This is a genomic window from Thermoproteota archaeon, from assembly GCA_030130125.1.
Lineage (GTDB): Archaea > Korarchaeota > Korarchaeia > Korarchaeales > Korarchaeaceae > Korarchaeum.
The window spans coordinates 1-55210 of record JARZZM010000018.1; the positions used below are offsets into that span (position 1 = coordinate 1).

60 protein-coding genes, 1 tRNA gene and 1 rRNA gene (1 of these 62 cut by a window edge) are annotated in these 55210 nt (G+C 51.5%); 39 read left to right on the forward strand and 23 right to left on the reverse strand.

The genetic code is table 11. The annotated features are described in order from the left end of the window. Window positions 1-379: 379 nt before the first annotated feature. Together dnaG and QI197_03995 are read left to right on the forward strand one after the other, a co-directional pair. Entirely contained in the window at window positions 380-1606 is a 1227-nt protein-coding gene (gene dnaG, locus QI197_03990; protein ID MDK2372519.1) for a DNA primase DnaG, read from the forward strand. Between the two features lie 9 nt (window positions 1607-1615). Continuing rightward, entirely contained in the window at window positions 1616-2689 is a 1074-nt protein-coding gene (locus QI197_03995; GenBank protein MDK2372520.1) for an mRNA surveillance protein pelota, read from the forward strand. A gap of 4 nt (window positions 2690-2693) precedes the next feature. Here the strand turns inward: QI197_03995 and QI197_04000 are convergent, their stop codons facing one another. Continuing rightward, window positions 2694-3398, reverse strand: a complete 705-nt coding sequence (locus QI197_04000) for a nucleotidyltransferase domain-containing protein (protein MDK2372521.1) — start codon at window positions 3396-3398, stop codon at window positions 2694-2696. 77 nt (window positions 3399-3475) lie between these two features. Here QI197_04000 and QI197_04005 point away from each other — a divergent pair, with 77 nt between their 5' ends. The 3 genes from QI197_04005 (at window position 3476) to QI197_04015 (ending at window position 6047) form a co-directional block, all read left to right on the forward strand. Then, window positions 3476-4090, forward strand: a complete 615-nt coding sequence (locus tag QI197_04005; protein MDK2372522.1) for a hypothetical protein — start codon at window positions 3476-3478, stop codon at window positions 4088-4090. A 38-nt stretch (window positions 4091-4128) separates the two neighbouring features. After that, entirely contained in the window at window positions 4129-5568 is a 1440-nt protein-coding gene (gene proS, locus QI197_04010; GenBank protein ID MDK2372523.1) for a proline--tRNA ligase, read from the forward strand. A gap of 137 nt (window positions 5569-5705) precedes the next feature. Continuing rightward, entirely contained in the window at window positions 5706-6047 is a 342-nt protein-coding gene (locus QI197_04015; protein MDK2372524.1) for a 30S ribosomal protein S26e, read from the forward strand. 6 nt (window positions 6048-6053) lie between these two features. Here the strand turns inward: QI197_04015 and QI197_04020 are convergent, their stop codons facing one another. Then, window positions 6054-8270: a DNA-directed DNA polymerase gene (locus QI197_04020; GenBank protein ID MDK2372525.1), complete on the reverse strand. Its 2217-nt coding sequence runs from the start codon at window positions 8268-8270 to the stop codon at window positions 6054-6056. Window positions 8271-8403: 133 nt separating this feature from the next. On the opposite strand from QI197_04020, the gene thiI reads away from it, so the two are divergent. Continuing rightward, window positions 8404-9519: a tRNA uracil 4-sulfurtransferase ThiI gene (gene thiI, locus QI197_04025; GenBank protein ID MDK2372526.1), complete on the forward strand. Its 1116-nt coding sequence runs from the start codon at window positions 8404-8406 to the stop codon at window positions 9517-9519. A 4-nt stretch (window positions 9520-9523) separates the two neighbouring features. Here thiI and rrf read toward each other — a convergent pair. Then, a 5S ribosomal RNA gene (gene rrf, locus QI197_04030) occupies window positions 9524-9645 on the reverse strand. Between the two features lie 81 nt (window positions 9646-9726). On the opposite strand from rrf, the gene ileS reads away from it, so the two are divergent. The 7 genes from ileS (at window position 9727) to QI197_04065 (ending at window position 19199) form a co-directional block, all read left to right on the forward strand. Continuing rightward, the gene (gene ileS, locus QI197_04035; GenBank protein ID MDK2372527.1) at window positions 9727-12684 is read left to right on the forward strand and encodes an isoleucine--tRNA ligase; all 2958 of its coding nucleotides are present in this window, start codon (window positions 9727-9729) and stop codon (window positions 12682-12684) included. Next, window positions 12663-13940, forward strand: a complete 1278-nt coding sequence (aspS, locus tag QI197_04040) for an aspartate--tRNA(Asn) ligase (GenBank protein ID MDK2372528.1) — start codon at window positions 12663-12665, stop codon at window positions 13938-13940. The genes ileS and aspS overlap by 22 nt, the downstream gene beginning before the upstream one ends. Window positions 13941-14010: 70 nt before the next feature. Further along, complete coding sequence (locus QI197_04045) at window positions 14011-16482, forward strand: hypothetical protein (GenBank protein MDK2372529.1); 2472 nt, start codon at window positions 14011-14013, stop codon at window positions 16480-16482. After that, complete coding sequence (locus tag QI197_04050) at window positions 16472-17533, forward strand: hypothetical protein (GenBank protein MDK2372530.1); 1062 nt, start codon at window positions 16472-16474, stop codon at window positions 17531-17533. The genes QI197_04045 and QI197_04050 overlap by 11 nt, the downstream gene beginning before the upstream one ends. 54 nt (window positions 17534-17587) lie before the next feature. Beyond that, on the forward strand, window positions 17588-17920 hold the full coding sequence (locus tag QI197_04055) for a NifB/NifX family molybdenum-iron cluster-binding protein (GenBank protein ID MDK2372531.1): 333 nt from the start codon (window positions 17588-17590) through the stop codon (window positions 17918-17920). Window position 17921: 1 nt separating this feature from the next. Beyond that, on the forward strand, window positions 17922-18683 hold the full coding sequence (locus QI197_04060) for a tRNA(His) guanylyltransferase Thg1 family protein (protein ID MDK2372532.1): 762 nt from the start codon (window positions 17922-17924) through the stop codon (window positions 18681-18683). 3 nt (window positions 18684-18686) lie between these two features. Further along, complete coding sequence (locus QI197_04065) at window positions 18687-19199, forward strand: metallophosphoesterase (GenBank protein ID MDK2372533.1); 513 nt, start codon at window positions 18687-18689, stop codon at window positions 19197-19199. A gap of 2 nt (window positions 19200-19201) precedes the next feature. Here QI197_04065 and QI197_04070 read toward each other — a convergent pair whose 3' ends face one another. Genes QI197_04070 through tmk form a run of 4 tightly spaced genes read right to left on the reverse strand, consistent with a single transcriptional unit; the run spans window position 19202 to window position 22988 of the window. Then, window positions 19202-20371, reverse strand: coding sequence for a pyridoxal phosphate-dependent aminotransferase (locus QI197_04070; protein MDK2372534.1), 1170 nt, complete (start codon window positions 20369-20371; stop codon window positions 19202-19204). 59 nt (window positions 20372-20430) lie between these two features. Next, entirely contained in the window at window positions 20431-21429 is a 999-nt protein-coding gene (locus tag QI197_04075) for a lysylphosphatidylglycerol synthase transmembrane domain-containing protein (GenBank protein ID MDK2372535.1), read from the reverse strand. 51 nt (window positions 21430-21480) lie between these two features. Then, window positions 21481-22404 (reverse strand): carbohydrate kinase family protein, encoded by a 924-nt coding sequence (locus QI197_04080; protein ID MDK2372536.1) that lies wholly within the window; start codon window positions 22402-22404, stop codon window positions 21481-21483. Then, a complete protein-coding gene (gene tmk, locus QI197_04085) occupies window positions 22404-22988 on the reverse strand; it encodes a dTMP kinase (GenBank protein MDK2372537.1) in 585 nt (194 codons plus the stop codon). The genes QI197_04080 and tmk overlap by 1 nt, the downstream gene beginning before the upstream one ends. Before the next feature lie 52 nt (window positions 22989-23040). Between tmk and prs the strand changes: the two genes are divergently transcribed. The 3 genes from prs (at window position 23041) to radA (ending at window position 25498) form a co-directional block, all read left to right on the forward strand. Further along, window positions 23041-23937 carry a ribose-phosphate diphosphokinase gene (prs, locus tag QI197_04090; GenBank protein ID MDK2372538.1) on the forward strand — a complete coding sequence of 299 codons (897 nt, stop codon included), beginning with the start codon at window positions 23041-23043 and terminating at the stop codon, window positions 23935-23937. Window position 23938: 1 nt separating this feature from the next. Further along, on the forward strand, window positions 23939-24421 hold the full coding sequence (locus QI197_04095) for a hypothetical protein (GenBank protein ID MDK2372539.1): 483 nt from the start codon (window positions 23939-23941) through the stop codon (window positions 24419-24421). A gap of 63 nt (window positions 24422-24484) precedes the next feature. Further along, window positions 24485-25498 (forward strand): DNA repair and recombination protein RadA, encoded by a 1014-nt coding sequence (radA, locus tag QI197_04100; protein MDK2372540.1) that lies wholly within the window; start codon window positions 24485-24487, stop codon window positions 25496-25498. Here the strand turns inward: radA and QI197_04105 are convergent. Further along, entirely contained in the window at window positions 25495-26187 is a 693-nt protein-coding gene (locus QI197_04105) for a DapH/DapD/GlmU-related protein (protein MDK2372541.1), read from the reverse strand. The genes radA and QI197_04105 overlap by 4 nt on opposite strands. 18 nt (window positions 26188-26205) lie before the next feature. On the opposite strand from QI197_04105, the gene QI197_04110 reads away from it, so the two are divergent. Beyond that, entirely contained in the window at window positions 26206-26436 is a 231-nt protein-coding gene (locus QI197_04110; GenBank protein MDK2372542.1) for a hypothetical protein, read from the forward strand. Further along, window positions 26433-27416 carry a TIGR00269 family protein gene (locus QI197_04115; protein ID MDK2372543.1) on the forward strand — a complete coding sequence of 328 codons (984 nt, stop codon included), beginning with the start codon at window positions 26433-26435 and terminating at the stop codon, window positions 27414-27416. Before QI197_04110 ends, QI197_04115 begins: the two co-directional genes overlap by 4 nt. Here the strand turns inward: QI197_04115 and apgM are convergent. Further along, window positions 27413-28711: a 2,3-bisphosphoglycerate-independent phosphoglycerate mutase gene (gene apgM / locus QI197_04120; protein MDK2372544.1), complete on the reverse strand. Its 1299-nt coding sequence runs from the start codon at window positions 28709-28711 to the stop codon at window positions 27413-27415. The two genes, QI197_04115 and apgM, sit on opposite strands and share 4 nt — an antisense overlap. Window positions 28712-28773: 62 nt before the next feature. Here apgM and QI197_04125 point away from each other — a divergent pair, with 62 nt between their 5' ends. From QI197_04125 to QI197_04140, 4 genes are read left to right on the forward strand one after another with little or no spacing between them, the layout of a single operon-like run. Next, window positions 28774-29541: a PAC2 family protein gene (locus tag QI197_04125; GenBank protein MDK2372545.1), complete on the forward strand. Its 768-nt coding sequence runs from the start codon at window positions 28774-28776 to the stop codon at window positions 29539-29541. Further along, a complete protein-coding gene (locus QI197_04130; GenBank protein MDK2372546.1) occupies window positions 29516-29893 on the forward strand; it encodes a PadR family transcriptional regulator in 378 nt (125 codons plus the stop codon). Before QI197_04125 ends, QI197_04130 begins: the two co-directional genes overlap by 26 nt. Next, window positions 29890-30924, forward strand: coding sequence for a DUF354 domain-containing protein (locus QI197_04135; GenBank protein MDK2372547.1), 1035 nt, complete (start codon window positions 29890-29892; stop codon window positions 30922-30924). Before QI197_04130 ends, QI197_04135 begins: the two co-directional genes overlap by 4 nt. Continuing rightward, window positions 30917-31171, forward strand: a complete 255-nt coding sequence (locus QI197_04140) for a hypothetical protein (GenBank protein MDK2372548.1) — start codon at window positions 30917-30919, stop codon at window positions 31169-31171. The genes QI197_04135 and QI197_04140 overlap by 8 nt, the downstream gene beginning before the upstream one ends. On the opposite strand, the gene QI197_04145 is transcribed toward QI197_04140, so the two are convergent. After that, the gene (locus QI197_04145; protein MDK2372549.1) at window positions 31139-32482 is read right to left on the reverse strand and encodes an FAD-dependent oxidoreductase; all 1344 of its coding nucleotides are present in this window, start codon (window positions 32480-32482) and stop codon (window positions 31139-31141) included. The genes QI197_04140 and QI197_04145 overlap by 33 nt on opposite strands. 63 nt (window positions 32483-32545) lie before the next feature. On the opposite strand from QI197_04145, the gene QI197_04150 reads away from it, so the two are divergent. The 3 genes from QI197_04150 (at window position 32546) to QI197_04160 (ending at window position 34789) form a co-directional block, all read left to right on the forward strand. Then, window positions 32546-33307: a PAC2 family protein gene (locus tag QI197_04150; protein ID MDK2372550.1), complete on the forward strand. Its 762-nt coding sequence runs from the start codon at window positions 32546-32548 to the stop codon at window positions 33305-33307. Between the two features lie 74 nt (window positions 33308-33381). Next, complete coding sequence (locus QI197_04155) at window positions 33382-34374, forward strand: prohibitin family protein (GenBank protein ID MDK2372551.1); 993 nt, start codon at window positions 33382-33384, stop codon at window positions 34372-34374. Window position 34375: 1 nt separating this feature from the next. Beyond that, on the forward strand, window positions 34376-34789 hold the full coding sequence (locus QI197_04160) for a DUF296 domain-containing protein (GenBank protein MDK2372552.1): 414 nt from the start codon (window positions 34376-34378) through the stop codon (window positions 34787-34789). On the opposite strand, the gene surE is transcribed toward QI197_04160, so the two are convergent. Further along, the gene (gene surE / locus QI197_04165) at window positions 34754-35665 is read right to left on the reverse strand and encodes a 5'/3'-nucleotidase SurE (protein ID MDK2372553.1); all 912 of its coding nucleotides are present in this window, start codon (window positions 35663-35665) and stop codon (window positions 34754-34756) included. The two genes, QI197_04160 and surE, sit on opposite strands and share 36 nt — an antisense overlap. Before the next feature lie 3 nt (window positions 35666-35668). After that, a complete protein-coding gene (locus tag QI197_04170; GenBank protein MDK2372554.1) occupies window positions 35669-36376 on the reverse strand; it encodes a thioredoxin family protein in 708 nt (235 codons plus the stop codon). A gap of 128 nt (window positions 36377-36504) precedes the next feature. On the opposite strand from QI197_04170, the gene QI197_04175 reads away from it, so the two are divergent. From QI197_04175 to QI197_04195, 5 genes are all read left to right on the forward strand, one after another. Continuing rightward, on the forward strand, window positions 36505-37053 hold the full coding sequence (locus tag QI197_04175; protein ID MDK2372555.1) for a hypothetical protein: 549 nt from the start codon (window positions 36505-36507) through the stop codon (window positions 37051-37053). Window positions 37054-37264: 211 nt separating this feature from the next. Next, complete coding sequence (locus QI197_04180; protein MDK2372556.1) at window positions 37265-37852, forward strand: 2-oxoacid:acceptor oxidoreductase family protein; 588 nt, start codon at window positions 37265-37267, stop codon at window positions 37850-37852. Beyond that, window positions 37849-38124 carry a 4Fe-4S binding protein gene (locus QI197_04185; GenBank protein MDK2372557.1) on the forward strand — a complete coding sequence of 92 codons (276 nt, stop codon included), beginning with the start codon at window positions 37849-37851 and terminating at the stop codon, window positions 38122-38124. The genes QI197_04180 and QI197_04185 overlap by 4 nt, the downstream gene beginning before the upstream one ends. Window positions 38125-38136: 12 nt before the next feature. Continuing rightward, window positions 38137-39375 carry a transketolase C-terminal domain-containing protein gene (locus QI197_04190; protein ID MDK2372558.1) on the forward strand — a complete coding sequence of 413 codons (1239 nt, stop codon included), beginning with the start codon at window positions 38137-38139 and terminating at the stop codon, window positions 39373-39375. After that, window positions 39375-40364, forward strand: a complete 990-nt coding sequence (locus tag QI197_04195; protein MDK2372559.1) for a thiamine pyrophosphate-dependent enzyme — start codon at window positions 39375-39377, stop codon at window positions 40362-40364. Before QI197_04190 ends, QI197_04195 begins: the two co-directional genes overlap by 1 nt. Before the next feature lie 59 nt (window positions 40365-40423). Here QI197_04195 and QI197_04200 read toward each other — a convergent pair whose 3' ends face one another. The 3 genes from QI197_04200 to QI197_04210 form a co-directional block, all read right to left on the reverse strand. Then, a complete protein-coding gene (locus tag QI197_04200; protein MDK2372560.1) occupies window positions 40424-40627 on the reverse strand; it encodes a hypothetical protein in 204 nt (67 codons plus the stop codon). 218 nt (window positions 40628-40845) lie between these two features. After that, complete coding sequence (locus QI197_04205; GenBank protein MDK2372561.1) at window positions 40846-41232, reverse strand: disulfide bond formation protein B; 387 nt, start codon at window positions 41230-41232, stop codon at window positions 40846-40848. Window positions 41233-41281: 49 nt separating this feature from the next. Beyond that, window positions 41282-41527 carry an RNA repair domain-containing protein gene (locus QI197_04210; protein MDK2372562.1) on the reverse strand — a complete coding sequence of 82 codons (246 nt, stop codon included), beginning with the start codon at window positions 41525-41527 and terminating at the stop codon, window positions 41282-41284. 60 nt (window positions 41528-41587) lie between these two features. Here QI197_04210 and QI197_04215 point away from each other — a divergent pair, with 60 nt between their 5' ends. From QI197_04215 to QI197_04225, 3 genes are read left to right on the forward strand one after another with little or no spacing between them, the layout of a single operon-like run. After that, entirely contained in the window at window positions 41588-42307 is a 720-nt protein-coding gene (locus tag QI197_04215) for a metallophosphoesterase (GenBank protein MDK2372563.1), read from the forward strand. A gap of 41 nt (window positions 42308-42348) precedes the next feature. Further along, window positions 42349-42636 carry a divalent-cation tolerance protein CutA gene (cutA, locus tag QI197_04220; GenBank protein MDK2372564.1) on the forward strand — a complete coding sequence of 96 codons (288 nt, stop codon included), beginning with the start codon at window positions 42349-42351 and terminating at the stop codon, window positions 42634-42636. Continuing rightward, window positions 42620-43339: a HesA/MoeB/ThiF family protein gene (locus tag QI197_04225; protein MDK2372565.1), complete on the forward strand. Its 720-nt coding sequence runs from the start codon at window positions 42620-42622 to the stop codon at window positions 43337-43339. The genes cutA and QI197_04225 overlap by 17 nt, the downstream gene beginning before the upstream one ends. Here the strand turns inward: QI197_04225 and QI197_04230 are convergent. Genes QI197_04230 through QI197_04245 form a run of 4 tightly spaced genes read right to left on the reverse strand, consistent with a single transcriptional unit; the run spans window position 43323 to window position 45883 of the window. Then, window positions 43323-44852 carry a glycine--tRNA ligase gene (locus tag QI197_04230; GenBank protein MDK2372566.1) on the reverse strand — a complete coding sequence of 510 codons (1530 nt, stop codon included), beginning with the start codon at window positions 44850-44852 and terminating at the stop codon, window positions 43323-43325. The genes QI197_04225 and QI197_04230 overlap by 17 nt on opposite strands. Continuing rightward, a complete protein-coding gene (locus tag QI197_04235; GenBank protein ID MDK2372567.1) occupies window positions 44833-45408 on the reverse strand; it encodes a phosphoribosyltransferase in 576 nt (191 codons plus the stop codon). Before QI197_04235 ends, QI197_04230 begins: the two co-directional genes overlap by 20 nt. Before the next feature lie 9 nt (window positions 45409-45417). Continuing rightward, on the reverse strand, window positions 45418-45708 hold the full coding sequence (locus QI197_04240; protein MDK2372568.1) for a MazG nucleotide pyrophosphohydrolase domain-containing protein: 291 nt from the start codon (window positions 45706-45708) through the stop codon (window positions 45418-45420). 13 nt (window positions 45709-45721) lie between these two features. Continuing rightward, window positions 45722-45883, reverse strand: a complete 162-nt coding sequence (locus QI197_04245) for a hypothetical protein (protein MDK2372569.1) — start codon at window positions 45881-45883, stop codon at window positions 45722-45724. A 61-nt stretch (window positions 45884-45944) separates the two neighbouring features. Between QI197_04245 and QI197_04250 the strand changes: the two genes are divergently transcribed. Further along, the gene (locus QI197_04250) at window positions 45945-46871 is read left to right on the forward strand and encodes an MBL fold metallo-hydrolase (protein ID MDK2372570.1); all 927 of its coding nucleotides are present in this window, start codon (window positions 45945-45947) and stop codon (window positions 46869-46871) included. Here the strand turns inward: QI197_04250 and QI197_04255 are convergent, their stop codons facing one another. Beyond that, window positions 46872-47369, reverse strand: a complete 498-nt coding sequence (locus tag QI197_04255; protein ID MDK2372571.1) for an Lrp/AsnC family transcriptional regulator — start codon at window positions 47367-47369, stop codon at window positions 46872-46874. A 120-nt stretch (window positions 47370-47489) separates the two neighbouring features. Here QI197_04255 and QI197_04260 point away from each other — a divergent pair, with 120 nt between their 5' ends. From QI197_04260 to QI197_04270, 3 genes are all read left to right on the forward strand, one after another. After that, on the forward strand, window positions 47490-49154 hold the full coding sequence (locus QI197_04260; protein ID MDK2372572.1) for a DUF2070 family protein: 1665 nt from the start codon (window positions 47490-47492) through the stop codon (window positions 49152-49154). Between the two features lie 52 nt (window positions 49155-49206). After that, window positions 49207-49283 (forward strand) — tRNA-Lys (locus tag QI197_04265). Window positions 49284-49298: 15 nt separating this feature from the next. Then, a complete protein-coding gene (locus QI197_04270; GenBank protein ID MDK2372573.1) occupies window positions 49299-49655 on the forward strand; it encodes a hypothetical protein in 357 nt (118 codons plus the stop codon). Window positions 49656-49671: 16 nt separating this feature from the next. On the opposite strand, the gene QI197_04275 is transcribed toward QI197_04270, so the two are convergent. Genes QI197_04275 through QI197_04285 form a run of 3 tightly spaced genes read right to left on the reverse strand, consistent with a single transcriptional unit; the run spans window position 49672 to window position 53147 of the window. Next, on the reverse strand, window positions 49672-50877 hold the full coding sequence (locus QI197_04275; protein MDK2372574.1) for an ABC transporter permease: 1206 nt from the start codon (window positions 50875-50877) through the stop codon (window positions 49672-49674). Continuing rightward, entirely contained in the window at window positions 50864-52462 is a 1599-nt protein-coding gene (locus tag QI197_04280) for a hypothetical protein (protein MDK2372575.1), read from the reverse strand. Before QI197_04280 ends, QI197_04275 begins: the two co-directional genes overlap by 14 nt. Next, window positions 52449-53147: an ABC transporter ATP-binding protein gene (locus QI197_04285; GenBank protein ID MDK2372576.1), complete on the reverse strand. Its 699-nt coding sequence runs from the start codon at window positions 53145-53147 to the stop codon at window positions 52449-52451. Before QI197_04285 ends, QI197_04280 begins: the two co-directional genes overlap by 14 nt. A gap of 198 nt (window positions 53148-53345) precedes the next feature. Here QI197_04285 and QI197_04290 point away from each other — a divergent pair, with 198 nt between their 5' ends. Both QI197_04290 and QI197_04295 read left to right on the forward strand, forming a co-directional pair. Next, window positions 53346-54788, forward strand: a complete 1443-nt coding sequence (locus tag QI197_04290) for an acetyl-CoA hydrolase/transferase C-terminal domain-containing protein (GenBank protein ID MDK2372577.1) — start codon at window positions 53346-53348, stop codon at window positions 54786-54788. A 1-nt stretch (window position 54789) separates the two neighbouring features. Continuing rightward, a protein-coding gene (locus QI197_04295; protein ID MDK2372578.1) for a gamma carbonic anhydrase family protein crosses the window boundary here: on the forward strand, window positions 54790-55210 show its 5' portion. It continues 131 nt past the right edge of the window; only the first 421 of its 552 coding nucleotides appear in the window; it begins with the start codon at window positions 54790-54792; its stop codon lies off the right edge, out of view.

The window sequence follows — 55210 nt, forward strand, 5'->3', positions numbered from 1 at the left end:
TGCTTAACGAGCTTATACGCAGTCCTCTTAATTACCTTCTCCCTCACTGTTCCCATATCTATCCTCGGATGGGGATGGACCCCACTCTATTTTAATCTTTTTATGGTCTTTTTACAGGACGGCATGATTATTTGGATGCAGGTAAGGGCGTGAGCTTCTCGAATAGGGCTCGTAAATTAGGTGCCCTTCACTGGAATTTTAGGAATCTCTGTGGTAGGGATTTCCAGTGGACCGAAGAGATTATATTTGCGGCAAGTGTCGTATACTAGCCGCCCGCCGCTGCATGACCCCGTGGGTAGGGAGGAAAGCATGGGCTGACCTGTGACCCGCGGGGATTAGTTGGCGGGCGGACATCCAGGTCCTTGGGAGGATGGTTATCTTGGCAGATAATTCGAGAAGGGACGCTTTCCATCATAAGTATGTTGCCAAATTGGAGGTTATAGTTAACGGCGTGGTAGAGACCAGTGATGTGATAGGGGCTATTTTCGGGCAGTTAGAGGGTCTACTAGGCCCTGAGTTAGAGCTCAAGGAACTACAAAGGACGGGGAAGATAGGAAGGATAAACATAAGGATGAGGAGAGAGGGAGATAGATCTAGAGGGATTGTTGAGCTATATTCCGGGCTGGATAAGGTCAGAACTGCATTACTCGCCGCTGCAATGGAGACTGTCGATAAGGTCGGTCCTTATCCAGCGAAATTCAAGTTGATTAGAATACTTGACGATAGAGAGGAGAGACGAAATGAGATAGCCAAGAGAGCCGCTGAAATATTAAAGAAGTGGTCCGTTGAGAGGGAGGACAGCTTCAGGAAGCTCATAGAGTTCGTGCAGAGGGAAAGCGCGAAGTCCAACTTCATACTCTATGGGGATGAGGAGCTGCCAGCTGCCAGGGGCGTTGAGGACGCTGAGGAGATAATAGTCGTCGAAGGTAGGGCTGATGTCATGAATCTCCTGAAATACGGTTACGATAACGTGATAGCGATGGGCGGAGCTGTAGAGAGGGTTCCCAAGTCTCTAGTTAAGCTTATCTCGGAAAAGGAAGCTATAGCTTTCGTCGATGGGGATAGGGGCGGTGAAATGGTTCTCAGGACTTTGCTCGAGCAGACAGACATAGACTATGTGGCCAGAGCTCCGGAAGGTAAGGTGGTCGAGGAACTGACAGCTAAAGAGATTAGGAGGGCCCTTTCCTCAGCTGTCCCGGCCGATGAGATGAGGAAGGAGCTCGGAATATCTCCGCCTCAGGAGAGGGGGATCATAGCCATAAGATCCGCTGAATCCCATGTATCCCATCAGAGACATGAGAGAGGGGAGGATGAGAGACTACTCAGGATACCAGAGATGTTCAGAGATCAGTATGCGAGGATCAAGGGCACCGATAAGGTCCTATTACTGGACGACAACCTCTCACTGATAAGGGAGGTGTCGACGTCTGATCTCCTCAACGCTCTATCGGAGGTCGGCGGTGTCAGGTACATCGTCTACGACAGGATAGTTACTCAGAGGATAGTGGATAAGGCCTATGAGGTGGGTGTCAGGGCCATAGTTGGGGGAATAGCTAGGGATATCGTGAGGAAACCCTCTGGAATGGCGATATATACAGCACAGTAGGTGGCATAGTTGAAGATCCTAGAGCAGGATCTCAAGAAGGGATTCATCAAACTGAGAGTTGAAAGCCTAGATGATCTCTACTGGCTCTCCTCGATCCTAGAGCCAGGAGACCTTGTTACCATGAGGACTACTAGGAGAGTGAGGCAGGAGGGAATAAGGGCAGACAGCGGAGAAAGGGTCTCCATGACCATCACCTTAGAGGTGGAGAAAGTCAAGATGGATCGGTACTCCGCTAGGCTGAGGATCACGGGCATAGTCAGGGTAGGTCCGGAGAAGTTCGGGATACAGGGTCAGCATCACACGTTAAACGTCACAGAGGGGTCCACATTGAAAGTCGTGAAGGAGAGGTGGAGTAGATCTCATCTGGACATATTGAGGAGAGCGGAGGAGTCCTCAAGTAAGGGAAACGTCATATTAGTGGCGATAGATGACGAAGGTGCCACCGTTGCAAAGGTGGACGCGTATAGGGCTGAGGAGATCGCCTACGTAAGGTCCAACCTCCCGTCGAAGAGAGGGGATCTAAAAAGGAGGGATGATGCAGAGAGGAGATACTACGCAGAGCTCTCATCCCTATTGGAGGAGATAGATTCCAGGATGAAACCCCAAGCTATAGTGGTGGGAGGGCCTGGATACACCAAGGAGAAGTTCACATCTTACGTGAAGGAAAGGAATCCAGAGCTCGGGAAGAAGCTCCGAGAGGGCGGAGCCACTAGTTCCACTTTCTCTGGCATTCTAGAGATGATAAAGCGGGGCGATGTTGAGAAAGTTGTGAAGGAGTTTACCTTGGCGCGGGACATGAGGGCGGTGGATGAGATATTTGAGCTACTTGGCAAGGGATCTAGGCTCGTTACTTACGGGCTGAAGGAGGTAATGAGGGCCGCCCAGTTTGGCGCAGCTGATGAGGTCTTGGTAGCTAGCTCTCTCCTTTTCGATCCCGTGACGCGTGACGACGTGCTCAGGATATTGGAGATGTGTGAGGACACAAGGGCTGAGTTTCACATAGTAGATGCGAAGAGCGAGCCCGGCGAGAAGTTGTTGTCCCTTGGTGGCATTGCTGCGAAACTTAGGTATCAGATAGAGTGAGCGGTCAGATTCTATCCTCAGCCAATCTCGATCTGAACCCTTTCTTCACCTTCTTGAGCTTTGATATTGCTTCTTCAAAACTCTCTCTCGGTAACAGGTGGTATTTAAGGTAGAGGCCCGTTGTACCAACGGATTTCCGCTTTGTGAGGATCCTCACTCTCTCCTCAACTACGTCCTTATCCACGCCCAGTACCCTGGCCACATATTCCTCGTATCCGAGCACAGGATACTCTAAGTGACCATTTTCCGTCGGGAATATCAATCTCAGTTCCTTGTTCACGCCTGGTACTCTCTTTCCTCTTCTAAGGCCCATTAAATTGAGCCTCCCACCGAATTTGTAGAACTCTTCCTCCCTCTTCCTCAGTATCCCTATCGGTATAGAGACCGTGGTATTACCATTGAAGTGAATGTGGTACTTAGGAGTGCTTCTAGGGGTAGCTTGGACTATCTCCCTGTAGACAGGATCCCCTAGATGGTCTGCCAGGATCCCTTCTAGGAGAGAGGGGGGGAGCGAGTATCTAGGTACGACCACATCTACGTCGCTGCTCTCTCTAACATCTCCACGAGCCACGCTCCCGTAGACATAAGCAGGTGTTCCCCTGCTGTATAGCACTTCCATCACCTCGATCGCTCTCTTCCTCTTCCTAGCTAATACCCTCCATCTCTCAGGATCGTAGATAACTTCTGCTTCTGGTTTTATATCGAGCAACGCGTGCACCTTACCTGATGAATGGATCCCCACTCACTAAAAATGCTCTCAGGTGCAGCAGGTGCGGATCTAGCGAAGTGCTAATTGTCAGGAGGTATTCAGGAGAGGTACTATGCCGTCGCTGCCTCAGAGATTCCCTACTCAGCAGGATTAAGCGGGCTATAAGCAGGTACAAGCTCCTGAGGAGGGACGACGATATCGTCTTCATCAGGTCAGGGCTCAAGCGAGATGATCTGCTGTGGGATCTCTTCTCGGAGATTGAATCTGGATTCCCTGTCTCGATCAGGGAGGAAAGATTACCGCCCTACACGGATTTGTGGGAGGCCGTCTTGGCCTTCTTAAAGGAGAGAGAAGAGGGTAAAGGCAAAGCTGTCCTCCCTCTGCTCTTGGATGACGCCGTGGGCCTCCTTCTAAGGTTCATTTTCACGGGATCTCCATCCCTCCTTGTGTTGAAAGGCAGGGTATTCCTCGCTTTGAGGGAGGTCTTCGGTCATGTTTCACCTTTTGTCGAGATCCCCGCGGAGGAATTGCTGGCTCTCGCGGAGTCGAGGGAAATAGGGCCCGACTTCGAGAACATCTACCTTAAGCTAGTGCGGAAGTTGGAGGAGAAGAATCCGGGGATGAGGTTCAATGTACTTAGATTATCCGAGAGGGAGGACTTTCTCAGATCGATCGGCATAGTTTTTAGATAGAGACTGACTCGGAAGGTTGAGCAGGGCGAGGCGGGAACATGTCGAAAAGAGAAGCGTTCGAACTAACTCCTAAGGGAGAGAACTTCTCCAGATGGTTCGATGAGGTCCTTTTCAAGGCGGAAATCTTGGATGAGAGATATCCAGTCAAGGGTATGTACGTATGGCTTCCTTTCGGCTATGAACTCATGGAGAACGTGATGAACTTCATGGAGAGGCTGATGAGACAGACTGGGCATAGGAGGGTATACTTCCCGGGCGTGGTGCCGGAGGGAGTTTTGAGCAGGGAGTTCAGATTCATCAAGGGCTTTGAGGATTCCATTTACTGGATCACCCGACTGGGTAAGCAGGAGATAAAGGAGAAGCTAGCGTTAAGGCCAACCAGTGAGGCCATTATGTACGAAGTCCTGAACAGGTGGATAACGAGCTACAAGGACTTACCGCTCAGGATCTACCAGATCGTTCCGGTGTACAGGTACGAGACTAAGGCCACTAGGCCCATGCTGAGGGTCAGGGAGATCGTGTTCTTCAAAGAGGGGCATACATTCCACGCCACGTACGAGGATGCGGTGAAGCAGGTGGAGCTGGAGGTGTGGATCTACAAGAAGTTCTATGACGAGCTGCTAGTCCCCTATGTGGTGGTGAAGACCGTACCTTGGGACACATTCCCCGGGGCCAAGTACAATTACGATCTGATAACCATAATGCCCGACGGGAAGGCCTTGGAACTTGGTAGCGCCATAAACTTCGGTGACCTGTTCGCTAGGACCTACGGCTTGGAGTATATGGACGAGAACGGACAGAAGAGGAACGTCAATACCACCTCCTTCGGGATATCTGAGAGGTCTCTAGCGGCCCTGATAGCCATACATGGCGACGATAGGGGATTGAAACTCCCGCCCAAGCTTGCTCCAATCCAGATCGTCGTGGTACCCATACCATCGAAGGGGTATGAGGAGAAGGTGCTTGAATACGCCAAGGAGGTCTACAACGCCCTAGTCAATGATTACAGGGTCGAGCTGGATGATACCGATGAAAGACCTGGGTACAAGTTCTTCAAGTGGGAGATGAAGGGTGTACCCGTGAGAATTGAGGTAGGTAGGAAGGAGTATGAGGAGAGGGCCTTGACCCTCTTCAGGAGGGATACCATGGAGAGGTCTTTAGTCTCATTCGACGACCTTAGGAGCAGGATTGAATCCCTTTTCGGTGAAATAGAGGAGGAGATGAGGAGGCAGGCCAAGGAATACTTTGAAAATAGGACGGTTCATGCTAAAACAGTAGGGGAGATCAGGGAAAACGTGGGCGAGAAGATTGTGTCGTTCCCTTGGTGCGGTCTAGAGGAGTGCGGGCACGAAGTCGAGGAAGAGATTGGATATGGTATATTGGGGTACGAGGAAAACGCACTGGAGGGAAAGGGGGAGAAGTGCGTTATCTGTGGAAGAGAGGCGAAACACAGGGCATGGATAGGAAGATCCTACTGATCACCGACGTTCGGTCTCCTCTCCTTATGATTTCCTTTCTTTACCTCCAAAATCCCTCGCCAACCGATTGTAGTTGCTGGACAGCATAGAAGGAAACCTTTATTTTCACAGATCATCTCAGTTCGCTAGGGAAATGTATGCCTAAGAAGAGGAAAAACAGAGGTAGGAAACTGGGTGGTTCGGGCCACGAGAGGATAGTCCAGTGCTATCAGTGTGGGAGAGCGGTCCCAGCTGATAAGGCGGTTAAGGTGACTAGGTGGGTGTCGCCTGTTGGTGGAAGTCTCGGGAAGGACTTAGAGAGACAGGGGGCCTACATATCCAAGAGGCTCGAGACTAGGTACTACTGCATAAGTTGCGCGGTCTACCTAGGAATCGTGAGACCTAGGTCCGAGGAGGAGAGGAAGATAGCCATTCCCCTGAACAGACCCTACAGGAAGAGAGGGTCCTCTAAGCTCCCTCTCAAGTTCCTCAAGGTATGAGGGGGATCATCCGAACCACTCCTCCAACCCCCCTGTCCTCTTCTCAGATATTCCGACTTTCTTGAGGGAGGATAGGGTCCTCTCCATAACCTGATCGAAGAGCTTCACGTAGTAGTCCAAATCCACGTCATCTAGATCGAAGAACTCGGCCGGTCTAGCTCTCTCGTTAACACTTCCTGGTCCTTTCACTATGAGGATCCTTAGGACTTGCCCTCTATGCACCTCTATACCTTTCCTCTCTAGCAGCCACATCGCCACGTAGAATCCCTTGGTCCTTCTCTCGAACTTGTCCAGTTCCTTGCCCATGGTCTCCATGATGATGAGATCCTCTTTTCTTACCTCCCTATTTAAGATCTTGCTTCTGTACTCGTTGATCAATCTCCTTATCTCATCTAGATCGCTCCCCCTGAGGGCCATTTCAACTACCTTCTTCTGGGCCTCCTTTATTATGGATGGATAGTCCCTCCTGACGAACTCGAATCCCTTAGTGATGAGCCTGCCTTCCACTAGATGTGCGTACTTCTTCTTCGCGACGTAGATCCCTCTCTCGGCGATGTACTCTAACTCGATCCTTATGGGGAGGTCCTTATTCACCACCTCGAGCAGCTCTTCGTAGTCCTCTCTCTTTCCTCCCACGAGTTGAATCCCATCCGTGTCTATATAGATCACGGTGAGTCCCTTGGACTCGGCTCTCTCCCTCACCTCCTTTATGTAATACCTCCCGTATGCTGAGGTTATCCTAGCCGCCTTCACATTCATGAGGAGGGCGTTCGTCCAACCCATGTAGCCATACATGGCATTGGTAACGACCTTAACGGCCTTCTGGAGAGCATCCAACCTCTTGTACTCGGGGTCATCTGGTGGAATTTCTTTCATCTTGGCCTTGATCGCTGATCTCTCCTCCATCAGCTTTCCGACCAGTATTGGAACAAGACCCCTCACATCTCTACAGATCCTCGCAGTGACGCCCTCTACCTCTACCTCCTCGACTTCCTCGCAGAGTTCCGGGGAGGGATCGACAGTCTCGAAGCTTATGTTATGATGAGCCATGATCGAAGGGTACATGCTGGCGAAATCGAGGTAGCCTATCTCCTCGTACATACCTGGTGATTTCAGCCAGACGTAACCGCCCTCATATCCGCTCTCCCTCCTCGTCTCCTTGAGAGGAAACACCCACCCGTGGGATTTCGCCTCTCTAATGACGTAAGATTCGACTATTTCACCCACAGGGGTCCTGATCAGTCTATGAATGGGTCTCAGGGTGAGTTTAGAGAGTTCGGCCTGGTGATCCATCAACCTCCCGTATATCTCCCTTATCGTGTGGAGCTTCTGTTTCAGGTAGCTAATGGCCCCTTCTCTGTCCGATCTCCAAGCTTCCGCGACCCTGAACTTCATCAGCACCTTGGGCCTCTCCACACCTATTTCGTCGGCTAGCTCATACCATGTCCTCTCTGGGAGTTGTGGGAAATCCCTCCAAGCGATGGGAAAGATGTCGAGGTTGGCCCTTCCTCTTATCCTATTCTCAACCAGTATGGTTCCCCTGAAGAACCTACCCGTCTCTTGGGGCTCAGAACCGTCTCTCCCTACCGCCAGTTTGATCCCATGGAGCTTGGCCCGGGCCATCATGTGCTTGAACTCGTCGGCATCGTGGCCGTATCCAACTAAGGCATCTGGGTCCTCCGTTCTAATCATCGAGATGAATTCCCTGAGCACAGTCGAATCATCTAAGTCCTCCGTCGCGATCGTCTCTATGGGGCCATCATCGATGGCATAAGCGATGGCTACCACCGGGCTCTTTCCCTCTATGGGAAAACCCTCATCGTTGTATACCAACCCCGAAAAGAAGACCTTCTTGAGGTTCTCCAGTCCACCGAGTTCTCCGATAGGTTTCAGGTCCTCATCTAGCTGTGAGAACGGGATTAGCTCGTGATCAACGCAGAATTGAAACCAAGGAGGGACGTCCAGATCGAAGGGTCTCTCCACCTTCTTGGCAGCCTTCTTCCTAGCCTTGTCGTCCAAGAAGTAGAACTTTATCAGCTCCTTCTCTACGCCCATCACCTTGGCCCTTACCCTCTCCTTCTCTATGAAGCCAGAAACCTTTGTCTCCTCATCTGGGAGCGTGTAGAAGTAGGGCCTGTGCTTCACCTTCCTGCTGGTCCCTCCAGTGAACCACACCTCCACCGCTCCTTCTGAATCCTCCAAGTGGTAGTAAATCGGGGGCATGATGCTCCTCTCCTAATTAGATGAGGAGGCGCTTTAAGGTTTCGCCTCCTGTTGCTCGTAAAATCTTTATCGGACATCTCGCGATAAGCAGCGATAGATTTTTGGGAAGACATCCAAGTAGCCCGGTGATCCTTTGAATAAGTTCAACTCCCTGATAGTGAGGTACTCCGAGATAGGCCTGAAATCCTCGCACGTCAGGAGAGAGATGGAGAGATTACTGATCAGGAATTTGGAGGAGACCTTCAGGGCGGAAGGAGTTCACTTCATCAAGATCGTCAAGAGAGCTAGCAGAATTGTGGTATACACATCAGATCCTCGGGTCAGGGAGGTCACCAAGTGGGTGTTCGGTGTGAAGTCCTACAGCCCCTCCATCGAGACCGAAGCCCAGATAGATGAGATAAAGAGAGTGGCCCTCTCGATAGCCACCCAGAAGGAAGGTAGTTTCGCTGTCAGGGTCCAGAGAGTCACCAAGGACTTTCCCCTAACGTCAATGGAGTTGGCCAAAGATGTCGGCGGGCTGATAAAGGGAAATACGGGAAAGCCCGTCGATCTTAGTAATCCAGACCAAGAGATAATTATAGAGATAGTGGCGGGCAAGGCCTACATCACCGATGAGAGGATAGAGGGGTACGGTGGGCTTCCCGTCGGCAGTCAGGGGAAAGTGATCGCCCTCATATCCAGCGGTATAGACAGCCCCGTGGCTGCTTGGCTTATGATGAGGAGAGGCGCCGCAGTCATACCTGTTCACTTCAGGAAGACACCAGAGGAGGAGAGAGGATTCAGAGAGATAGTCTCTGTGCTGAAGCGGTACTCCCATGGCGCTAAGTTCAAGCCTGTGGTGATAGAACATGGATCGGCCCTGAAGGAGTTCGTCGAGAGGGGCGCAAGGGAGTGGACATGCCTCCTCTGCAAAAGGAGGATGCTCGTCATCGCCAATAAGATGGCCAAGGAGATGGGAGCCAGCGCCATAGTCACGGGCGACTCCCTCGGCCAAGTGGCAAGTCAGACCCTAGATAACTTGGAGGTGGAGAGCAGGTGCTTAGAAAAGCCAGTTCTCAGGCCCTTGATAGGGATGGATAAGGACGATATAGTCAAGCTAGCGAAGGAGGTCGGGACCTATGATGTATCTGTATCTTATGATATTTCGTGCCCATTCGTCCCCAAGAAGCCTAAGACTAAAGGTAAATGGAAGGATTTCGTAAATGTAGCGGAGAAGGTAGGTGCGGATGAGTTGCTGCACACATGTTAAGGGGGCTTAGCGGCTTCCGCGTTTCCCGAGCCCTTACGGAGCTCAGTACTCCGCGGAACGCGGCCGGGCTTAACTTCCGGGTTCGGAATGAGTCCGGGTGTGTCCCCGGCCGCTATGGCCGCTCGCCCTCGTAGGGGGGGTATTCGCTCTCATTTATAAACTTGAAGGTCGACGTAGGAGTGAGCACGCAGCGAGGTGCCCTAGGAAATGAGCAGGGTAAGTCAACTGACTAGGAATTTCGATCCAAAGGAGTACGAGCCTGAGATACTGAAGTTCTGGGATGAAGCTAGGGTCTACGAAAGGTTGAGAGATGCTAGGAAGGGTAGTAAGAGGTTTCACTTCCTAGATGGTCCCCCCTATCCGTCATCTGACATGCCCCACCCGGGAACCGTGTGGAACAAGATAATCAAGGACTCGGTAATCAGGTTCAAGAGGGGAGAGGGATACGACGTCTTGGATAAACCAGGATGGGACACTCACGGCCTCCCCATAGAGGTGATGACCGAGAAGGCCTTGGGCTTCACATCCAAGAAGGACATTGAGAATTACGGGATAGACAAGTTCGTTTTGAAATGTAAGGAGCTAGCGACCAAGAATCTGAAATCCATGACTAAGCACTTCAAGGAGTTCGCGGTATCGATGGATTGGGATCGTCCATACAGGACGTTCGAGAACGAATACATAGAGAGCGCCTGGTGGGGCGTGAAGAAGATTTGGGAAAGCGGGAGACTCTACGAAGGAGAAAGGCCCGTTCACTGGTGTCCCAGATGCGAGACCGTTCTATCAGACTACGAGGTGAGTGAGAGCTACAAGGACCTGATGGATCCCTCCATATACGTCAAGTTTAGGGTTCGAGGGAGTGAGAACGAGTATCTTCTCATATGGACGACCACCCCGTGGACCCTGCCTGGCAATGTAGCGGTCATGGTGCACCCTAACGAGAAGTATGTCAAAGTCAGGGTCGGTAGGGACCTGCTCATCCTAGCTAAGGCTAGGTTAGAGGCCGTGATGAAGGATGCGGGGATAGAGAAGTACGAGATCGTGGAGGAGTTTGAGGGACGTACGCTTGAAGGTCTGAAGTATGAGCATCCTCTAGAGGACCTAGTTTCTGTTCAGCAGAGGCTCAAGGATGAGCACAGGGTCGTGCTAAGTGAGGAGTATGTCACTATGGAAGAAGGTAGCGGGTGCGTGCATAGCGCGCCCGGTCACGGTAAGGAGGATTTCGAGGTCGGCATGAGGTACGGCCTGCCCGTCGTCAGTCCAGTGGATGAGAGGGGTAGGTTCACTGAGGACGCCGGTAAGTATGCTGGTCTCCAAGTGAGGGAAGCGAATAACATAATAATTGAAGATCTGGATGAGAGAGGCGCTCTGTTCCACAGGGGGACCGTTATACACAAGTATCCCGTTTGCTGGAGGTGCGACACGCCGCTGATAATAAGGACAACCAAGCAGTGGTTCGTCAAGCTGACCGACCTGAGAGAGAAGCTGCTCGAGGAGAGCGGTAAGGCCAAGTGGGTCCCCAAGTGGGGTGGGGAGAGAAGGTTCAGGGACTGGCTGCTTGGCTTGGAGGACTGGATAATATCGAGGCAGAGGTATTGGGGCATTCCGCTACCGATTTGGAGATGCGAGAGCTGTGGTCATGTAGAGGTAATAGGCTCTGCCAAGGAGATTGAGGAGAAGGCTGGAGTCAAGCTAGAGGACCTACATAGGCCGTGGGTCGATGGGGTTACATGGAAATGCCCCGAGTGCGGGGGAGAGATGAGGAGGGTCCCTGATATAATGGATGTGTGGTATGACTCTGGTGTATCCTTTTTCGCCAGCGTCGGGTATCCTCATAGGAACAGGGAAGTCTTCCAAGAGATATTCCCCGTCGATTTCATAACGGAGGGACATGATCAGATAAGGGGGTGGTTCTTCAGCCTCCTGAGGATGGGGACCCTCCTCTTCAACCAAGTGCCTTACAGGTCCGTCCTAATGCACGGCTTCATGTTAGATGAGAAGGGAAGGGAGATGCACAAACGCTTGGGGAACTATGTGCCTCCTCCGGAGATCTTGAAGAATGTAGCTAGGGACACTTTCAGGTTCTTCGTCCTCACCAAAGTACCGTGGCAGGACCTGAGGTTCTCCTGGAAGGGACTCAAGGAGATGGAGAGACGCCTCTCAGTCATATGGAACGTTTACGTATTCGCTACAACTTATCTGAGGAATAGAGAATTGGGTCAGCTCCCTCCCAAGGAGGAGCTGGATCCTGTTAACAGGTGGGTTCTGTCTAGGCTTCATTCCATGATGAAGAGGGTCAGGGAGAGCATGAACGAATATCACCTCCATGTAGCAAGTAACGAGATCCTCTCGTTCCTGATAGATGACCTGAGTCACCTGTATCTTAGGGTAGCTAGGAAGAAGCTGAGATCAAAGGATAGATCCGTGGCCGACCAATGGGGAAAGGTGCTCTACCATGTGCTGAGGGAGACCTTGCCCTACCTATCCATCTTCGCACCGCTCATGTCTGAGAAGATATACTTGGAATCGTTTAGAGGAGAGAACGATCCAGATAGCGTGAACTTCCTCCTGTTGAAGGATCCGGATGACGGGATGATCGATCCTGAGCTGGAGGATATGATGAGGCACATCAGATCTATAATCAGCGCGTCAGGATTTGCTCGATCGAACGCCGGGATGAGGAAGAGGCAGCCTTTGAGGGAACTGGTAGTCGTTACTGAGAACGATATGGTGAGGAAGGCCGTCGAGGTCCTCAAAGATGTGCTGGTCATGGAGGCGAATGTTAGGGAGGTTAGGATAGGGGAGGCGCCTACTGACGGAAAATGGGCTTATGCTGACTTCAGTGAGGGAAGCGTGTTCCTCAATTTGGAGATGGGTGATGAGGAGATTCTGGGAGGTCTCGCTAGGGAGCTTACTAGGAGGATACAGCTTATGAGAAAGGAATTAGGTCTCACCATAGGTTTGGAGAGGATAGAAGTCTATGTGCAGGGTGATGAGGACATAAAAAGGGCGCTGGAGAGGTACTACGACGAGATAGCGTGGGACTCCGATGCGAACGTTATAAAGTTCGTCAGTGATGAGAGCGAGGTGCCAGGGAGTTCCTTCGGAAAGGAATGGGAGGTAGACGGTCGGAGGGTATTCATATGGGTGAAGAAGGTGGAGTGAAAGTCCACGGCTGGGTCAGCGAGATACGCGATCTGGGAAGGATCAGGTTTGTGGTCATAAGGAATTGGAAGGAGAAGATCCAGCTGACCCTCAAGAGAGGAATCACTCCTAGCGAGCTATTCGAGCTCACCGACGATTTAACCCAAGAATCGGTCATAGAGGCCGTGGGCGAGGAAGTAGCTGAGAAGAAGGCTAGAGCCGTGGATAGGGAGATAGTGCCGGCTAAGATAGTCGTGCACTCCGTAGCCCATCCCAAACTTCCGATGGATCCCAACTGGAAGGTCCCCGCCCAGCTACCTACCAGATTGGATAACCGTCCTCTAGACCTCAGAAGGCCGGAAGTCCAGGCCATTTTCAAGATAGAGGCATCTCTTATACATGGCATGGAGGAATGGCTGAGGGAGAATGGGTTCCTGAGGGTATTCACACCTGCCATAATAGGGGCCGCGAGTGAGAGTGGTGCGGAGGTCTTCAGGGTCCAATACTTCGATAGAGAGGCGTACTTGAGACAGGATCCCCAGCTGCACAGGCAGTTAACCATAATAGGGGGATTTGAGAGAATATACGACCTAGGCGTGAACTGGAGAGCGGAGCTCAGTCACACTCCCAGACATCTAAGCGAGTTCAGATCCATAGCGGTGGAGCTGGCCTTCATAGAGAATGAGCAGGATACAATGAGGGTTGAGGAGGAGGTGATCAGAGCCGGTATAAAACGCGTGGTGGAGGAGAGGTCAAAGGAGTTGGAGCTACTGAATGTAGATCTAGAGGTTCCAAAAACGCCATTTCCAGAGTTAAGATTCCCCAAAGTGTACGACATATTGGAGGAGATGGGGAAGAGCGTTGAATATGGCGAGGACTACGACACTGAAAGCGAGAGGCTTCTATGGCAGTATGTGAGGCAAGAGTACGGGACGGACTTCTTCTTCGTCAACAGATTCCCGTTCAAGGTGAAACCATTCTACGTGATGAAAGAAAATGAAACTTGGGCTAGAAGCGTTGATCTTCTCTATAAGGGACTGGAACTAAGCTCAGGCGGTCAGAGAGAACACAGATACGATGTACTCGTGTCACAGATAAGGGAGAAAGGGATGAATCCGAGAAGCCTTGAGTGGTTCACCAAGTTCTTCGCTTACGGTGCACCACCTCATGGGGGGTTTGCTGTGGGGATAGAGAGGCTAACCATGAAGATGCTGGATCTACCCAACATAAAGGAGGCGGCCCTCTTCCCTAGGGATCCAGAGAGGGTATTGCCTTAATCTTGAGAAGGAATGATCGACGATAGTCGTTCAAACGTAAAATAGGCCCGAAAGATGAAACGCCTGAAAAATGTGGAATAGGAAGACTCTATCGCTAATGGCAGCGCTGTTATTGCTGTCGATAAGCTTCCCCAATGTGCACGCTCAGCCATCAACTGCTCAACCACCAGATAGCGTGAGATATAGCGGTACGGTTTTAGTCAGAGGTAGAGAGGCACCCTCATCTTTCCACCTAATAGAGGCTGTGAACTACGTTGTAGATGTGATGGCGAAAATAGGTGACATGGGATACTATCCTCTTGAGGAGGGAAACACCACCTACAACGCAGTTCTAGTTAACGGTACCAATGTCACATTCGTGCTCAAGGACCTATCGCTCGTCTCCCATCCCGCCAATGGAGCCGACAACTTGACTGGGTACGCTCTCGTAGGACCCTTCCTCGTGAAGGCGTCTTCAGACAAGATCCTTCAAATATCGATCCTTTCGAAAAGAAGGCCCACAGTGGAACTCTTGGAGGCCAAAGTCGATGGTGAAGCCGTTGCCATGATACAGGGTAATGAATCTAGGGGTTCTTGGGTCTCCTCCTTAGATGGATGGATTTTCGAGGTTAACTGGACGAACGAAGGTGACCTCTCCGAGGTACTTATATGCAAAAATAACACGATCCTCTCCTTTAACGGTCTCATCAATCCCCTTGCAAGCGAAGTGGAGTTAGAAGGTCCCGTTGACCCCTATACGTATACTAAGTTTGCCATTCAAGATGGGGAGGTCTCCTTACTGGCTTATGGACCTCCAGTAAATCTGACTGTAACAAGCAGGTTACCTATCCGCGAATTCCTTGGGATATACGCCCTCAGCGACGGGAAGTATTTGGTGAGAATTGATCGGACAGGGCCCTCCACGTACACGATATTGTCTCCGGATCGATGCGATACGTGTATCGTTGATGGGCTGACTTTCGTGTCCGATCCGAGCTTCAGTCTGGACATAGGGCTGGATGCGCCTAGTGAGGGCATTGGTGGTACTTCCATCGAGGTATCCGTGGATCCGGGAGATGCATCCAACCTCACACTGCTCCTTCCAGGCGGGAGATCTGTATTCCTAAGAAATGAAGGTTTCAAATACCTTCTCAAGGTGAGCCTTCCCCTTCCCAAGACAGAGATAGTCGTTCCGATTTATCTAACTGGCTTTTCCAGTGATGGAATCTACGGTATCGAGCGTGAGATGAAGGTCCTCAGGGCTTATGACATTAGGCTGCTGAACGGTTCTCGCATCTTCCTAGTCGGAGGGAGGGGGGATCTCCACATCTTGGCTTTGAATATAGGGCCCACACCGCTCTCCCTGATCGAGGCTAGACTCAATTTAACCACGAGAAGGGGAGAAGTGCTATCCCTCAAGTTCCCGCTCTCGATACAGCTTCAAGGTAACGGATCACAGAGGATCCTACTGCCCTTGAGCTTACCGGTTGGAGATTATAAGGGCAAGTTGGAGATATACGTTGAGGATTCAAGTGGAGAGATCCATACTATCTCTCTGGGTGATATTTCGGTGGTATCCACCAGTGAGAACCCATTGAATGCACTAATTGCGATATCTCCCGATCTCCCCAGTGTAGGAGACCGTGTGGAGATCAAGGTGACATTCACTACTATGGTCCCCCTCTCCAAGATTTTGATAGCCGTTAACTCGTCTGATGAGCTGGAACCAGTAACTGATACCTCCAAGTTAGTGAAGGACCTACCGGAAGGATCTACCAAGGAGTTGACCTTCACCTTTAGGGCAGCGAGCGTTGGTCCGGCCGTCGTGAAGGTAGTGATCTACTACTCTATAGAAGGCGAAGCTTCCGAGCGAATCTATACCAAGGAGATAAAGATACCGATAGGCGGGGTATCTGGGAGAGCCCTTGTGGAGATCAATAAGAGGCAAGTGAACGTCGGGGAGCAGATAAGACTGAAGATCAGAATAGAGGATCTGTCTGGTAATGTAACGGTCGAATTCCCAGCTAAGATGTCCATTCTAGAGGCTAAGGGCAGAATCAGGGGAAACTCCGTGGAGTTCGTCGCACCAGGTGAGATCGAAGTGGTAGGGTCATTCTCCGAGGGGGGCGTTTATACGATCCCGACATATATCTCGGTGAATGGCAGCCTCCTCATCCCCTCAAACACGGTGACCGTCAAGGTGGTGGGGGAGAGTGGTCAAGAGTCATTGGAGATGTCACTCAGATCTAGGCTTGCCGATCTTAGAAGGAGATTTAAGACGCTTAAAGAGGCTTCGGGGGGGTTGGACCCCCAAGTAAAGGAGAAAATGAGTGAGATAGAGGGCATGCTTGAGGAGGCTAAGAGGTTGATAAATCAGGCCTCCTACGGAAAGGCCAGCGAGATCCTCAATAGAGCGGAAGCTGAGATCTCCTCCCTAGAGGAGTATACCTACTCGTCTCTTGACGAGTTAATGAACAGTCTCATCTATTTCCTCATAGGTGTTGGGATAACGTCTGCCGTACTGCTTGCGATCCGCCTAAGGAGGCCTGAGCATGGAACTTGATGAATGGGCCACTAATGCCCTAAGGCTACTGGAATCGGGACTCGCGGGCGTAAGTAAGGCAGGCATAGTATTTCCTCCTACACCGGATGGGATCTCCTCATCGGTGATCATGGAGGAAGTACTGTCCCAACGTGGAATAGAGCCGGAGCTTATTACGTCAACGCCCGAAAGCGCAATAGATGTAATAGAGAGTTGTTCGGGGAGATGCGACTCTCTAATGTTCTTGGATCTCCCTCCCCACGGCAGGGGTCCCATCCAAGTATCGAGTGAGTTGTATAGGAGCGTAATCATACTGGATCACGGTTCAACTCCTTTATTGAGCTATAAGAATACTGTCAGGGTGAGCTTGGATTCTCCTGGAATTTCTACAAGTCTCCTAGCATACCTGATAGCCGTAGAGGCTGATGAGAATAATGATCTCCTATCGTGGGTGGCTTCTGGCGGATTCTTTGGGAAGTGTACCTCGGAAGTATGTGAAGGTGTGCTCGAAAAGGCGCGCCTCTCCTGGCCTGAGCTGCTGGATGAGAATTCGATAAGGACCGTTCAGGAGGCGCTGGTAGCGGCGTCCTTCCTAGGCGAGGATTGGGTCTACCTAGCAGCTTCAGCCCTAGGAGAATCGTTCGATGATCCGGATTGGTTCCTGAGCGGAACCTCAGCCACGGCTAGTCTGATCAGGTCCAAGATCGCCGATGTGAATAGGGAGATTGATTCCCTCCTCGACGAACCCGCATTTGAATCGAGGAGCCTCGCTGGATGGGAGGTTCAGGAATCCTATCAGAGATTCGTGGTTTCGCTTGTGGCTCATGAAAGGGGGTTCCCTTTCGCTGTATCTTATTTCTACGATCCTCCATTGGGACTGATCTATGTAGCGGGCGATCCCCAAGTGGATCTCTTCCCTCTAACTAGGGAGGCGATGGGGGAGATGGAGGGATCCGTGTTCGGGGGTAGAGGATTTTCCTCCCTGATAGTGGACTCCGATCGTATGGGTGAGTTCATAGAATCACTAGCCAGAATCCTACAAAGGAATCAACCGAATCCTCCGGCGGCATGATTATATCTTGTGTCTCCTCATTCAAACATAGTCCATCCGGGAGGATGAGATAATTTGCCGATCCGAGTCGCTGTCGCAACAGATGATGGGAAAACCCTAAAGGAAGGGCCCTTTCACGAGGCCAAGTTCTTCGCCATATACGATGTCCTAGGGAGAAGTCCCACCGAGGTGGAGATGAGAGTTAATACTAGAAAGGGAAGTAAAAGGGGACCTACCTCCGTTCTAGAGATACTGAGGGATTGCGAGGTATTAATAGCTAAGGAGTTCGATGCTGAGTTGAGGGAGATAGTGGAGGCTAGGGGGATCATAACCCTCGAAACAGACAGAGAAGACGTTGAATCAGCCGTGCTCGAGATAGCCGAGAGGATATCAAGGCTGAGCGGGTAGCATGCTTGATTGGAAGTCCAGGGAGATATTTTCTCGTTTATCCATTCCTGTTGATATACCCATAATCGTGAGAGTGGATGGATGGAGATTCAGGAAGTTAGCCGAGGAGCTGGAGCTCGAGAGGCCCTACGACGAGAGATTATTGAGATCCTTGATCAATGCATCTAAGGAGTTAATGGAGCGCAACCTCCCAGTTGCCCTCGCCTACCTATTTTCCGATGAAATATCCATCCTATTTGCACCCCCTCTACCGTGGAACGGTAGAGTGGAGAAGATCGTTTCGATAGTATCCTCTTTCATCTCAGCGCAAACCTCCCTGGCCCTAGGATATGCAGCCAGTTTCGACGGGAGGATTATCCTCATCAGAGACGAGGATGAACTGGTGAGTTACCTGTCTTGGAGGCAGGATGAGGCGTGGAGAAACGCGCTGAACTCCTACGCGCTCCTGTCCCTTGAGAATGAAGGGCTCTCGAGGGAGAAGGCTGCTGAAGAACTGCATGGAAAGAAATCGGAGTACCTCCACGAGCTCATCTTCAAGAAACTCGGAGTCAATATTGCTAAGGTACCTGCTTGGCAGAGAAGGGGCGTTCTCGTCAGGAAGGCCGTCAGGATTAGAGACACGGAACACGGTCCGGTGGAGAGGAGAGAGATAATCGTCGACTGGGAACTTCCTCTATTCTCATCCCCGGAGGGTCTCGAATACATTAGGAGGGTATTGGAGACCGTGCCAGTTTTTAGGAGGGGCGGGTTGCTTCAGGGTTAGGTGATGTGCTTGCTTGTGGGGATAATATCCGACTCTCACGATGACCTAGAGTCTATAGAGAGGGCTGTGGAGATCTTTCAGAGAATGGGTGTTGACGAGATAATACATCTAGGTGACTTGATTTCCCCTTTCTCATTAAAGCCCATAATAAACTCGGGAATACCCTTCCGCCTCCTCAGAGGGAACAACGACGCTGAGGCGCTCACCACCATCTCGGCTCTGGAGAATGAGGGAGCATATTATCCAGGGCCTGTAGAGGTACTCCTCAGCGAGAAAAAGGCCCTGTTGTTCCACGGATTTGGCCCAAAGGAATTAACTAGGTTATCAGCCATCCAGCTGGCCAAGAGTGGGAAGTTCGACTTCGTGCTTTACGGACACACTCACGAGGTCCACGTGGAGGAGGTGGGGGGCGCGCTGGTGATAAATCCAGGTGAGTCATGTGGAAAGCTTACGGGAAGGAGAACAGTCGCGATCTTAGAAACAGGAGAAAAGAGTGTGGAGGTTTTAGATCTATAGGGTTACAGGGAACTCACAAACTCCCTTATCCTCTTCATCCCCTCAACTATATCCTCCATGGGGCCAGCGAATGATATCCTAAGGAAGCCCTCCCCCGATTCTCCAAAGGCAGTTCCAGGTAGTAACGCAACTCCTGCCTCGTTCAGCAACCTATCAGCTAGTTCTTCCGAGGATAATCCGGTTCCTTTTATGTTGGGGAATGCGTAGAACGTCCCTGCAGGTTTTATCATCGAGAAACCTTTGATCTTCTGTATCTCCTCGTAGATGATATCCCTCTTCTTCTCGTAGTCCTTAACCATCCTCTCTACCTCATCCTGCGGACCCCTTATAGCCTCAACAGCCGCCACTTGGGCGAAATGGACGGGACAGGAGGCCGCATTTAGTTGAATCTGGGCTATCTTCTGGGCTATATCCTCCTTCGCCACGGCGTAGCCGAGCCTGTACCCTGTCATTGCCCAAGTCTTGCTGAAACCGCTCACTAGCACAGTTACCTCTTCGGCACCAGCTATGGACAGAACGCTCTCGTGTTTCCTCCCATCGAATATTATATCCTCATATATCTCGTCGGATATTATCAGTATATCCTTCTTGAGAGCTAGACTCACGATCTCCTCCAGATCCTCCCTTCTGTAAATGCCCCCTGTGGGGTTACTGGGGGTGTTTATCACTATGGCCTTGGTCTTATCAGTTACCTTCTCCAAGATGTCGTTAACATCAGGCGAGAACTTTCTCTCCTCTTTGAGTACCACCGGCTTGACTACGCCGCCAACAAACCTAGTTACACTCTCGTATGAGGGGTATGCTGGCATGGGAATTATTACCTCATCACCCGGATCTACGAAGGCCATCAGGGCGGCGAATATGGACATCTTGGCACCGACGGTCACGACCACATTCTCAGGTTCGACCTTCACGCCCCTGCTGTTCGAGACCCTCTCTGCAATCGCCTCTCTAAGCTCATATATCCCAGATGCAGGTGTGTACTTTGTCTTTCCCTCATCAATCGCCTTCTTAGTAGCCTCCAGCACGTGTTTAGGTGGCTGATAACCGGGCTCCCCTATTTCCAAGTGAATTACACTCTTCCCCTGTCTCTCAAGCTCTCTAGCCTTGGCCAAGACTATGAATGCTCCCTCTACTCCTAACGAGTTCATCCTCTCTGCAAACTCAGGCATGACACTGCACCCGAACAGTGAGGAGGAGCTTTACTGAAAAACTTTCAAAATGGGGAGATTTACTTGGACATCCCCTGAAGGACAAGAAGGTAGGCTATGAAGCCGAAAACAAGCTCGTTAAGGAACACGGTTATAGTGGAGGAAACTAGCGTTATTGCGAGGGCATCACCCTTACTGAATCCCATTGCAGATAAAAGGCCCGTCATCACCCATTCTCTCACTCCGGTGTTCCCAGGGATTCCTATGGGAATAAGGACCATAATGATGGACACTGAGTATATTAGGATTCCCATGAGGGGATCTATCCAGTAGCCGAGGGCGTAGAAGTAGATGAAAATCGGTAGCATGTCGAAGAACCAGTTGAGGAACGCGCAGAGTAGGGAGAGACCTAGTGCTCTCCTGTTCCTCATGAGCTCCCTGAACGCCCTAGAATATTCACTCACCATCTCCTTTATCTTCCCGAGATCCCTTCGAAACTTCCGTTCAAAGAAGGATATCAATCTGAGCAGGCTGCTTTCGTCCATGCTAACTCTGTAAATGAGATAGAAGGTCACTATCAGGAGACCCATCGCCAAGAATATGGTGGTGAGAGTGCTATGTCCCACGCCGGACGATCCCACTAAGTAGGAGAAACCAAGGACTATGCTGACCACGAATGGTATTATCATGACGACCCTGTGGGCTACAATAGTGGACACAGCATGCCCCATAGGAACCTTAGATTTTCTATTGATCAGATAGGCTCTGGCTACTTCTCCTGTGGCTGAACCAGCTGGTATTAGCAGATTTATGAACAGGCTGGTCCACCCTATTAGGAAGACATCCATGAAACTAGCTCTCCTATCTAATAGGATGTACCAGCCCAAGTTGTAGAACAGGACCCCCACATGTATCGAGAAGAAGGAGAGAACTACGGGAACTATTCCTATAGTACGAAGGCTGCTCACCGCCTCACTTAGATCGAAGGTGGCGAGTAGGGGTATCATGAGAGCTATACCTAGTACTAGCAGGAGCAGGCTCTTCCTGCCTATTTTCGGGGTCCTTCCTGCCTCTTCCATCGGACTTCCCTCGCGAAGATATTTAAAAAGGATTTACAAAATTCTATTGTGTTAGCACTCATTATCACCCTTACCGTACGAGATGAACTCCATGGCCGCTATCTCGTCCCATACGGGCAGTCCATAGGACGTTCCGGGCCTCGAAATGGTCAGGGCTGCCGCGGAGTTGGCTAATCTTATGGATTTCACTGGGGAGAAGCCCTTGGCCCTTGAGGTTAGGTAAGCAGCCGCGAACACGTCCCCCGCTCCGGTCGTATCAACCACGTTTACGGGGACGGCTTTCACATGACATAGGGTTCCCTCAACCCAAGCAAGTGACCCCTTAGGACCCATCTTTATGAGAACTTCTTCTGGCCCTTCTCTTCCTATCTTTCGAGCAGCTAGCTCTGGATCTCTCTCCCCAGATAGGACTGCTGCCTCCTTCTCGTTAAGAAAGATCTTTCCCACCCCATCTAGTAGCTTCCAGCAATCATCCCTGTTTTTAGAGAGTATCCTAATCCCGGGATCCCAAGATACTCCCTTCCTCACCTCCAAGACCGCTCTTGCTATGGGTACCCTGACGCTGGCCATGTGCACTTCATCTACCGATCGGATCAGCTCACTTCTCTCTGCTATATCTACTGGAGAAAGCTCCTCATTAGCACCAGGGCTCTCTATCATCCTTCTACTCTCCCCTAAAACGTTGATTATGACTACAAGTCCCGTTCTCCTGCCCTCTGTTATTTTGATGTGGGACGTATCAACCCCTCCCTCCTCCATAGTCCTTAGATAAATCTTCCCTAGGGAGTCATCACCCAGAGAGGCGATGACGAATACCTCAACTCCCAGCCTAGCGGCGGCCAGAGCGAAGTTGGAGGCCGATCCCCCCGCGCTCATCGTGGCTGCCAAGGCGTCTATGGCCTCGTCCTGATCGGGTATTCTCTCTATAAACGTGGTTACGTCGATGTTCGCATTCCCAATGGCCAAGAATTTCATCAAACCACCTCAAGCTTCTTCAAGATGATATTAAGAACTGTTTGGAAGACCTCCTCCTCTCCCCTACTTGCATCCACCACTACGGTCCTACTGGACCACTCCTCCTCCCTTATCAGACTGAGGTAATTGGCCCTAATCGACCTCAATTTGTGCAGAGTGTGGAATAGCTGCCTCTCTTTAACGCGTTCCAAGGCTAATGCAGGATCCAAGTCCAAGTAGATCACTAAATCAGGCAGCAGAGCCCACTTATTTATCTCCCGAACCCACTCCATCGGGAGATCGCACCCCTGATATGCTAGTGATGATAGGAGGTACCTGTCGCTTATGATCGTATAGCCTCCCTCCAGAAGACCTTCCAACTGAATCACGTGCTGCATTCTATCAGCGGCGAAGAGTAGAGCCAGCGTTCTGTGGTCGACCTCCATCCTCCCCTCTAGTACTTCACGTATGATCCTACCTATTGGACCGTCGGTCGGCTCCGTCGTCCAGTAAGACCTTATACCCCTTCTCTCCAACTCTTCACTGATCCTAGTACTTATGGTCGTTTTACCAGATCCGTCTATACCCTCAAAGGCTATGAGCATCTTCTGGATCCACTTCGACTACCTTTTTAATCTCGCACTGCGCCCTCAGCATATGCTACTGGTGGGCCCCAATGACGATTTCAACATTAGGCTCGCTAAGAATCTCGGTGTGGAATTAGTGGCTTTAGATAGGAGGGTATTCCCAGATGGGGAGGTGTGCCCAAGGGTATTGGGGGACACCCGGGATGAAGACGTCGTCCTCTCCATGAGAATGGAGGCAGGTAGTGGATCTCCCAACAGATACTTGATGGAGGTTCTCTTCACGCTAAGGAATCTTAAGGAACATATGGGTGCTAAGTCCATAACTCTCGTTATGCCGTATTTCCCTTACGCCCGGCAGGATGCTATATTCAGGGCGGGAGAGCCCTTGAGCTCTAAGTACTTGGGGGAGCTACTTGAGGCGGCTGGGGCCGATGCTGTAATCAGCGTTACGGTGCATCTCCACAGGATTGGAGGATTCTCCGAGCTTTTCGAGGGAGCGAAGGCTGTGAACGTGAGCGGCTTTGAAGCGCTCGCTGACAAGGTTAGGGAGTTGCCCCTTGGAGACCCATTCATCTTGGGGCCTGATACCGAGAGCATACACTGGGCCAAGGAGTTGGCTCACTACTACGGGACTGAGGAGTTCGATGCATTCAAGAAGGAAAGGGATGTCGCTACTGGTGAGATAAAGACGCATGTTAAGGAGATAGATCTCTCAGGTAGGGATGTGATAGTTGTTGATGATATGGTATCCACTGGAGGGACGATGGCGAACGCCGTGAAAGAGGTAAAGAGAATGGGCGCTAGAATTGTTGTATCGGCTTTTGTACATCCGGTCCTCGCGCCTAAGGCGGTGGATAGAATACTAGGAGCCGGAGCAGATATCATCATAGCCACGGACACGATAAAGTGGTCAGGCTCCAAGGCGTCTGTGGTGGAGTCGATTGCCGAAGCCGTTCGGGGTGTGTGAGATGAGATTACGTCTAGGAATGGCGGTATCCGCCCTTCTTACGCTGATCTTGTCGCTGGGGATCGCCTATCTTTCGATACAAGTCCTTAAAAGCGATCCTCTGCCCTCCTCGTTGGGAATTATCACCTCAGTGTCGCTGATCTTGGTCTCCGCACTTGTGTTCAGGGGAGATGAACGAGCCATACTCCTATTATCGATGTTCTACATCGTGTTGGGAGTTTTGGGGTTGTTTCTCATTCCGGCGCTTCCTTCGGAAGGTATGCTTACCTTCATATTTTCTATCGCCCTCGGCTCATATCTGCTGAAGCACAGAAGCGATCCGTTCAGGCCTGAGGAGTCCATCAAAGCCGAGGGTAAGTTACCCCCTGAGGAGCCCTTGGAGGGTGAAGGAGGTGGCGAGAAAGTAGAGATCTCGGGAAGTGAACCTTCGTTGGGGAACTACCTGATCGCAGAAACAACAAGCGAGGGTTTCTCAGATATGTGATAGTTAAATATCCCCTCACATCCCCCAACTATGGGAAGGTGATTAGGGATACCGAGGAAGAAGGTGGTCAAGGAGGAACCTAAGGAGGGAGCGCCTGATGAGATTGATGAAACTTATTATGAAGAGGTGGGTGCGGGAGAGGAGTTCGATCTAACCGATCTAGAGGGGGTCGGCCCCGCCACTGCTAAGAGGCTCATGGAAGCTGGTTACACCACGTTGGAGTCCATAGCTATGTCTACCCCAGCTGAGCTGGCTGTTTACGCGGGGATAGGAGAAGGTGTAGCCCAGAAGATAATACAGGCCGCGAGATCTAAGTTGAATATCGATGTCATGTCCGCTTACGATTACTATCAGCAGAGGAAGGTGGTTCAGAGGATAACAACTGGTTCCAAGGCATTGGATGAACTATTAGGAGGGGGTGTTGAGACCCAGTCGATCACGGAGATATACGGTCCCTACGGATCTGGAAAAACGCAGTTTGCTCATCAGATGGCGGTAACGGTTCAGCTTCCGGAGGATAAGGGTGGTCTGGGAAGAGCAGCCCTCTTCATCGATACGGAGGGAACATTCAGGCCAGAGAGGATAATACAGATAGCTGAGAGGTTCGGATTGGATCCGGAAAAGGCCCTGAAGAACATACTGTACGCGAGGGCGTTCACTAGTGATCACCAGATGATAGTAACGGAGAGGGCAGAGCCCTACATAAAGGAGAGGAATATAGGGCTGATAATCGTGGACTCCCTGATAAGCCACTTCAGAGGAGAATACGTGGGCAGGGAAACCCTCGCCGAGAGGCAGCAGAAGCTCAACAAGTACCTCCACAAGCTGCTCAAGCTGGCTCTGGGATACAATCTAGCGGTCATAGTCACAAATCAGGTGGTGGCCGATCCCGGTGCCTTCTTCGGAGATCCTAACAGGCCTGCAGGTGGTCACGTATTGGGCCATGGCGTAACGGCTAGGCTCTACATAAAGAGGGGGAAGAAGGACCGCAGGGTGGTCAAGCTAGTCAAGAGCCCCTACCTTCCGGAGGGAACTGTTGAGGTCGTCATAACTGAAGGAGGTATAGAGGATGTCTAACCTTCTTCATACTCCCTTTTCTTCCTCTCATATTCCCCCCTGTCCATGACTACTCTGGCTGGAACTCCGATAACGACCTTCCTTGGGGGTACATCCCTCGTGACGACGGCTCCTGAAGCCACAACAGCACCCTCGCCTATTCTGACTCCTGATATCAACACCGCATTGGCGCCAATAACGGCATCATCCTCTATAGTTACTCCGAGCAGCCTCTTGCTCGCCGGATACTTATCATTGGTTATGACGACGAATGGAGCCAAGAACACGCGATCCCCTATCCTGCTCTCCGGCGGTATGTAGGTGCCGCTTTGTATGCTGACTTTCTTCCCAATGACCACTCTCCCGTCTACAACTGCATGGGTTCCCACGACGGTCCCATCCCCTATGATCGTGTCTTCCCTTATGAGGACGGCGTGCCCCGTTTGAACTCTATTCCCCATCTTCACCCTCTCGTATACGACTGAGTGACTTCTCAGAAAGCAGTTCTCTCCGATAACGGCTCCCTCGCTCAGATCATCGTAAGATGCCAAGTCCTTCTCGCCTAAGGACCTGATCTTGCGGTAGGTGGGGTACCCAATAACGGAATACATCCCCAAAACTGTGCCTGGGCCGATGGATGAAGGACCAATTACTGTCACATCTCCCTCCAGAGATACACCTTTCAGGTTCGCCTTTTTAGAGAGGAACATCGTTGACACCGGGGATATATGAAGGAGACCATTAAAGTGTTCCTGGCCGGTAGAGAAGTGGAACTGCCTTGGAATACTATGGTGGATGATCTTTACGGGATACTTGGTGCGAGCAAGTGGAGCACCCTCCTCTTGGTGAATGGAGAGCCTAGAGCTGATGATTCCTACTTGGAGGAAGGAGATGTGATCACGTGGTTAAGGATAACTTACCATGAGAGCCCTAGGGAGAGCTCGGGGGAGGATAGTTGAGGAAGTGCGACCTTTGCGGCTTCAATGAGGCCGTGTACACGGATCACAGTAAGGGGGTATCGGTATGCGCCGACTGTCTTATGAAGTCCGTGAGGAGGAGAGCTTGGCAGGTCTTGAAGGGAGAGCTAATAGCAGGGGACAAGGTGATGATAGCTCACTCGGGGGGAAAGGACAGTTCCCTTGCTCTTCTCCTCACAAAGGAGTTCGCTGACACTCACCCGGACATGAAGCTTAGCCTACTCTCTGTTACTGTAGATGAAGGGACCTTCTACAGGAAGGCCTCCGTGAAGCTCGCTGAGAGACTGGCTAACGAGCTCGGGGTGAGACATAGGACGTATACAATGGAGGAGATTCATGGTCTATCCATAGAAGAGCTGGATTTCAGACTTCCTGCCAACTGGAAGAGAAGTCCATGTACCTACTGTGGAGTCCTCAGGAGACAAGCTTTGAACGCGATTGCTAGGGAGATAGGGGCGACTGTCGTTGTGACAGGGCATAACCTCGATGATCTGGTCCAGACGGCAGTGATGAACCTGTCGAGGGGGGACATCAACGCCCTAGTGAAGACCCTCAGGCATGAGAGGAAGATGGAGGAGGGGCTTGTACCTAGAGTCAGACCGCTGAAGATGGTCTATGAGAGGGAAGTCGCTACTCTAGTTGTGGCCAAAAAGATCCCCTCCCATCTAGGGAAGTGTCCCTTCACCCAAGGGATGAGGATAGGTGTGAGGAGGGAGATAGATTACTTGGAGGACCACATCCCCGGTACTAAGGTTAAGGCACTTCATACCTTCTCTCTGATCTCCCACGGGTTATCGCCAGATGTACAGCTCAGGAGATGCCGCGTGTGCGGTGAACCAACCACGACGGAGATGTGTAAGGCCTGCCAGTTCAAGAGAGAGTTGTCTACTTTCCTTCACCGGGACCTAGTTCGGCCGCTCAATCTGGAAAAGGTAAGAAAGGATAGAGATCTGTGGGACTAAATCCTGAAAGGAACCAGTTCCTCCCTCCTTGGTATGTACCATTTCCTCTTAGGTAATGGTCTCAGGCCGTACTCCAGAGACCTATCCGAGTAGTTCAGAATCAGCTTCATTAGGTCTCCTCCGAGGAACCAACCCGCTCCTCCTAGTGATGCGTCCAGTTCGTGGAAGTTGGAAGCGTCATCTCTAGGCAGACCCCTTCCGAAGAAGAGGATTGGAACGGGATCTCCGCTGTGCTTGCCCAGCAGGCAGGGAGTAGCGTGGTCTCCCGTGATCACCACTAGTAGATCTTCAGGGGGGTCTATGATCTGCTCCAAGGCCTCGTCTATCCTTTCCAAGACCTCGACCTTTAACTTGGGGTCTTTCCTGTGAGATGCAACGTCTGTGCCCTTCATGTGCACATACACGAAGTCGAACTCTTCCAAGAGATCCAGCGCTTCCCTGATCTTTCCATGGAAATTGGAATCAGGTAGTCCTGTGGCTCCCTCTGGATGATGTACCTCGAAACCCAAGGCCCTAGCTATTCCCTTGTACATGGGACCGGCGGCTACTGCTGCCGGGTTAAATCCCCATCTCTCACCGAATCTCTCCAGATTAACCGATTTCGAGGCTCCTCTTGGCAATATGAAGTTTGCTGATGGTTTGCCCTCCCTAACCCTCCTCTTGTTGACTTCATGCCCTTTAAGGATCTCGTAAGATCTTATGAGGAATTCCTTTAGAGCTCTGGCTGTTTTAATCGCTTCCTCTTCAATGGGTAGGGGTTCTAAAACAGGGTATCCCTCCTCATGTGGATCAACATCGGTTACTTGACTACTAAGGCCCTCCCCCCTCAGGATGAGGAAGCCCCTATGCTCCAAGGTATGCACGAACTCGGCCTCTACTTCACCCCCTAAGAGGCTCATTCTGGATATCTCGGAGGCTAAGATCTCAGCATCCTCACCAGATATCCTCCCAGCCCTCCTATCTTCCACTATTAGTTCACCGCTCCTCTCGGAGACTGTGGCAAAGTTGGCCCTGAAAGCGACGCCTCCTCTCGGCGTTATACTCTCTCCCAAGGCTTCAAATATCCCTCTTCCTGGGTACTCCTCGTCTAAGCTGTAGCCGAACAAGGAGAGGTGCCCGGTGTCACTCCCTGGGGGGATTCCCGGAGCTATAGGATACTGCATACCCAACAGACCCTTAGATGCCATGAGATCCATGTTCGGTATTTCTGCAGCCTGGAGGGGCGTCAAGTGCTTTAATGAAGGATGAGGCCTATCACCCAAACCATCCAAGATGATGAGCATTACCTTTCTCATACGATTTTTGAACTGCCCCTTATTTAATACGTCACCCCTCCCTTAGGGGAAGGGTAAGGGAAATGGGATGGATGAAAGTTAAAGATATCTCTGAGCCTTTGAAGGCCGATGTGGCCGTGCTTGGGTTCCCTGGCATGGCCAATGTCGGTGAGCAAGTGATAACTTACCTGATAAAGAATTTAGATCCGGTTCCAGTAGCCAAGATCTACTCGGAGTACCTCATGTTTCCCAACAACATGGTGGGCATTTCAGTGCTCGAGGGGGGGAGGTTCACACTCCCGTCAATATCCGTGTTTCAAGCTAAAGATCCATCAATAGCCTTAGTGACCAGCGATGTCCAGCCGGTTCCATGGGGGGGAATGGAAGTTGCGAGCAAGGTCTTGGAGATCCTCGATAGGATGGGGGTCACTAAGACTGTGGTGGTGACGGGTTTCGTGGATGAGAACTATGCTGGTAAGGTTCTGGCTTTCGGCGACGATGAGGAACTACTGGGTAGATTTTTAAGTGCTGGTGCCCTTAAGGAAAGCTTGATCAAGTCTGTTATAGGTCTAGCTGGTTCGATGTTGGGTATGGCCAAAATAAGGGGATTAAACAGTGTGGTACTGAGTGGAGTGGCTCCTGATTATTCACCGGATCCCAAGGCAGCGAAAGGAGTGCTTGAGGTCTTGGACAAGACCTTCTCGTTGGGCTTGGACTTTGAGATGATAGACAAGCAGATAGAGGAGATAGAAAGGATAAAGAGTGAGTTGATAAAGGAAATAGAACGCAGGATCAGGGAGGAACTAGGAGGACACGGTGAGATGGATGAGTCCGCGGAGTACGTCGGGTAGGCTCCCCGCACCCCTTCAGAGGTTGAAAGACAAGCTAACGAAGGAGAATCTCTGGTTATACGTGCTATCCATTCTCAGGGAGAGACCGGCATATCCTTACGAGATATCGGATCTAATAGAGGAGAGGTTCGGATGGAGACCGGCTAGAGTAACTGCGTACATAGTGATGAGGTCCCTCAAATCCAAGGGATATGTGAAGATGTCAAAGAGGAAGGGCGAAGAGACAGGCAAGATGAGAAACTACTACGAGATAACCGAGTCAGGGCGGAAGCTTCTTGATGAGGGTCTCTCGTTCCTTGAAATAACACTGGAGTCTTTGAAGAGAGAGTCAGGGAAGGAAGGTGCTGGATGAAGGTATGGCTCGACGTCATAACTCCCAAACAGGCCAGATTGATGTCGGCTATAGCTTCTTTCCTGAATTCAGACTACCTAATAACTGTAAAGGGATTGGAGGAGTCAGTATCCCTGCTGAAAAAGCTGGGGAGCAGGCATAAGGTCGTGGGGAAGTATGCCATCGGGGGGCTCAAGGATAAGCTCCTATCATACGCTGAGAGAGTCGAACTACTGCTAGATACCGCCTTTGACTTTGATCCGGACGTTTTGATATCTTTCTCCTCACCTGAGGCTGTTAGAGTGGCTTTCGGCCTCTCTATCAAGGCCGTCACCATGAATGACACACCCCATTCGTATCATGTCGCTAGGCTGACCTTTCCCTTATCTTGGAGAGTCGTTTATCCAGAAGCCATCCCGGAGAATGAGATGCTTAGATTAGGGGCTTCTAAGGACTCCTTGATCTCTTATGCTGGCGTGGATGAGGTCGCTTGGGTAAGAGATTACGCTCTATCGACCCTGCCTGAGAGCAGGGAGTTCAAGGTATTTATAAGGCCCGAGGAGAGTGGCGCCTCCTATTTGCTTGGGAGGGGTAGGTCTATAGCGCTGGAACTCGTAAAGGCTGTACTAGAGATGGGAGCGGAGGTTATAGTCAAACCGAGGTACGAGAGTCAAGTCGAGGAACTTACTAAAATGAGGGCCTTCAGGGAGGGAAGGCTCTTAGTTTTAAGGGGTGCTGTTGACACTCTGGACCTCTTCAGCAAGATTTCCCTAGTGATAACTGGTGGGGGAACCATGGCACGGGAGGCAGCTCTCTTGGGGACTCCCTCCATATCTGTATTTCCGCTTGATGTGAGATTGTATGTCAACGAGTATCTGAGGGAGAGAGGTTTTCCTATCTGGAGATCTAGGAAGTTAGAGGAAGCCGAGCGTCTCGTGACGAACATACTTAGGGATCCTGATTCCTTCATCGTGGACACGAGAGATATGTTGCTTGCCCTTGAGGATCCCAGGAATGTAATCGCTTCCATCTTGGGTGAGATTAATGACTAATAAGATTGCCTATCTCCCTAGATGTTACTCCCTCCCCGATGGAGTTCCGATAGAGACCGATAAGGGATGGGAAGAGGTCGTTAAAACCATTCTAAGCGTCGACTCCGTGGTGATCGATGGCGGTTGCTCGGATCCAGATACCTCTCTAATCGCTTTCTTAGCTAGATTGCTAGATAAGGAAGTTTACTGGGTGGGCCAGAGGCCCGGAGGGCTGCTAGCCAAGCTGGTCACTGGTAGATTCCAATAGCCGGTACTTCCTGCTCATCCCCTCCGCAGCCACTGCAACTGGATCTAAAAGGTCACATACCTCTGGCTGATAAGCGAACTCCATCAGCCTCATGTCCTGCACATAGAAGCCCGCGTAAATGGCGGCTGTCAGGAAGACTACCCTCTCCCTCACCCCCCTCCTCCCGAAGACCTGAGCGCCCAACAGTTTTCCCTTGGGATCGGTCACCAGCCACACCACGAATCTGTCCCTCTCCGGCATGTATCTCGGGAGGTCGGATCCAGCAAATCTGAATGCTCTATATTCTATCCCGAGTTTTTCCGCCTTACTAGCCGATATACCGACCCCACCGAACCAGTAGATACCCACAGAGACCAAATACGGGGAAAGAGCCCCTTTGTATCTGACTTTAAGGCCTGCTGCGTTCTCAGCCGCTATTCTACCTTGAACAAGAGCCGTTGATGCCAGACCGGTTGCCGTCGGCTGACCCGTTACGAAATCCCTCACCTCAGCGACGTCGCCTGCTGCGAGGACATGAGGGTCGGATGTGAAGAGATAATCGTCCACCTTGACGGCACCCGTGTCGCCTATCTTCAACCCTGATGCAGCGGCTAAATCTGAATTAGGCTTGGCTCCTATGACGACCACGGCCGTTTCGGCCTCTATCTTCCCGGTAGGTGTTACAACGGATCGGAGTCTGCCGCCCGATCCCTCCAGCTTAGTCATGGGCGTCTTCAGCTTTACCTTGACTCCCATGTCGGTGAGCGCCTTGGCTACGGATGAGGCTATTGGGGGATCTATCTTCCCGGGCATGAGCTGTCCCATGGCCTCTATTAGCGTTACATCTCGGCCAGTTCTAGCTAGCTCTGCCGCGACCTCTATTCCCGTGGCACTACCACCAACCACGACCACCCTGTTTCCCAAGACTCTGCTGAGCCTCTCGACAGATTCGACGTCCCACACGGTTCCGACCCCTTCTAGGTCAATGCCCTCGACCTTGGGGAATATGGGCTTGAGCCCGGTAGCTATTATCAGCCGATCGTAAGGTATCTCATCTGTCTCACCATCCCTCTCGAAGATAAGGGTTTTATCCTCCAAGTTAATGTGTTTCGCCTCTGATCTGAGCAGCACGTTAATCCTTCCCTTTGGTGCCGTCTCTATGACCGCTTCCAGAGGTAGTCTGCCTCCCAAGACCATAGGTAAGGCGCATGGATGAATGGAGACGTGTTTTCCCTTTTCTATCACGTAAACTTCCGAATCCGGATCTACCTTCTTCAAAACGGCTGCAGCTGTCTGCCCGGCTGTGCCATGCCCCACGACTACATATTGCATCGGTATCCCAGAGGTAGGCCTATTGTTTAATATTGAGTTAAGGGCTCCCTAATGGGGAGCTCGGTGGGATACGTTGAACTAGTAAGACTAGAGGAAGTAGCGCCGAGGGATCCTATCCTGATACAGGGGGTCCCAGGGCTCGGTCTAGTGGGGAAGATAGCTGCCAGCTATCTCATTAGAAAGTCCGAAGCCAAGAAGATAGCGGTCATCTACAGCGATTACCTGCCACTGCCGGATGGATCCTCCGGTGTGAGGGTTGAGGGGGATGAGATACAACCACCTACCTACGAGATCTACCTAGTTGAGGGACCTGAGAATGACGTTTTGGTGCTCACCTCCGAGGTTCAGCCAATCGCCTTCGGCCAATATAAGATAGGGGAACTCGTGCTGGACTTCGCTCAGGAGTTGGGGGTTACCACGGTCATTACCATGGGTGGGTACGTTCCAGGATCGCCCGATGTGACGGGGGTCTTCGCCTGCACTAACGACGAGGACTTCATGAAGGTCTTGGAGTCTATTGGTGTCAAGCCCCTAACCGGCGGTTATGTGACTGGAGCAGCTGGTCTCCTAGTTGGGCTCGCTGATCTCAGGGGGTTAACGAGCGCCTGTCTCCTCGGAACTACCAGCGGCGCCTTTCCCGATCCCAAGGCGTCTAAGATGGTATTGGAGGTAATCGATGCTCTGTATGGCCTGAATATGGACTTAGAGGAGTTGGAGAGGGAAGCGGAGATGGCGGAAGAGGTAATCAAGGAAGAAATAAAGCTCAGTGAAGGAGCCGAGTATAAACCGGAGGAGGAAGAGAAGGGTCTCCCTTACCACGGTTAGCGTCCACATCCATAACGCCCCATCTGCATGCTAACTTAAAAGACGAAACATCTCACTATAGTGGGAGCTGAAAGATGCCTGGAAGAGACGACGAGATACCTGTGTATACGCCTGAACTTCCCTACCAGCCTAAAATTAGTGGTAGAGTGTTGTTAGCCGCTGCCCTTGTGATCCTCCTGCTGATAGCCTCTTTCCTGAGTGTATATACCGTTGAACTGGGTTATGCAGCCGTGACAGTGGATCCTTTCACAGGTGATATATCGGGGCCAGTTATAGGGCCTAAGGTCGCCTTCAAGATGCCCTGGCAGTCGGTCAAGAAGGTCTACATTGCCACGGACGCCGTCCACATGTGGACCGATGTCAACGCTGTCCAGCACGGTTACGGTAGCGCTATAGGAGACTATCCGGCTATAGAATCACTCACCAAAGATGGACTACAGGCTTGGGTGGACCTGACTGTAAGGTGGCACATAATCCCGAGCTCGGTACCAAAGATCGTGGAATCTTACCCAGCTCTGGACTACGAGGAGAAGCTGATAATACCTGAGATAAGGAAGATCGCCAGAGACGTTCTCTCCAAGTACGAGGCTGCCGAAGTACCCGTAGCTAGGGACAGGATTAGCGGTGAGATATTCAGCTTCCTCCAAGAGGTGTTCGCCAAGGACGAGACGACAGGCGGAGGTATAGTGATAGATGAGGTCTACGTCAGGAACATAAAGCTTCCTGAGGAATTCCTGAAGGCCATTCAGGAGAAGCTAACATCTCAGCAGAGGATGATAGCTGCTTACTACGACAGGAACAGGACCATAATACTCGCTAACGCCTCAGCCACTGCCAAGGTGCTCGAGGCCGAGGGTGAGGCTAAGTCAAGGATCATAATAGCCAATGGGACGGCGAGATCCATAGACATACTAGTTAGATCGGGAGCCGATCCGGATAAGATAGCACCACTAGTCATCTACCTAGAGGGGTTAAAGGACATAGCCAAGGCCAATGCTACCATAATAGTCACGGCCGGGGAGGCTACCCCTATTATGTATCCCATACAGACTAGTGCGGGTGGTTGAGTTGAAGTCGTTCGGCGTCAGGAAGGTACATGTGATCAGAGTGGATCGGGGAGAGGAGGTCGTCTCCTCAGTAATTAAGGCCTGCTCCGAGGCGGGAATAGGAGGGGCGGTTCTATCTGGCTTGGGACTGTTGAGCAAGGCTAAACTTGCCGTGTTCAATCCAGAGAAGGAGGAGTACGAGACCTTTGATGTGGATACGCCAATGGAGCTAGCCTCCCTAGCTGGGAATGTGAGCCTCAGGGAAGGGAAGCCCTTTGCTCACATCCATGTGGTCTTGGGGAATAAGGAGAGAACAGTGGCGGGCCATCTTGTCGAGGGATACGTCGGAGGGACGTGTGAAATTGCGATTATAGAACTTGAAGGGGAGCTGAAAAGGGATCTAAAGAGAGGAGGTCTCTTCCTCCTGAACGTGTGAGTGTTTTCCGGTCAAATCCATGAGATACCCCTTGAGCTGATCCACCAAGGAGGCGATTTCCTCCAAGGCCCTTCTCCTTTTTCTATTCAGCTCTTCACAGTTTAGCTCCCTTACACTCAGATCCAAGCTTATGGGGGTTATGGAGACTGCTCTCTCCACCATTAGAGCGTAAAGATCGGTGCCCCTATCCTTCTCAGTTACTGGAACCGGATTTCCACCCAACCAATAGTAAGGATTCCCTCTAGTATCTATTCTTTCCAGTACATAGTTCTCAAACTTCATTCTAGCTAGCCTAGTTACCCTTATGGGCGTGTCCTCTGATATTTTGTAAGGGAAGTTCACGTTGAGTAGATCTACGCCCTCCGGCAGTCCCTTCCTAACCAACCACTCCGTTATAATTGCCGCTAGTCTGGCTTGAGGTAGAAACCTGTCCACCGGGCGGCTGGGCTGTCCAGCGGGTATCTCCACGCTGAATGCGGATGATGTTATCCCCATTATCGTGCCTTGCAGGGCTGCCGCTATGGTACCACTCGTGAATATGTTGTCCAAGGTTATGTTGTCGCCCACATTTACACCGGAGACCACAACATCTGGTTCTGAGTCCATTATATATTTTACAGCAACGGTGACGGCATCTCCAGGGGTTCCGCTAACTGTGAACGCTTCCCTGTACCCGAAACCCCTAACCTTTACAGGAAGCTTCCTTATCCTGAGAGGCTTGTGAAGAGTTATTCCTTTTCCGGCCGCGCTCATTTCGTGCTCGGGGACAACAACAGTCACCTTACCGATCTTCCTCTCCATTAGACCAGTCCAAAAAGCCCTGAAAGGGGCAGAATGAAGCCCATCATCGTTCGTGAGGAGGATGTGATAATCCATACTCTATTCCCTCAGAGCCTTGATCAGATCCATTGCGTACTTCTCCTCCGGTTGCACCCCTATAGAGACCTCCTTTGGTATCTCCTTACCATTGTCTCTCACGGTTATCACATTATGAGGAACTGCAGAGACATGGAACATATCAGCTAGGTCGGGATTCTCGTACGCCTCTACGCAGTCTGCCTCGACCTGTCCTTTTAACTCTATGGCAAATTTATTGGCTAGGAGGACCTGATTCGGGCAGTAAGGACACGTTGGAGTCACGAATATCATTATATGAGCCTCTTTACCGTAGTTCCTAGCCTCCTTGAGAATCTCCCTGACCCGATCCGAGAGGCCACTATCATCTCTGCTCACCAGTATCATGGTCTCCACGAATGCCCAAGCCTCATATCCTGCTGGAGCGCCTGTGTACCTTATCCTGTATCCAGATCTAGGGTCTATTAGAATCGTGGGTGTCTTCGTTACTTTGAACTCCTCTATGAGTTCGGGTTCTAGGGTAACATCGTGTATCTCGACCCTTATCCTGTCGGATAGGTCGTCCAGCTCCCTTAGCAGCTGTTCCGTCCATTGGGAGTATTCTTCGTTGCCCACGCCTTTGAACATGACCAGCTCAATAGGTCGGACCATCTCGGCGTCAAATCTGGCCTTAAGCTGAGACGCCGTTTGCTCGTCAATGACCCTCTGGGAGTGGTTGTGCGCGTGGCCCATGCTTACACCGGAATAACCGACCACTCATCTATTTAAATTCCATCATGTAAACTCACATGGCCGAGGCTCATGCCATCGAAAAACACGGTTAATCTAACTAAAATTTACATTAAATTGGGATGATGACAATGAATAGGGATGAAAAAGAGGCTTCACTTTCAAAAGTGACCGCACAGATAGGTGTATGGAGCGCCCTAGCTGTGGCCGCTAGGATAGGGAAGCATGTCCTTATAGGCCCTCTTCAGTTCGTTAACTTACCTCTACTCTTTACGATGTTAGCTGGTATGCTTTACGGGAGTGATGTTGGTTTCGGCGTGGGATTCCTCTCCTTTTTAGTGTCCGATAGTGTAATCGGGCTGGGCATCTGGACCCTAGTCGATGGTGGTCTAGCGGGAGCTATAGGGGCAATCTGGGCTAGATTACGGATTAAAGAACGTGTATTCATCTTTGTAGTAGCATATCTGTCCACCTTCCTCTACGACATATTGACATCGTGGATCCTCTACCTGATATTCGGGTTCCCTCCTATGGAGGCGTTCATTCTGGGATTTGTGGGTTTATTCCTTCCCGTAGCAGGTGGTGGTGCTATAGCAATCGGTCCGACAACCGAGGCCACGACATCGCTTCTGCTGTCTATTTTAGCCCCTAGGTTCTTGGGTGAAAGAACCTACCAGTAAGTGGCTATACGCATTAATTAGATGTAGGTGACGCGGGAGGGACCCCTGTGGGGCAGATAAATGTTTACATATAATAATCAATAGGGGCCTTCACGTTAATCATACACTGTTTTTGTGTAAAAAGAGATCTAGAAACCTCTCAAGCTTAAGAATGGACAATCTAGATATCTTTTTACCCTTAAAGATGGTCATACTGTAGGGGTGGTATCCCCTGATTGAGATAAGATGGCACGGTAGAGGAGGACAAGGTGTTTGGAGCGGGTCTGCCGTACTCGCCTATTCAGCCATTAAAGCGGGTAAATACGCGCAGTCCTTCCCGCAGTTCGGTCCTGAGAGGATAGGTGGCCCGGTTACCGCGTTCAACAGGATCGATGATAAGCCTATAGTGGATAGGGGACCCATTTACGAGCCGGATATTGTTATAGTGATAGATCCAAGCCTGCTAAAGCCCAGGTACATGACGTCACTACTAAGCGGCCTAAAGAAGGGCGGTTACTTCCTAGCTAATAGCGAGAAATCTCCTTCTGAGTTGAGAGAAGAACTTGACTTGCCAGATGAGGCTCATGTGTGGTCCGTCGATGCCACGACCATCGCTCTGGAGGAGATAGGCAGGGCCTCTCCCAATACAACGATGCTGGGGATGCTACTTGCTGCAACTAACCTGCTACCTGTGGAGTATCTAGAGCAGGGTATATTGTGGAGATGGCCCGGCTCCGTAGGTGAGAAGAACATTAACGCTCTCAAGAGGGCGATGAAGGAGGCCAAGTCAGATCCCGCCAAGGAGGTGGTGAGTGTATGAGCACGCCGATGGTTGGGTGGAAGGATCTCCCCATGGCGGCAGTTCCCTTCTTGAGTGCGAGGGAATACCCCACTGGGGAGTGGGCGGTATTCCAGCCCAAGATAGATGAGAGCAAGTGTGTGAAGTGTGGGCTCTGTTGGATGTACTGCCCTGACAGCGTGTACAGGTGGGATGGGGAGGGAGTTCCCGTTCCCGACTTGGATCACTGCAAGGGTTGCGGGATATGCGCTACGGAGTGCCCCACTAAGGCAATAGAGATGGTTAGGATATGAGGGGTGAGTTTTATGGTGGTTCAGAAGTTGGTTAGTCAAACCATGATGGCCCTTAATGGAGATGAGGCTGTCGCTTGGGCTGTGAAGCAGAGCAATGTGGATGTGGTTGCAGCCTATCCGATAACTCCACAAACAATAATTGTGGAGAGAATATCCGAGTTCGTCCACAATGGAGAGGTGGACATGGAATTCATAAGGGTAGAAAGCGAACACAGCGCCCTAAGTGCGAGCTGGGGGGCGGCTCTCGCTGGGGCGAGGGCGTTTACTGCCACTGCTGCAAACGGTCTAGCCTTAATGTGGGAGATCTTGTACATAACCGCTTCCACTAGGACTCCGGTCGTCATGGCCGTCGTTAACAGAGCTTTGAGCGCGCCGATAAACATTCATAATGATCATAGTGACAGCATGGGAGCTAGGGACTCCGGTTGGATTCAGATCTACAGCGAAGATGCGCAGGAGGCCTATGATAACACCATAATGGCCTTCAGGATAGCTGAGGAGGCGATGTTACCTGTCATGGTAACCTTAGACGGATTCACCATATCTCATACACTGCAAAACGTCTCGGTTCTTCCTGATGAGGTTGTTTCAAACTTCGTCGGGATCAGGAAGATCCCAAGGATCAAGCTACCCCACATCTATGGGGAGAAGGAGATACCACTGATGCTGAACCCGAAGTATCCGATATCGTTCGGGCCACTGGACTTGTTCGACTACTACTTCGAGCATAAGGTCCAGCAGAATGAGGCCATGAAGGCTTCCATCCCCATCATAGAGAAGGTTCACAGGGAGTTCGCTGAGATAAGCGGAAGGTCTTACGAGCCCGTCCACATGATCCCCTATAAAACGGAGGACGCGGATGTCGTGCTGCTGGGCCTCTCCTCAACCATGAGTGTGGTGAGGAAGGTTGTGGACGAGCTGAGGAGTGAGGGGAAGAAGGTGGGTGCCATAAGGTTGAGGGTATTCAGGCCTTTCCCAGCTGACATGATTAGGAAGGAACTTTCTAAGATCAGCACTGTAGGTATCCTTGATAGATCGTTGAGCTTCGGGGCCGAGGGTGGTCCCGTATTCATGGAGGTGAGATCTGCCCTTTACAGCTCCTCCTCGAAGCCCACCGTATACGACTATGTGTACGGGCTTGGAGGAAGAGATTTACCGCCCAAACTGATAAAGAAGGCGTTCAACGAACTCCTTGAGGCTAGAGAAGAGCCAGAGAAGCCTGTTATCAAGTATCTGGGGGTGAGGGAGTGATGGTAGCTAAGGCTGTATGGAGGCCGGATATAAAGGAACTGGCGAGGATAGAGGGTCAGAAGAGGCCTGTTGAGTCCGGTCACAGGTTGTGCGCAGGCTGCGGCGCGGGGATAATAATAAGGCAGATAGCCATGGCAGCTAGAAAGCCGCTAGTCTGGATAAATGCCACGGGATGCGTTGAAGTAGCGACGACCATATTCCCGTACACCTCTTGGAACATCCCTTGGGCTCACAATGCCTTTGAGAACGCCGCAGCTGTCGGGTCCGGAGTGGAAGCCGCTAGAAAGAAGCTAGCTAGGGTGAACAGGTTCGATGGAGATCCCGATGTAGAATTGGATTACGACGTGATAGTGCTTGGTGGAGATGGAGGTACTTACGATATAGGACTGCAGGCGATATCCGGGGCCTTTGAGAGGAGGCATAAGATCATGTATGTGCTATATGACAACGAGGCTTACATGAACACCGGTATACAGAGGTCAGGTGGAACGCCCTTCGGAGCGAGGACCACCACCACTCCAGTAGGCAAGGTGATCAAGGGTAAACCCCTCTTCAAGAAGCCGATAATGGACATAATGGTGGCTCACGGGATACCTTATGCAGCTACAGTTTCTCCTGCCTACTGGAACGATGCGCTCGTCAAGTTCAGGAAGGGTTTCGAGGCGGAGGGTCCAGCATTCATTCACGCCTTCTCCACATGTCCACTCGGCTGGGGAAGCGCCCCAGAGGATACGGTGAAGATTATGAAGCTGGCCGTCGAGACATGCGTCTTTCCTCTCTACGAGGTCGTGGATGGGGAGTACAGGCTCACCGGTCCGAGCGTATCCATAGCCAAGAATCCCGACAGGAAGAAGCCCGTCGAGGAGTACTTGAAGCTTCAAGGAAGGTTCAGGCACATGTTCAAGCCTGAGAACAAGTGGATGATAGAGAAGTTCCAAGAATGGGTAGACAGACAGTGGGAAACCCTGCTGAAGAAAGCGGGTTACTGAACCCCTCACCTTTCTCATTTTTGGAGGGATTTGTAAGGAAAAACGCTTGCTAGTTTCGGTCAGAACTCTTCCTCTTCTTCCTCCCAGAATATCTCTTCTTCCTCTTCTTCCTCCCAGAAGTCCTCGTCTTCGAGCCACTCCTCCTCTTCTATCCCTTCCTCAAGAGGTATAACCTCTTTCACCTCTCCCTTCTCTATCTTGACTCCGAGAAGGGCTCCGCAGTTGGGGCACTGTATTTCTCCCTCGTAGTCCTCCTCGTCCAAGTAGAATTCATAGCCGCATGATGGACATGTTATCTCCACCAATGCCGACACCGCGTTGCTAAGCTTGACTACACTATATATAAGTTTCGGAGGGATCCGGTAGATTAGTTAAACGTTTTAGATAATAGTGGCCATATTATATAGATAAATAGGTTCATTCGCCATCATATAGAAACATTATCTGAGTTACTGTTAGGATTAGACACCGGAAACGATCCTCAACTACCGTACCTGATTAGTAGCAGCGCTAGGACTAACTCTATGATGCCCCCGAGCAGGGCTAGGGAGAACAGTCTGTAGCTCACGTTTAGCTCGATAGATAGGGTGCACGCCTCTATACACGGATTACTCTGGTATCCCAAGAAACCGAGTATCCCCCAGCTGGAAATGCCGATGATGAGCAGGGATATGGCTAGAATCAAGTAGGATGCCCTCTTAAACTTGAAGTAAGCCAGTGATATTAGAAATATCGCGATGTAGCTGAACCTAAGGGTATAGCAGGAGAGGCACGGTCTGATGCCCTGAACGAACTCCGTATAGAAGCTCAGGAGGATCCCTACTAAAGCTATGAACGCTATAGTAAGGGAGATTGCCTTGGTGGACATACCCATCCCGTTCAATTCCCGAGCATCACATAAAAAATTTTTAAGATTTTCATACGTCCTCCTTGAGGTAAAGGAGTTCCCTTCCCCTCCAGATAGCAACAATCCTATGGTGTGGTATCTCCCTTCCGTCCTTCAGTATCACCCTATCGCTCCTCACTTCGATCTCGTCCCCTCTCACCTCTTCTAGGTCGTTTGAGGACCCTCTGCTCACGAATACTATTCTAAACTCTTCAGGCTTCACCCTAGGATCCCACACCATCGACTCTAGGATAGACCTGACCCTGCCTTTTCTCACGTGAATTCCAAACGACGTAGTAGTTTAATTGGATGATGCATATCCAGCACTAGGTTGAAAATGAAAGTGCTGGCAGTGTCCGATGTACATGCGCCCGTATGGCTGAAGGATCTAGAGAATGCTGTGAGTAGGAAGCAGAAAGGAGAGTACCTCATCCTGATAGCAGGTGACATGGTAGATAGAGGGAACTACAAGCAGTATCGAAGGGTAGTGGATGTCTTGGAGGGTCTAGGAGATGTCAGGATGGTGGCTGTCTTCGGCAATGACGAGTACGATAGTGTGAAGGATGCCATAAGGGAGGAGAACCCTGAGGTAACGTTTCTCGATGATGAGAGCATAGTTTTGGAGGTGGAGGGGCGGAGGGTAGGCATAGTTGGGTCCAGAGGGAGTCTGGAACTCCCTACTACGTGGCAAAAGAGAAACATCCCAGGGATAGAGAAGATCTACAGCGAGAGGTTGAGGGTGATAGGAGAGATGCTCAGAGAGCTCAGGGAAAAGGTTGATGTAACAGTTCTCCTTACCCACTACGCCACCACGACGAAGACCATGAAGGGTGAGAATCCCAGGGCTTGGAGGTACTTGGGCCACAGGGGGTTCGAGAGGTACATGAAAGAGGGGCTCGTAGACGTTGCTGTCCACGGACATGTTCACAACGGGAGTAAGACCGCTAGAGTCGGCAATACCAAGGTATACAATGTGGCCTTCCCCATTTGGTGGGAACTGGTTGAGATAGATCTGAGGAGCGAGCGCATTTCAATAGAGGAGTTCCTGTCCAAGTAGTTGATTGGGGGTGATCTCGCCTGAAAATAGTATTGACTACTGTGGAGCGGGAGGGAGATGCCGAGAAACTTGCGTCCTCACTGTTAGGAGAGAAGCTAGCTGCATGCATCTCTTTCTTCCAAGTTAGAAGCTTGTACTGGTGGAAAGGGAAGATAGAGAGGGCTCAAGAGTTCCTCCTGATTATCAAGACCGCTGATGAATTGATGGATAGGTTGATAGAGTATCTGACCGGGATACATCCTTACGATGTTCCCGAGATAGTGGTCCTCCCCGTGGAGAGGGTATGGGAGGCGTATGAGAGGTGGTTGAGGGATGTCACGCTACGATAGGCAGATCCCACTCATAGGGGAAGATGGTCAGAGGAGGCTGAGTAATTCACTCGTAGCAATCGTGGGGCTGGGAGGTATAGGTTCTCCCTTGGCCCTCTATTTGGGAGGTGCTGGAGTTAATCTAAGGCTAATAGACGGCGATCTCGTCAGTTTGGATAATCTTCACAGGCAGATCCTGTACGGGGAGGATGACGTGGGTTTACCCAAGGCTCTAGTTGCTGAAAGGGAGATCAAGAGGAGGAATAAGGAGATAGAGGTGGAGGGAATACCCGAGCCCCTCACCGAGGGTAATATAGGCGATGTGCTCTCGGGGGTCGATCTAGTACTCGATGCGACGGACAACTTCGCCACTAGGTACCTGATAAATGAGTATTCCGTTTCTCACAGGATTCCCTTCATCTACTCCGCTATCTCCGGCTTTTATTTCGCAGTAACGTTCATAGTTCCTAGGGAGACTCCCTGCTTGAGGTGCATGTTCCCAAACGTCCAAGACAGGGGCCCTGTTCCGGTCTTGGGGATGACTCCGGCTCAGGTCGCCTCCATAGCAGCCGTGGAGGCCGTGAAGTACTTAGCTGGCATGGAACCCTCTCTTAAAGGTAAGTTGCTGATGGGAGATCTCAGGACGATGGAGTACACGGAAATAAAAGTGGAGAGGGATCCCAAGTGCCCGGTCTGTAGCAGGCTGTTCACAGGAGGTCCTTGATGTTCCTCCCCTCGTATATGAAGCTCCTTAACTTGGCCGGTAGCTCCACGATCCTCACCCTCACCTGTTCCATAGTATCTCGATCCCTGAGGGTGACTGTCTCGTCCTCCATCGTCTGGTGATCCACCGTAACGCAGGCCGGGGTACCCACCTCGTCCATCCTTCTGTATCTCCTGCCTATAGTTCCTGATTCATCATAGAAGGCCACGAAGCCCTCCGATATTAACATCCTGTAGATCTCCTTAGCTTTCTTGGGCATTCCATCCTTCTTCATTAGTGGGAAGACCGCCACCTCGATGGGCGCTAGGTATCTCGGAAGCTGCAGCCAGACCCTCTCCTCGTCCTCCCTGTAGGCAAGCATCAGCTCATGGAACAACACCCTATCCAAGCCTATGGATGGCTCGTAGAGGTGCGGTAGGAGCTTCCTCTTGCCGTCGGGGCTGGTGACCCTGAGATCGTTTCCTGAGACCTTCATGTGGCCAGACAGATCATAGTCCGTGCGGTAGGCGTTGTTGACCAGCTCGACCCAACCCAAGTCCTCGGTATAGACCTCCAGATCCCAGTGGGCTAGAGCATAGTGGGCCTTCTCACCCTCTATGAGCTCCCTATATCGGAGCCTTTCCAGAGGAAAGCCCAGCACCTCGCTGAAGAACTTCTGGTACAGAACCAGCCAGTAGGTTATAAGGTGGTTTATGGTGTAGCCTGTCTCGAGACCTTCTCTAGCGGTCATCTCCACTATTCTCCCCGTCTCCCTGTCCTCCCTCCTGAGGAACCTTATCTTGTAGTCCATGTAGGGTTCGAGCTTCTCGCGGTACATCTCGTCGGGATTATCCGGATCGAAGAACACGTGAATCTCCAGCTGCTGAAACTCCCTCATCCTTATCAAGGCTCTTCTCGGGGAGATCTCGTTCCTGAAGACCCTTCCAACCTGTCCGAGGATGAAGGGAAGTTTCCCCCTCATGGTCATGTATGACTTCCTGAACTCCACCACGCTCCCCTGAGTTGTCTCCGGCCTCAGCGCGGCGTTGGGCTCCTCGGCCTCAGCACCTACCGAGAGGGTGAACATCAGGTTGAACTTCTTTATTCCAGTCCACTCCTTGGAACCGCACTTGGGACATTTTATCCCGTTATCCACTATGATCTTCATCAGCTCTTCGTCCGAAAGTCCCTCCAAGTTCTCTTCTATACCCAAGGTTTCCTCTATCAGTTTATCAACCCTGAACCTCGAGTGGCACCTCTTGCACTCTATTAGCTTGTCGAAGAAGTGTTCCAAGTGGCCCGAAGCCTCGAATACCTTGAGTGGAAGTATGTTAGGGGTCTCTATCTCATGTACTCCCTCGGGAAGCACTATCTCCCTCCTCCAGAGGGAGACTATCTTTTCTTTCATCCTGAGGCCTAGAGGCCCGTAAACATAGAAGCCCGCGGGAGCCCCAGAGTAGACATCCCTAGAGGATGGCCAGAAGAAACCCCTCCTCGTGGCCAGCTCCACGATCTTATCGTACGTACCCCTCATTTTCCACTACCCACCTCACGATATCATCAGGCACTCCCGCTTGCCTCAGTACCTCGTATATGTAATCTTGGCCCTTATCACCGTACTTCATAAAGAAGTATCTGACGGTCTCAGCGTATTCCCAAAAATATATGACCCAAGCATCCGTCTCCTCCGAGTAATAGTCCGGCTTAATCTTGCTCCAAGGCTTGTAGTGCATGGTAGCTACCCTAACTTCAGCAGCTCCCCTCTCCTCCAAGTGTTCCTTGGCCACGATGAGGCTGTCTCCCGTGTCAGCTACATCGTCCACTAGCAAGACCTTCTTACCGTCTAGTCTCGTGGGAAGGGGTTCCACGACCTCAGCTCCTTCCCTGATGTCGAGGGCTTCATAATGAACCACCCTTATGCTCCTTATATCCCTCACATCCAAGAAATCGCTCAGGAGCCTAGCTATCACCACTCCGCCCCTGAGTATCGCCACGATCGTGTCGGGCTTGAAACCCGAATTTATTACGGAATCCGCCAGCCTTCTAGCATAGATCAATGCGTCATCAGGGCTGACATGCAGGAACTTCATGGACACGTGTCACACCTCCGGGCACCTACAGGGGATCGATCCACATTTGGGACATCCTTTTCCATATCTTTCAACAAAAGCAGATTCCAAATCTATGGAGAGAAGATCGGCTAGGCTTAGCAGCCATGCGAGAACATCGGCAAACTCTTCCTTGAGGTTGTCGTCATCGGAGGTCCTCAGAGACCTGAAGAGCTCCCCTAGCTCCTCCCCCAAGTGGAGAGCGGTTCCCTTAACGCCTCTTTTACGGTCTCTCTCGCCGTAAATCTTTCTTATCAGCTCTTGGGCCTCGGATATTCTCATCGGCATTACCTGCTCACATGAGCTGAAGAGCTATTATGACGACGCCCGTTACGACCGATAGCAAGACGGGGAACCACTTGGGGACCTTTAAGCCGCCTGCCTCGTCTGTGCTGAAGGTCAGGATACCAGCAACGGACATCGGCATGAAGCTCTTATCCTTCTTACCCTTGGGCATGTTACCCCCGCGCTCGGGGAGCTGGACCACACTAATAAATTTGCAATGGTGAGTTCAGGAGATGAGAATAAGGTTCAGAAACGGCATAGAACTCGACTGTGGAGGAAAGCTGCTCCTAGACCCAGTGAGGACAGTGAAAGACGTACCTTCTCTCATATCCCACGCTCATTCTGATCACGTACCCAAGGATGTGGGGAATCCCTTGGGGCGGATCATAGCTACCGAGGGAACCGCGGCTCTCATCCGGAGGAGGTATGGAAATGGAACCATGGACATCATCCATTTCGACGAGAGCGTGGAACTGGGACCCTTAGAGGTGTATGCCTTCCCAGCTGGGCATATATACGGATCCGCAGGGTTCTTGATAAATTGTGGAAGAAGAACTATCTTTTATACAGGGGATGTGAATCCTCTCGGCGGGCTTACGGTGGAGAGTCCCGCTAGGATCCCGAGTTCGGACGTACTGATAATCGAGTCCACCTACGGGCATCCCAGATACAGGTTCCCCGATCCCCATAAGGTGAGGACGGATATAGCTAGGTGGGTCGCGGAGGAGGTGTCCTCCGGTAGATCCCCTGTCATAGAGGCATACCTAGTGGGAAAGTCTCAAGAAGTTATAGCTCTCCTGAACAAGTACACGAATGTGGAGGTCGTGGTCTCTGAAAGAGTCGCCGAGGTGAGTGAACCTCTCAGGGATAGGTTCGGGCTCAAATATAAGACTTCGACTGACGGGCCCCATGTCCTAGTCACCCATAGGGCTAGGATCAATGGGAAGGCTAGGGTGACTGGCTGGGCCCTCTTCTCTAAGAGGAGACAGGATTTCCCGCTGAGTGCCCATGCCGATTTCGATGGGCTCGTGAGTATAGTTATGGGCACCAACCCCGAGAAGGTGCTGACCGTCTATGGGTTCAGCGAGGAATTCGCTAAATGGTTGAAAAAATGGGGGATTGATGCTCAACCGCTTGGAGGAGAATGGATGGAGCTCTGATCATCTCTTCTTCGTGGTAATCCCGGGTATCTCATCGGGAACCACAGAGGGCCTCTCCTTGACGGTGTCGAGGACGAGGGATGTGTTCGTGTCCCTGAGACCGGGTATGCTCTGGATCTTCCGGAGTATATCGTTCAACTCGGATTGGCTGCCAGCTATGACCTTGAGCACCACATCATACTGACCAGTTATCTCATGTACTTCAAGTACCGAGTTCCCTAGGAGCTCCACCACTTTTTTAGCCACATCTGTGTGCTTGCCTGGTTCCGTCTCTAACAGGATTATATACTTGTTCCCCTTACCGAGTTTAGCGTGGTCAACGAGAGCGGTGTACCCCTTTATTATACCAAGCTCCTCGAGCTTCCTGACCTTCTTCATGACACCAGCAGGGCTCATTCCGAGCTCTCTGGCTATCTGGGTATAGGTTATCCTTCCATTCTCCACCAGTTTCCTCAATATCTCTATCTCCTTCGCGGTTATTCCCTTTACTCTAGGCATGAGATAACACCCCCACAGCGCCGTCCAAGGGGATGGGGAGTCGGTTCCCGACTCCTTGCTAACATCTACACCCACGTAAATAAAAAGATTTTTGCATTATGAGGGGATGGTGTTATAGAAGTGCGGTATAATGTGGCACTGGATGTTGCCACTGAGAGGAGTAAGGATCTTTTCACCCTCCCGGGGATATACTCGGCATTATTGCTCAATATTGTTGCCGTTACACTCCCGTGGAGTGGACTTCATGTAGTAGGAGCTTACCTGTCTTCCTTGAGATACCTGTTCACATCTGCTCTCTTCTCAACAACATCCTTGTTCTCAGTCTGGAGGAGCGCCGAGTATTTCGACCTGAGGAGATCCTTATGGACCTCCTTTTTCGTAACGGCACCACTTGCCTTTGGGGTTCTTCTTGAGGGATTGGTTATCCCCTTTTATTCGCTTTGCTACACGTCTCTCCTCCTTGCCTCTCTCATATCTTGGTCCATGGGAAAATCTACCAAATCTAAGTTGCTGCCATTCATCCTAGCTGGGGAGGCGATCGCTGTCAATGGACTGTCGCTCCAGCTTCTCTCGATCCTCATCTCATCGATGATCTCAGCTCGCCTCGTGGGGGCAGTTGTGGGTTCGATAACCGAGCCAGTTATAGGGCTCAAGGGATTCGATGGTGTCAGGGCTCTAGCAGATATCGTACTGGGGGATTCCGGGGCCTCTCTAGAGGAGAAGTTGGTGGAGAGGGGCGTGAAGGGCTTCGCCAGTTTTGATGTCATAAAACTAGGTGAATCGGTGATTACAGCTATTGATGTGCATCCTGGTCCATTTAGGATGGGAAGCCACGATCTCCCGAGGAGAGTCTTAGCTCGTCTCAGGGATAGGGGGTTGAATCCTATCTTTCTGAGGAGAGCATGTTCTCACGAGAGAAATCTAGCCTCATCGAAGTTCACGGATGAGATACTGGAGGAGATCGTGAGGTCATTAGGTAAGGTAACGCCCTGCTGCATCGGGGAACCGGTGTTCACCTCAAATGATGGGTTCGAGGTCGGTGCCCAGAGATTCGATGACACCCTGCTCTTCACCGTCTCGGGCAGGCCTCTAGAGAGTTTCGAAGATATCCCACATGAGATCGAGGGGGTCTTAGCTAGGGAATTGGGGGTTAATGTGTCAGTTGTGGATAGACATGATTCGCTCAGAAGAGATTGGTACGAGATGGCCTTCATTGACTCGGAACTGGGTCAGAAATTGGTCAGGATCCTTTTAGAAGTGGGGAGATCCGCCCTTCAAAGGGAATGTCGGGAGAGAGTGTTAGTGGGATACCGATGGGATGACCCTGGCTGGCCTTCCGTAGGGCGCGGAGGGGTTGGGGTGGTCAGTTTGAGGGTGGGCGATATTACCGCCTCCTATATGATGATAGACGGCAACAACATGGTCCCCGAGCTCAGGGATCTGATAGATGAGTTCGCTCCCCGAGGAGTTAGGGTGATAGTATCCACTACCGATACTCATGAGACTATCTCCACCAAGCACAGGTATAATCCGGTCGGCAACGAATGCCGTACCGAAGAGTGCCTGAGGGAGAGAGCATCCTACCTCATTGACTTGGTTAAGAAGTCGATAGGATCCATGGAAGAGGTAAAGGCTGAGTGTTACAGGGGGGAAGTGGAGGCTGTGTTCATGGGAAGCGAGCTCATGGCAATGCTCTCGTCCCTAATGGGATCAAGCAGGCTGGCCAAACCCTTGCTGGCGTTGGCAATGCTTCCACAAATTGTGGCCCTTCTCCTGTGGGTGTGAACCGGATTGGGCAGGATAAGATTTATCTAGGGGAGGACCTTACAATCCATCCGGGCCCGTAGCTCAGCATGGAAGAGCACCCGGCTTTTAACCGGGGGGTCGCGGGTTCGAATCCCGCCGGGCCCGCCACTTGGGGTGATCCGGTTGAGCGATCTCGACAGGGCAAAGGAGCTGCTGGAGGAGGCTAGAAGGGAACGCTCCGAGGTGGAGAGGTATCTCACGCTCATAAAGGAATCGATGATACACTCGTTCAGGGCAGGGCTCAGCAGGTTAGGAATCGAAGCCGACCATGAGAACGTCCTGAGGCTCTATCTCACGACTCCCCACGCGTATAGACCTTCGGTGGGAGAGCCGGAATTGGAGGAGTTCGAGTTCAGGTATGGCCTCATCACATCAGATAAACTAGGTGCAATGAGGGTAGACGACAGATTCTTGGATGCGATCCTAGATCTGGCTGAGAGGATATACTTCTGGGCCGAATCCATAAACAAGAAATGGTGAGTTAGGACCGGAATGATCACTCGAACCTGAGCGCCTTAGCCGGTTCCAGCCTCGCCGCCTGCAAGGCGGGTGGAAGGGCGCCTAATATCGTGATGAAGAGGGTTACACCAGCTATGGCCATAGCGTGCTCGGGTAGTAGGGTGGGCGTTATCACGAAGGAGGTGGCATGTGGTCCGCCCATCTCCCCTGGACCCATTACGGTCGCCAAGAGCAGGGAGGCCCCATATCCGAGCAGCATACCAGATATTATGGCCATGCTGCTCATCAGAATTCCTTCAAAGAGAAAGGATATGGCTATGTCCCTCTGAGAGGCGCCCATTGCCCTCATCACCCCTATTATCCTAGTACGCTCGGTAACCGCGGTGAACATCGCGTTCATTATCCCTATCGACGCGACCACTATGGTCATGGCAGCTATCGCCCCTAGGACCAGTAGTGACATGTTGACCACAGTGTCAAGCTGCTTCTGAATGTCCTTCATGGCTATAGGGAAGGCTGTGTCCCCATACTCATCGCTGAGTTGGTCTACCACCTTGTCCACGCTATCCACATCCTCAGCTACTATTGCCAGTATCGTGTAGCTTCTCTGCCCCATCAGCTTGACGTAGAGCTTCATGGCATAGTCTATGGGTGCCAGTATGGATCTGTCAACATCTGCTATTATGGACGTTCCGTAAGGCGCAGCGATCCCATAGATCCTTGGCCTGGTCGTGAGTGTGTCGTCGTAGGACACCTTCACATTAAGTCCTATCAAACCCTCGATCTCTTCTGGAGGTAGCTCGTTTACCAACTTGTATCCCAGCACCACAGCCTCCTCCTTTGGGTTGGGGGGCCAATCTCCATACAGGAGTTCTATATCGGGGAAGACATCCTCGACATAGTTCATATCGACCCCCATGACCACATAGGTCTTGCTCTTCCCTAAGATGGTGAGGTTCATTGGGATCCTTATCAGAGGCATCACAGCCTCCACCCCCTCCATTCCCTCTATCTTGCTGACATCCAAGTCGTCGAACATCTTCTCCCGAGCTGAGAGGTAGATCAGTCTCATGCTGCTGCCCTTGAATATGTCCTTGAGGGCCAAACCGTAACCTGTGGCGAATGATATCACTGCAGTCAGGGTCAAGACTCCCAAGAATATCCCTAGCAGGGTAAGCGCTGCCCTCTTCCTCCTGCTCATCATGGCCTTGTAGGAGAACTTCACGATGTCACGGGACTTCAATCTCCTCGGACCTCCTGCCGAATATGACTTTGCCCACTATCAGCCCTATCACCAAGCCAGCCACAGCCCAGACCACCGCGTAGCGGGGATCAGTCATGGTAACCGTCGTCTTGGACGGTTGCTCGGTTGCTTGGGGTCCCTCAACCGAGACCTCCCTCCTAGTCTCTTTCCAGTTCTCTGGAGAAGCCATGTACTTTACAACTACGCCTATCTTGGGTGGAAGCTTATCCTCAGGGACCTGACACGATAGAGCGAAGCCAGTGCTCTCTCCATCATCCAGCTCCCCCAAGTAAGTGGATGTGCCCACGCAGACCCCTGATTCTATGGTCACATTGATGTTATCGGCCTGTCTATTACCGACATTTGCTAAATTGCCCCTGATCCTCAGCTTGCCCTTGCTGTAGCTGGCTTCCATTGAGGAGATGACTACCCTAGCTTCCTCTATCCTCCCAAACCCGACCTCGGTGTTGAGCTGCTTGGTCACATCCTTATCTTTTTCCTCCTCCGTGTAGGTAAACGAGAGGCTCAGCCTATAGGATTTGCTGTCCTCTGATGGTAGCAGGCTCAACTTTATGCTCCTAGAATCGCCAGGTATCATGTCCCCTAGATCGAAGAGGGTGGGACCAAGTACCGTGATCGTCTTGGATGAGAGTTGAAGCTTCACCTTTCTGGCTGTCTCATCTCCCACGTTCTTCACGATCAGGTTGACCTCGTTGGGTATGCCCGCGTAGAGCATGTGCTTATCGGAGAGTACGATCAAGCTAGGAGATGCCTCTTCCTCTTTCTCGTTCTTTTCAACCAGCTGAACGGTGAAGACCTTGGATACGCTGTAGTCCTTCCCTCCGCTGGTGTAGTGCACCAAGACCGCCACCTTGTCCGTATCCTGATCCAAGTTCTCATCTGCGTATGCACCTATGTCATACCTGACCGAGGCCCCGGGAGTCAGTAGAGCACCCCCGCTTATGGATGGGTTCAGTATTCTGGTCAGAGAGGCGCTGATCTGTATTGAGGTTATGTGAGCGTCTTCCTTCCCGGCATTCCTCAGAATGAGATACAGCGTGGAGGCTTCCCCCTTGACCACCTTTCCGCCGAGGGTGAAGTCGATCGAGGATCTTCCCTTCACTTCTAGGCTGAAGGTGAATTGGTTAGCACCGCTTTTCACCACATCCCCGTCCTCATCGAGTACTTCGTAGCTCAGATTCACCTCGAAATCGTACCATCCGGGAGGGGTCTTCGTCGGGATTTCAACGCTGAAGGTGAGTGCGAACCCTTCCCCGTCCTCGAACCTGTCCTTGCCCAGTTGTATCCCAGGTATTAATTTCTCGATGCTACCCCCGTTGGGATTCCTTAGTGGTGAGGGTATCTTCAGCACAGCCTCCAAAGGCCTCAGAGTGTGATTTTCCTCCACGGATACTTGGAATATTGCAGTCAGGGGGACCACCCCGTCTCCCGAGTGGACTATCAATGCCTCCTGCTGAGTTCCCCATCCATAATCCACCAAGGTCACATGGCCCTTAACGGCTGAGAGGGGCAGCAAGGGGATCAGGAGAAGGACTAGAAGGGCTCCTATATTACGCCTTGACATCGGGTATCACCTCTCCCAATATTTTACCATCCCTTATCTTCACGATACGGTCGGCCATTTCGGCCATCTTCTGGTCGTGGGTGACCATCACGACCGTCCGGCCCTCCTCAACTAGGGACCTCAGTATGCTCATCACCTGCAATCCGGAGGCCGTATCCAAGTTACCGGTGGGTTCGTCAGCGAGTATGACTATTGGATCGTTCGCCAATGCCCTTGCTATAGCCACCCTCTGTTGCTCCCCACCAGAAAGCTCGGTTGGCCTGTGATTGGCCCTATGCTCCAGACCTACGGCAGAGAGGAGTTCCATTATCTTCCTCCGGCGGTTGCCGTTGTACTCTCCTATTGCCAAGGCCAGTTCAACGTTCTCGTAGGCGGTGAGCCACGAAACCAGATTGAATGTCTGGAATATGAAGCCTATCGTCTTCCTCCTCAGGAGGGTGGCCTGCTTATCCGTGAGCCTCATTACATCCTTTCCGAATATCCTCACGGTCCCTGAGGTGGGTTTCGTGAGCAGACCAAGTATGCTAAGTAGGGTCGTCTTGCCGCTACCTGACGGGCCCATCACAGCAATGAACTCCCCCTTCCGAACAACTAGGGAGATTCCCCTGAGTGCCTCTACGTAGTTCCTCCTAGTTCCGTACCTCTTCCGGACATCCATCAGTTCGTAGACCGTATCTCCCTGCATCGGAGGGCACCTCTCGTCACAAAGTTTAACATAGCTTAGTTAATAAACATTGCTAAGTTATTCTTGGTTATGTGGTTGGACCAGAGCTAAGTTATTCTTTATCCCCTTCGCATTCGTCGGGGGATCGAAACGCTGGAGGGAAGGGTAAAAGGGCTTAATCACTTGGTTACCGACCCTGAAAGTGCCGTTATGAGGGTTATGTCCGATAGGAAGAGGGTAAGCATTGGTATAAGCGGGTTCGGTTCCTCAGGATATCCTAAAATTATTCCAAAGACGATAGCAGAGCTTTACGATGAGGGAAGGCTGTCTGCGAAGATCTCTCTACTCACGGGGGCTTCTGCCTATCAGGTGGATCAGATACTGGGGGAGAGAAACTTAGTGGAGAGGAGGTACCCCTATCAGTACAGTCCCGTGATGAGGAAGCTCATAAACTCGGGTAAAGTGGAGTTTTACGATTTTCATCTGGGAGAGTGGCCCCAGTACTTGAGATCGGGCTTCCTCAGCTCGAAGATAGGGCCATTGGATCTAGCCGTGATAGAGGCCGTTTACGTGGATGAGAGAGGAATTGTACCGTCGATGAGCGTGGGAGCTGTGGATGCGTTCGCCTCTGAGGCGAAGGAGGTCATAGTAGAGGTGAATCCAGATATACCCGATGAACTGATCGGCGTGCATGACATATACTCCCCCAGAATCCCGCCCAACCGGGAGCCCATTCCGGTGAGGGACGTGAGCGATAGAATAGGGAGGGACAGGCTAACTGTACCTGAGGGCAAAATAGTGGCCATAGTGGAGTCCCATGGTCATGATAGGGGGGGGGATGTCGGGAAGCCGGGCCCCGTGGAGAGGAAGATAGCAGATAACCTCCTTGGCTTCTTAGAGAGGGAGATTGAGGAGGGGCGCATTCCGGAGAGGATGCTGCCGATAGAGTCCGGTGTGGGCACCGTGCAAGATGCCGTGATGTCCGCGCTAGCTGAAGCCGGGATAAGGGGTCTAAAGGCTTGGACAGAGGTGGCTCAGGACTCGTTCTACAAGATGATGGCTGCTGGCGAGATGGAGTACATTTCAGCAACTTCTCTGATGCTTTCACCCAAGGGAAGGGAATTCTTCTTCTCCAACCTAGGAGATTTCAGGGAGAAGACCATCTTAAGGCCTCAATCCGTCACCAACGATTGGGAGGTAATCAGGAGGTTAGGGGTTATAGCCATGAACACTGCCGTGGAGGTGGACATCTACGGATTCGTTAACAGCACCCACATCATGGGTACGCATGTGATAAACGGTATAGGAGGGTCTGGTGACTTCGCCAGAGCCGCTTACATGAGCATATTCATAACGCCCTCCACTAGGAAGGACGGGAGGATCAGCTGCATAGTCCCCATGGTAAGTCACGTCGATCACATAGATCACGATGTCGATGTAATCGTGACAGAGCAAGGAGTGTGCGATCTGAGGGGGAAATCTCCCAGGGAAAGGGCAAGAGAGCTCATAGAGAACTGCGCACATCCGGATTACAGGGATCAACTCCTTGAGTACTTTGAGAGGGCGATCCAAGAGGTTGGGGGTCACATGCCCCTGCTTCACAAGGAGGCCCTCTCTTGGTACATAAGGTATCTTGAGAGTGGGGACATGCGCGCGGGGTGAGGTGAGGGAGATGATAATCCCCTTCAGGGATAAGAGACCCTCGATCCATGAGACGGCTTTCGTCGATCCCGGCGCGCGGGTGGCTGGGGATGTGACCCTACTAGAGGATAGCGCCATCTACTTCGGCAGCGTGGTGAGGGGCGACGACGACTCCGTGGTCATCGGCCCTGAGACCGGAATACTCGAGCTCTGCCTTGTTGAAGCCCCGGCGGGTCATCCTGTGGAGATCAGAGGGGCACTGATATCCCATTCAGCAGTGGTTCACGGGGCCAAGGTGTTGGAGGATGTGGTCATTGGGATAGGCGCTAGAGTGCTGGATGGTGCTGTCGTCGAAGAGGCCGCCGTGGTGGGTGCAGGGGCCCTCGTCCCACCGGGGAAGGAGATACCTCCAGCCACCCTCGTGCTTGGCATACCGGCCAAGG

What these genes read in the sequence shown, in the direction of transcription:
- proS (MDK2372523.1), top strand. Translation starts at nt 4,129, where the DNA reads ATGTCGAAAAGAGAAGCGTTCGAACTAACTCCTAAGGGAGAGAACTTC.
- QI197_04015 (MDK2372524.1), top strand. Translation starts at nt 5,706, where the DNA reads ATGCCTAAGAAGAGGAAAAACAGAGGTAGGAAACTGGGTGGTTCGGGC.
- QI197_04020 (MDK2372525.1), bottom strand. Translation starts at nt 8,270, where the DNA reads ATGCCCCCGATTTACTACCACTTGGAGGATTCAGAAGGAGCGGTGGAG.
- ileS (MDK2372527.1), top strand. Translation starts at nt 9,727, where the DNA reads ATGAGCAGGGTAAGTCAACTGACTAGGAATTTCGATCCAAAGGAGTAC.
- aspS (MDK2372528.1), top strand. Translation starts at nt 12,663, where the DNA reads ATGGGTGAAGAAGGTGGAGTGAAAGTCCACGGCTGGGTCAGCGAGATA.
- QI197_04045 (MDK2372529.1), top strand. Translation starts at nt 14,011, where the DNA reads ATGTGGAATAGGAAGACTCTATCGCTAATGGCAGCGCTGTTATTGCTG.
- QI197_04050 (MDK2372530.1), top strand. Translation starts at nt 16,472, where the DNA reads ATGGAACTTGATGAATGGGCCACTAATGCCCTAAGGCTACTGGAATCG.
- QI197_04060 (MDK2372532.1), top strand. Translation starts at nt 17,922, where the DNA reads ATGCTTGATTGGAAGTCCAGGGAGATATTTTCTCGTTTATCCATTCCT.
- QI197_04065 (MDK2372533.1), top strand. Translation starts at nt 18,687, where the DNA reads ATGTGCTTGCTTGTGGGGATAATATCCGACTCTCACGATGACCTAGAG.
- QI197_04070 (MDK2372534.1), bottom strand. Translation starts at nt 20,371, where the DNA reads ATGCCTGAGTTTGCAGAGAGGATGAACTCGTTAGGAGTAGAGGGAGCA.
- QI197_04075 (MDK2372535.1), bottom strand. Translation starts at nt 21,429, where the DNA reads ATGGAAGAGGCAGGAAGGACCCCGAAAATAGGCAGGAAGAGCCTGCTC.
- QI197_04080 (MDK2372536.1), bottom strand. Translation starts at nt 22,404, where the DNA reads ATGAAATTCTTGGCCATTGGGAATGCGAACATCGACGTAACCACGTTT.
- tmk (MDK2372537.1), bottom strand. Translation starts at nt 22,988, where the DNA reads ATGCTCATAGCCTTTGAGGGTATAGACGGATCTGGTAAAACGACCATA.
- prs (MDK2372538.1), top strand. Translation starts at nt 23,041, where the DNA reads ATGCTACTGGTGGGCCCCAATGACGATTTCAACATTAGGCTCGCTAAG.
- QI197_04095 (MDK2372539.1), top strand. Translation starts at nt 23,939, where the DNA reads ATGAGATTACGTCTAGGAATGGCGGTATCCGCCCTTCTTACGCTGATC.
- QI197_04105 (MDK2372541.1), bottom strand. Translation starts at nt 26,187, where the DNA reads ATGTTCCTCTCTAAAAAGGCGAACCTGAAAGGTGTATCTCTGGAGGGA.
- QI197_04110 (MDK2372542.1), top strand. Translation starts at nt 26,206, where the DNA reads ATGAAGGAGACCATTAAAGTGTTCCTGGCCGGTAGAGAAGTGGAACTG.
- apgM (MDK2372544.1), bottom strand. Translation starts at nt 28,711, where the DNA reads ATGAGAAAGGTAATGCTCATCATCTTGGATGGTTTGGGTGATAGGCCT.
- QI197_04125 (MDK2372545.1), top strand. Translation starts at nt 28,774, where the DNA reads ATGGGATGGATGAAAGTTAAAGATATCTCTGAGCCTTTGAAGGCCGAT.
- QI197_04130 (MDK2372546.1), top strand. Translation starts at nt 29,516, where the DNA reads ATGAGTCCGCGGAGTACGTCGGGTAGGCTCCCCGCACCCCTTCAGAGG.
- QI197_04135 (MDK2372547.1), top strand. Translation starts at nt 29,890, where the DNA reads ATGAAGGTATGGCTCGACGTCATAACTCCCAAACAGGCCAGATTGATG.
- QI197_04140 (MDK2372548.1), top strand. Translation starts at nt 30,917, where the DNA reads ATGACTAATAAGATTGCCTATCTCCCTAGATGTTACTCCCTCCCCGAT.
- QI197_04145 (MDK2372549.1), bottom strand. Translation starts at nt 32,482, where the DNA reads ATGCAATATGTAGTCGTGGGGCATGGCACAGCCGGGCAGACAGCTGCA.
- QI197_04155 (MDK2372551.1), top strand. Translation starts at nt 33,382, where the DNA reads ATGCCTGGAAGAGACGACGAGATACCTGTGTATACGCCTGAACTTCCC.
- surE (MDK2372553.1), bottom strand. Translation starts at nt 35,665, where the DNA reads ATGGATTATCACATCCTCCTCACGAACGATGATGGGCTTCATTCTGCC.
- QI197_04170 (MDK2372554.1), bottom strand. Translation starts at nt 36,376, where the DNA reads ATGGGCCACGCGCACAACCACTCCCAGAGGGTCATTGACGAGCAAACG.
- QI197_04175 (MDK2372555.1), top strand. Translation starts at nt 36,505, where the DNA reads ATGAATAGGGATGAAAAAGAGGCTTCACTTTCAAAAGTGACCGCACAG.
- QI197_04185 (MDK2372557.1), top strand. Translation starts at nt 37,849, where the DNA reads ATGAGCACGCCGATGGTTGGGTGGAAGGATCTCCCCATGGCGGCAGTT.
- QI197_04190 (MDK2372558.1), top strand. Translation starts at nt 38,137, where the DNA reads ATGGTGGTTCAGAAGTTGGTTAGTCAAACCATGATGGCCCTTAATGGA.
- QI197_04195 (MDK2372559.1), top strand. Translation starts at nt 39,375, where the DNA reads ATGGTAGCTAAGGCTGTATGGAGGCCGGATATAAAGGAACTGGCGAGG.
- QI197_04205 (MDK2372561.1), bottom strand. Translation starts at nt 41,232, where the DNA reads ATGTCCACCAAGGCAATCTCCCTTACTATAGCGTTCATAGCTTTAGTA.
- QI197_04215 (MDK2372563.1), top strand. Translation starts at nt 41,588, where the DNA reads ATGAAAGTGCTGGCAGTGTCCGATGTACATGCGCCCGTATGGCTGAAG.
- QI197_04225 (MDK2372565.1), top strand. Translation starts at nt 42,620, where the DNA reads ATGTCACGCTACGATAGGCAGATCCCACTCATAGGGGAAGATGGTCAG.
- QI197_04230 (MDK2372566.1), bottom strand. Translation starts at nt 44,852, where the DNA reads ATGAGGGGTACGTACGATAAGATCGTGGAGCTGGCCACGAGGAGGGGT.
- QI197_04235 (MDK2372567.1), bottom strand. Translation starts at nt 45,408, where the DNA reads ATGAAGTTCCTGCATGTCAGCCCTGATGACGCATTGATCTATGCTAGA.
- QI197_04240 (MDK2372568.1), bottom strand. Translation starts at nt 45,708, where the DNA reads ATGAGAATATCCGAGGCCCAAGAGCTGATAAGAAAGATTTACGGCGAG.
- QI197_04245 (MDK2372569.1), bottom strand. Translation starts at nt 45,883, where the DNA reads ATGCCCAAGGGTAAGAAGGATAAGAGCTTCATGCCGATGTCCGTTGCT.
- QI197_04250 (MDK2372570.1), top strand. Translation starts at nt 45,945, where the DNA reads ATGAGAATAAGGTTCAGAAACGGCATAGAACTCGACTGTGGAGGAAAG.
- QI197_04255 (MDK2372571.1), bottom strand. Translation starts at nt 47,369, where the DNA reads ATGCCTAGAGTAAAGGGAATAACCGCGAAGGAGATAGAGATATTGAGG.
- QI197_04280 (MDK2372575.1), bottom strand. Translation starts at nt 52,462, where the DNA reads ATGTCAAGGCGTAATATAGGAGCCCTTCTAGTCCTTCTCCTGATCCCC.
- QI197_04285 (MDK2372576.1), bottom strand. Translation starts at nt 53,147, where the DNA reads ATGCAGGGAGATACGGTCTACGAACTGATGGATGTCCGGAAGAGGTAC.
- QI197_04290 (MDK2372577.1), top strand. Translation starts at nt 53,346, where the DNA reads ATGTCCGATAGGAAGAGGGTAAGCATTGGTATAAGCGGGTTCGGTTCC.